The sequence below is a fragment of the Bacillus sp. TH17 genome (assembly GCF_016651125.1).
Taxonomy (GTDB): Bacteria; Bacillota; Bacilli; order Bacillales; family Bacillaceae_G; genus Bacillus_A; species Bacillus_A mycoides.
Window position 1 is genome coordinate 576,713 of sequence record NZ_JAEKEN010000001.1, and the last position, 57,671, is coordinate 634,383.

The 57,671-nt window shown below is 35.6% G+C and carries 53 protein-coding genes and 1 pseudogene (2 of these 54 running past the window's edge); 38 read left to right on the forward strand and 16 right to left on the reverse strand.

Annotation, left to right across the window (positions count from 1 at the left end; translation table 11 throughout):
• The 3 genes from JFT95_RS02795 to JFT95_RS02805 form a co-directional block, all read left to right on the forward strand.
• Positions 1–380 carry the final stretch of a putative polysaccharide biosynthesis protein gene (locus tag JFT95_RS02795; protein ID WP_201051324.1) on the forward strand. The gene continues 1,141 nt to the left of window position 1, outside the view, so the window shows 380 of its 1,521 coding nt (coding positions 1,142–1,521); its start codon lies beyond the left edge, outside the window; it ends in the stop codon at positions 378–380.
• Positions 381–523: 143 nt separating this feature from the next.
• Positions 524–1,612: a polysaccharide pyruvyl transferase CsaB gene (gene csaB / locus JFT95_RS02800; protein WP_002087333.1), complete on the forward strand. Its 1,089-nt coding sequence runs from the start codon at positions 524–526 to the stop codon at positions 1,610–1,612.
• 148 nt (positions 1,613–1,760) lie between these two features.
• Positions 1,761–3,623, forward strand: coding sequence for an S-layer homology domain-containing protein (locus tag JFT95_RS02805; RefSeq protein WP_201051326.1), 1,863 nt, complete (start codon positions 1,761–1,763; stop codon positions 3,621–3,623).
• A gap of 93 nt (positions 3,624–3,716) precedes the next feature.
• On the opposite strand, the gene JFT95_RS02810 is transcribed toward JFT95_RS02805, so the two are convergent.
• A complete protein-coding gene (locus JFT95_RS02810) occupies positions 3,717–5,096 on the reverse strand; it encodes an O-antigen ligase family protein (protein WP_063217453.1) in 1,380 nt (459 codons plus the stop codon).
• Positions 5,097–5,425: 329 nt separating this feature from the next.
• Between JFT95_RS02810 and JFT95_RS02815 the strand changes: the two genes are divergently transcribed.
• The 3 genes from JFT95_RS02815 (at position 5,426) to JFT95_RS02825 (ending at position 7,016) form a co-directional block, all read left to right on the forward strand.
• On the forward strand, positions 5,426–6,214 hold the full coding sequence (locus JFT95_RS02815) for an enoyl-CoA hydratase (protein WP_063217454.1): 789 nt from the start codon (positions 5,426–5,428) through the stop codon (positions 6,212–6,214).
• A gap of 137 nt (positions 6,215–6,351) precedes the next feature.
• Positions 6,352–6,672 (forward strand): hypothetical protein, encoded by a 321-nt coding sequence (locus JFT95_RS02820; RefSeq protein ID WP_012260402.1) that lies wholly within the window; start codon positions 6,352–6,354, stop codon positions 6,670–6,672.
• A 17-nt stretch (positions 6,673–6,689) separates the two neighbouring features.
• Positions 6,690–7,016, forward strand: a complete 327-nt coding sequence (locus JFT95_RS02825; protein ID WP_002125566.1) for a nucleoside triphosphate pyrophosphohydrolase — start codon at positions 6,690–6,692, stop codon at positions 7,014–7,016.
• A 20-nt stretch (positions 7,017–7,036) separates the two neighbouring features.
• Here JFT95_RS02825 and JFT95_RS02830 read toward each other — a convergent pair whose 3' ends face one another.
• Positions 7,037–7,216, reverse strand: a complete 180-nt coding sequence (locus JFT95_RS02830) for a hypothetical protein (protein ID WP_012260403.1) — start codon at positions 7,214–7,216, stop codon at positions 7,037–7,039.
• A 127-nt stretch (positions 7,217–7,343) separates the two neighbouring features.
• Between JFT95_RS02830 and JFT95_RS02835 the strand changes: the two genes are divergently transcribed.
• The 4 genes and pseudogenes from JFT95_RS02835 (at position 7,344) to JFT95_RS02850 (ending at position 11,647) form a co-directional block, all read left to right on the forward strand.
• Positions 7,344–8,393 (forward strand): M42 family metallopeptidase, encoded by a 1,050-nt coding sequence (locus JFT95_RS02835; protein ID WP_063217455.1) that lies wholly within the window; start codon positions 7,344–7,346, stop codon positions 8,391–8,393.
• A 58-nt stretch (positions 8,394–8,451) separates the two neighbouring features.
• Positions 8,452–8,704: pseudogene (locus JFT95_RS02840) on the forward strand (hypothetical protein); the annotation flags it as partial.
• 224 nt (positions 8,705–8,928) lie between these two features.
• The gene (locus tag JFT95_RS02845; RefSeq protein ID WP_201051328.1) at positions 8,929–10,521 is read left to right on the forward strand and encodes an N-acetylmuramoyl-L-alanine amidase; all 1,593 of its coding nucleotides are present in this window, start codon (positions 8,929–8,931) and stop codon (positions 10,519–10,521) included.
• Positions 10,522–10,693: 172 nt separating this feature from the next.
• Positions 10,694–11,647 (forward strand): TRM11 family SAM-dependent methyltransferase, encoded by a 954-nt coding sequence (locus JFT95_RS02850; RefSeq protein ID WP_012260407.1) that lies wholly within the window; start codon positions 10,694–10,696, stop codon positions 11,645–11,647.
• A gap of 200 nt (positions 11,648–11,847) precedes the next feature.
• On the opposite strand, the gene JFT95_RS02855 is transcribed toward JFT95_RS02850, so the two are convergent.
• Both JFT95_RS02855 and JFT95_RS02860 read right to left on the reverse strand, forming a co-directional pair.
• On the reverse strand, positions 11,848–12,348 hold the full coding sequence (locus JFT95_RS02855) for a DinB family protein (protein WP_001273686.1): 501 nt from the start codon (positions 12,346–12,348) through the stop codon (positions 11,848–11,850).
• Positions 12,349–12,810: 462 nt separating this feature from the next.
• Entirely contained in the window at positions 12,811–13,026 is a 216-nt protein-coding gene (locus JFT95_RS02860; protein ID WP_002030060.1) for a YflJ family protein, read from the reverse strand.
• A 240-nt stretch (positions 13,027–13,266) separates the two neighbouring features.
• Here JFT95_RS02860 and JFT95_RS02865 point away from each other — a divergent pair, with 240 nt between their 5' ends.
• From JFT95_RS02865 to JFT95_RS02895, 7 genes are all read left to right on the forward strand, one after another.
• A complete protein-coding gene (locus JFT95_RS02865) occupies positions 13,267–13,620 on the forward strand; it encodes a DUF3870 domain-containing protein (RefSeq protein ID WP_001225455.1) in 354 nt (117 codons plus the stop codon).
• 527 nt (positions 13,621–14,147) lie between these two features.
• The gene (glaH, locus tag JFT95_RS02870; protein WP_201051330.1) at positions 14,148–15,086 is read left to right on the forward strand and encodes a glutarate dioxygenase GlaH; all 939 of its coding nucleotides are present in this window, start codon (positions 14,148–14,150) and stop codon (positions 15,084–15,086) included.
• Between the two features lie 58 nt (positions 15,087–15,144).
• Positions 15,145–16,347 (forward strand): L-2-hydroxyglutarate oxidase, encoded by a 1,203-nt coding sequence (lhgO, locus tag JFT95_RS02875; protein WP_012260409.1) that lies wholly within the window; start codon positions 15,145–15,147, stop codon positions 16,345–16,347.
• Positions 16,348–16,597: 250 nt separating this feature from the next.
• Positions 16,598–17,059, forward strand: coding sequence for a VOC family protein (locus JFT95_RS02880; protein ID WP_088038606.1), 462 nt, complete (start codon positions 16,598–16,600; stop codon positions 17,057–17,059).
• A gap of 255 nt (positions 17,060–17,314) precedes the next feature.
• Positions 17,315–18,367 carry a proline racemase family protein gene (locus JFT95_RS02885; protein ID WP_201051332.1) on the forward strand — a complete coding sequence of 351 codons (1,053 nt, stop codon included), beginning with the start codon at positions 17,315–17,317 and terminating at the stop codon, positions 18,365–18,367.
• Positions 18,368–18,386: 19 nt separating this feature from the next.
• A complete protein-coding gene (locus tag JFT95_RS02890) occupies positions 18,387–19,364 on the forward strand; it encodes an ornithine cyclodeaminase family protein (RefSeq protein WP_201051334.1) in 978 nt (325 codons plus the stop codon).
• A 146-nt stretch (positions 19,365–19,510) separates the two neighbouring features.
• Positions 19,511–20,023 (forward strand): protein kinase, encoded by a 513-nt coding sequence (locus JFT95_RS02895; protein WP_201051336.1) that lies wholly within the window; start codon positions 19,511–19,513, stop codon positions 20,021–20,023.
• Positions 20,024–20,129: 106 nt separating this feature from the next.
• Here the strand turns inward: JFT95_RS02895 and JFT95_RS02900 are convergent, their stop codons facing one another.
• On the reverse strand, positions 20,130–20,468 hold the full coding sequence (locus tag JFT95_RS02900) for a hypothetical protein (RefSeq protein WP_002030071.1): 339 nt from the start codon (positions 20,466–20,468) through the stop codon (positions 20,130–20,132).
• 319 nt (positions 20,469–20,787) lie between these two features.
• Here JFT95_RS02900 and JFT95_RS02905 point away from each other — a divergent pair, with 319 nt between their 5' ends.
• The 8 genes from JFT95_RS02905 to JFT95_RS02940 all read left to right on the forward strand — a co-directional run bounded on the left by JFT95_RS02905 (position 20,788) and on the right by JFT95_RS02940 (position 28,231).
• Positions 20,788–22,377, forward strand: coding sequence for an ABC transporter substrate-binding protein (locus JFT95_RS02905; RefSeq protein WP_201051337.1), 1,590 nt, complete (start codon positions 20,788–20,790; stop codon positions 22,375–22,377).
• Between the two features lie 147 nt (positions 22,378–22,524).
• Positions 22,525–23,475, forward strand: coding sequence for an ABC transporter permease (locus JFT95_RS02910; RefSeq protein ID WP_002035186.1), 951 nt, complete (start codon positions 22,525–22,527; stop codon positions 23,473–23,475).
• A 6-nt stretch (positions 23,476–23,481) separates the two neighbouring features.
• Positions 23,482–24,333, forward strand: coding sequence for an ABC transporter permease (locus tag JFT95_RS02915; protein WP_002035185.1), 852 nt, complete (start codon positions 23,482–23,484; stop codon positions 24,331–24,333).
• A gap of 27 nt (positions 24,334–24,360) precedes the next feature.
• A complete protein-coding gene (locus JFT95_RS02920; protein ID WP_002087306.1) occupies positions 24,361–25,353 on the forward strand; it encodes an ABC transporter ATP-binding protein in 993 nt (330 codons plus the stop codon).
• On the forward strand, positions 25,346–26,317 hold the full coding sequence (locus JFT95_RS02925) for an ABC transporter ATP-binding protein (RefSeq protein WP_002134672.1): 972 nt from the start codon (positions 25,346–25,348) through the stop codon (positions 26,315–26,317). Before JFT95_RS02920 ends, JFT95_RS02925 begins: the two co-directional genes overlap by 8 nt.
• A gap of 651 nt (positions 26,318–26,968) precedes the next feature.
• Positions 26,969–27,493, forward strand: coding sequence for a hypothetical protein (locus JFT95_RS02930; RefSeq protein WP_085309462.1), 525 nt, complete (start codon positions 26,969–26,971; stop codon positions 27,491–27,493).
• 287 nt (positions 27,494–27,780) lie between these two features.
• Positions 27,781–27,942: a hypothetical protein gene (locus tag JFT95_RS02935; protein ID WP_002150223.1), complete on the forward strand. Its 162-nt coding sequence runs from the start codon at positions 27,781–27,783 to the stop codon at positions 27,940–27,942.
• Between the two features lie 130 nt (positions 27,943–28,072).
• Entirely contained in the window at positions 28,073–28,231 is a 159-nt protein-coding gene (locus JFT95_RS02940) for a hypothetical protein (protein ID WP_002087303.1), read from the forward strand.
• 144 nt (positions 28,232–28,375) lie between these two features.
• Here JFT95_RS02940 and blaIII read toward each other — a convergent pair whose 3' ends face one another.
• Positions 28,376–29,323 (reverse strand): class A beta-lactamase BlaIII, encoded by a 948-nt coding sequence (gene blaIII, locus JFT95_RS02945; RefSeq protein ID WP_012260417.1) that lies wholly within the window; start codon positions 29,321–29,323, stop codon positions 28,376–28,378.
• A gap of 561 nt (positions 29,324–29,884) precedes the next feature.
• A complete protein-coding gene (locus JFT95_RS02950) occupies positions 29,885–31,207 on the reverse strand; it encodes an MFS transporter (RefSeq protein ID WP_201051338.1) in 1,323 nt (440 codons plus the stop codon).
• A gap of 224 nt (positions 31,208–31,431) precedes the next feature.
• Here JFT95_RS02950 and JFT95_RS02955 point away from each other — a divergent pair, with 224 nt between their 5' ends.
• The 3 genes from JFT95_RS02955 to JFT95_RS02965 are packed head-to-tail and all read left to right on the forward strand — an operon-like array spanning position 31,432 to position 34,689.
• A complete protein-coding gene (locus tag JFT95_RS02955) occupies positions 31,432–33,021 on the forward strand; it encodes an ATP-binding protein (RefSeq protein ID WP_201051339.1) in 1,590 nt (529 codons plus the stop codon).
• 19 nt (positions 33,022–33,040) lie between these two features.
• Positions 33,041–33,718 carry a response regulator gene (locus JFT95_RS02960; RefSeq protein WP_159146290.1) on the forward strand — a complete coding sequence of 226 codons (678 nt, stop codon included), beginning with the start codon at positions 33,041–33,043 and terminating at the stop codon, positions 33,716–33,718.
• Positions 33,715–34,689, forward strand: coding sequence for a tripartite tricarboxylate transporter substrate binding protein (locus tag JFT95_RS02965; RefSeq protein ID WP_201051340.1), 975 nt, complete (start codon positions 33,715–33,717; stop codon positions 34,687–34,689). The genes JFT95_RS02960 and JFT95_RS02965 overlap by 4 nt, the downstream gene beginning before the upstream one ends.
• Positions 34,690–34,808: 119 nt before the next feature.
• Here the strand turns inward: JFT95_RS02965 and JFT95_RS02970 are convergent, their stop codons facing one another.
• Complete coding sequence (locus JFT95_RS02970; protein WP_201051341.1) at positions 34,809–36,206, reverse strand: Sau3AI family type II restriction endonuclease; 1,398 nt, start codon at positions 36,204–36,206, stop codon at positions 34,809–34,811.
• 273 nt (positions 36,207–36,479) lie between these two features.
• Between JFT95_RS02970 and dcm the strand changes: the two genes are divergently transcribed.
• The 8 genes from dcm (at position 36,480) to dnaB (ending at position 49,973) form a co-directional block, all read left to right on the forward strand.
• Entirely contained in the window at positions 36,480–37,763 is a 1,284-nt protein-coding gene (gene dcm / locus JFT95_RS02975; protein ID WP_063226595.1) for a DNA (cytosine-5-)-methyltransferase, read from the forward strand.
• A gap of 257 nt (positions 37,764–38,020) precedes the next feature.
• Entirely contained in the window at positions 38,021–40,387 is a 2,367-nt protein-coding gene (gene dptF / locus JFT95_RS02980) for a DNA phosphorothioation-dependent restriction protein DptF (RefSeq protein ID WP_201051343.1), read from the forward strand.
• Positions 40,388–40,390: 3 nt separating this feature from the next.
• Positions 40,391–41,779, forward strand: coding sequence for a DNA phosphorothioation-dependent restriction protein DptG (dptG, locus tag JFT95_RS02985; protein ID WP_201051345.1), 1,389 nt, complete (start codon positions 40,391–40,393; stop codon positions 41,777–41,779).
• Positions 41,760–46,844 carry a DNA phosphorothioation-dependent restriction protein DptH gene (gene dptH / locus JFT95_RS02990; protein ID WP_201051347.1) on the forward strand — a complete coding sequence of 1,695 codons (5,085 nt, stop codon included), beginning with the start codon at positions 41,760–41,762 and terminating at the stop codon, positions 46,842–46,844. Before dptG ends, dptH begins: the two co-directional genes overlap by 20 nt.
• A 285-nt stretch (positions 46,845–47,129) precedes the next feature.
• Complete coding sequence (locus tag JFT95_RS02995; RefSeq protein WP_234813416.1) at positions 47,130–47,312, forward strand: hypothetical protein; 183 nt, start codon at positions 47,130–47,132, stop codon at positions 47,310–47,312.
• Positions 47,313–47,354: 42 nt separating this feature from the next.
• Positions 47,355–47,654 carry a nucleoside triphosphate pyrophosphohydrolase gene (locus JFT95_RS03000; RefSeq protein ID WP_201053581.1) on the forward strand — a complete coding sequence of 100 codons (300 nt, stop codon included), beginning with the start codon at positions 47,355–47,357 and terminating at the stop codon, positions 47,652–47,654.
• Between the two features lie 175 nt (positions 47,655–47,829).
• Complete coding sequence (locus JFT95_RS03005; protein WP_201051351.1) at positions 47,830–48,687, forward strand: DnaD domain-containing protein; 858 nt, start codon at positions 47,830–47,832, stop codon at positions 48,685–48,687.
• Positions 48,684–49,973 (forward strand): replicative DNA helicase, encoded by a 1,290-nt coding sequence (gene dnaB / locus JFT95_RS03010; RefSeq protein ID WP_201051353.1) that lies wholly within the window; start codon positions 48,684–48,686, stop codon positions 49,971–49,973. Before JFT95_RS03005 ends, dnaB begins: the two co-directional genes overlap by 4 nt.
• Positions 49,974–50,065: 92 nt before the next feature.
• On the opposite strand, the gene JFT95_RS03015 is transcribed toward dnaB, so the two are convergent.
• On the reverse strand, positions 50,066–50,962 hold the full coding sequence (locus JFT95_RS03015) for a hypothetical protein (RefSeq protein ID WP_201051355.1): 897 nt from the start codon (positions 50,960–50,962) through the stop codon (positions 50,066–50,068).
• 219 nt (positions 50,963–51,181) lie between these two features.
• Positions 51,182–52,069, reverse strand: a complete 888-nt coding sequence (locus tag JFT95_RS03020) for a DMT family transporter (RefSeq protein ID WP_201051358.1) — start codon at positions 52,067–52,069, stop codon at positions 51,182–51,184.
• A gap of 61 nt (positions 52,070–52,130) precedes the next feature.
• Between JFT95_RS03020 and JFT95_RS03025 the strand changes: the two genes are divergently transcribed.
• Positions 52,131–52,583, forward strand: coding sequence for a Rossmann-fold NAD(P)-binding domain-containing protein (locus JFT95_RS03025; RefSeq protein ID WP_242487599.1), 453 nt, complete (start codon positions 52,131–52,133; stop codon positions 52,581–52,583).
• Positions 52,584–52,632: 49 nt separating this feature from the next.
• On the opposite strand, the gene JFT95_RS03030 is transcribed toward JFT95_RS03025, so the two are convergent.
• Positions 52,633–53,208: a TetR/AcrR family transcriptional regulator gene (locus tag JFT95_RS03030; protein ID WP_201051361.1), complete on the reverse strand. Its 576-nt coding sequence runs from the start codon at positions 53,206–53,208 to the stop codon at positions 52,633–52,635.
• Between the two features lie 141 nt (positions 53,209–53,349).
• Here JFT95_RS03030 and JFT95_RS03035 point away from each other — a divergent pair, with 141 nt between their 5' ends.
• Positions 53,350–54,825 (forward strand): MDR family MFS transporter, encoded by a 1,476-nt coding sequence (locus tag JFT95_RS03035; RefSeq protein WP_201051362.1) that lies wholly within the window; start codon positions 53,350–53,352, stop codon positions 54,823–54,825.
• Between the two features lie 120 nt (positions 54,826–54,945).
• On the opposite strand, the gene JFT95_RS03040 is transcribed toward JFT95_RS03035, so the two are convergent.
• The 5 genes from JFT95_RS03040 to JFT95_RS03060 form a co-directional block, all read right to left on the reverse strand.
• Positions 54,946–55,593, reverse strand: coding sequence for a class D sortase (locus tag JFT95_RS03040; protein ID WP_201051363.1), 648 nt, complete (start codon positions 55,591–55,593; stop codon positions 54,946–54,948).
• Between the two features lie 160 nt (positions 55,594–55,753).
• Complete coding sequence (locus JFT95_RS03045) at positions 55,754–56,320, reverse strand: excalibur calcium-binding domain-containing protein (protein ID WP_201051364.1); 567 nt, start codon at positions 56,318–56,320, stop codon at positions 55,754–55,756.
• A gap of 109 nt (positions 56,321–56,429) precedes the next feature.
• Positions 56,430–56,960: a permease gene (locus JFT95_RS03050; protein ID WP_201051365.1), complete on the reverse strand. Its 531-nt coding sequence runs from the start codon at positions 56,958–56,960 to the stop codon at positions 56,430–56,432.
• Positions 56,957–57,439 carry a hypothetical protein gene (locus tag JFT95_RS03055; protein ID WP_201051366.1) on the reverse strand — a complete coding sequence of 161 codons (483 nt, stop codon included), beginning with the start codon at positions 57,437–57,439 and terminating at the stop codon, positions 56,957–56,959. Before JFT95_RS03055 ends, JFT95_RS03050 begins: the two co-directional genes overlap by 4 nt.
• Positions 57,432–57,671, reverse strand: partial view of a PadR family transcriptional regulator gene (locus JFT95_RS03060; protein WP_002169012.1) — the 3' portion only. Its footprint extends 102 nt past the window's final position; 240 of the gene's 342 nt are visible here — the last part of the coding sequence; its start codon lies off the right edge, out of view; it ends in the stop codon at positions 57,432–57,434. Before JFT95_RS03060 ends, JFT95_RS03055 begins: the two co-directional genes overlap by 8 nt.

Consider the following 57,671-nt stretch of genomic DNA (forward strand, 5'->3'; position numbering starts at 1 on the left):
AAGCTGCATGGATTGTTATTGGCGCGAGTTTTGTGAAAGTCGTGTTAAACATGATGTTAGTGCAGGAGTTTGGCATAGATGGAGCGGCGTATAGTACATTAATTACTTACGTATTGATTTGTATTGTAAATTATTTGTATATTCGAAGCTACATTGCCTATCCTATTCATTTAAAAAGCTTTTTTGGTGTGCTAGGAATAGCATGTATTTTGGGACTAGGATTGTATGAACTGTGTAATGTGATAGATGTTACATCTTCAAGAATTATGACGTTATTATTCAGTGGTATAGCATTAAGTATTACAACCATTTTGTATGGTGTATGTGCTTTGAAATTAAAATGGATATCAATAAAAAAAATACCATTTTTGAAAAGATAAATATAGAAATTTAATTTTTTATTAAAATTCATATGAGCTGATAAAGAGGAAACTATGTAGGGTATCAAGTGTTTAGGTAAGGAATGGGTACCAGTTTATGTTAAATGAGATAAACGGTTACCTAGTTTTGGAGGAGATTTAGGGTGCGTTTAGTCTTATCAGGATATTATGGTTTTTATAATGTTGGAGACGAGGCGATTCTACAATCAATTATTGAATCGTTAAGTAAAGAGAACCCGGATATAGAACTAGTAGTACTATCAAATGATTCTAAATATACAAAGGAAATGTATGGTGTAGAATCGGTAGATCGCTGGAATATAAAAGCTGTTTATCATGCGATTAAAAACAGTGATGGAGTTATTAGCGGTGGCGGGAGCCTTCTTCAAGATCAGACAAGTACGAAGAGTATTCTATATTATACGGGTATTATGGGACTCGCCCGATTATTAAAAAAGCCGTATTATATTTATTCACAAGGAATAGGGCCAATTACAAAAGGATATAATCGTCTATTAGTAAAATGGAACTTGTCAAAAGCTTCCTATGTATCAGTTCGAGATGAGGATTCGTTTTTATATTTAAAAGGACTTGGTATAAAAAACGATATTGAAATTGTTCCAGACCCTGTTTTAACATGGAAACGAACAAAACAATCGGATTGGTTGCAAAAGCATTCGATACATGGAAAAGTAATCGCGGTTAGTGTACGTTATTGGCATGCAAAAGAAGATTATATAAAAAAATTAGCTATGGCATTAAAAAAATTAAAGCAAGAAGGATACCAAATTTTATTTGTTCCAATGCATGAGCCATTTGATCAAAAAGCTTCGCGTGAAGTAATAGAATTAATGGGAGAAGAGACGTATATGCTTCCATATAAAATGGATATCGACGAGAAAATATTCATTTTATCACAATGTTCATTACTAATTGGTATGCGTCTTCATGCACTTGTTTTTTCTGCAGTAGCCAAAACTCCAATGGTCGGGATTTCGTACGATCCGAAAATTGATTCGTTTTTAAGTCAAGTGAATCAGCCAGTTATAGGAAGTGTGGATGGCGAATGGAGTGCTGAGTATTTATATGAACTTGCAAAAAAGCAATTAATGCAACAAGGAACTGTGCAGCAAGAGTTACAATTAACAATAGATGAACTTCGGTTGCAAGGCAAACAGGCAACAAAGAAACTCATTGATCATATGGAAAAAGACACTTTATTAAAAAAGTAAAGTGTCTTTTATTTTGTTTTTTAATTTAATGAAAATTCTAATTATAAAAACGTTTTATGTTAATTTCTATTTATTATGCTAAAATGATTGCGATTATTATATAATCAAATTTGTGATAATAAATTCGTAGATTACGAGGAGGATAACCTTGAAGACTTTTTCAAAAGGTATAACAGCAGTGGCATTAACGGGATCATTACTTTTAACTCCTATTTCAAGTTATGCGGCAAATGATGATATTACAGGACATATGTTTGAGACGCATATGCGTTCACTTATTACTAAAGGAGTTTTAATGGGGTATGGTGAGAATGTATATGCGCCTGATAAACTAGTAACAAGAGCAGAGTTTGCTACATTCATAGCAAGGGCTTTAAATTTACCGAAAGCTGATTCGAATTTCGAGGATGTGCCGAAGACTTACGGTTTATATGATGGTGTAAGTAGAGCATATGGAGCGAAAATTATTAATGGTCGTACTAACGAGACATTCTCACCAAATGATGTGATTACACGTGAAGAAATGTCGATAATGGTAAAGCGAGCGTTAGACTATAAAAATATTAAAATAGCTGTAAGTCCGCTTACCTTTACTGATAAAGATAGTATTAACTATAAAGAGCATGTACAAGTTATGGTGGCTACTCAAATTATTAAGGGGTATCCAGAAGATAATACATTTAGACCACATTTATCAGCTACAAGAGGTATGGCTTCAGCTATGTTGGATCGCATGCTTCAGACAATTGAAAAAAACGGAAATAGCAATCCTGTAGAAACTAAGAAATATGTCGTGATAAATGTAAGAGAAAACGGAACAGAGCAAGAAGTAGAGCGCTATAATACGTATAAAGAAGCGGTTACGGCTGCTCAAAATAAAGGTATGAGTGCGGTGAAATACGAGAACGAATTTTTATGGATTAAAGATGGTTTTGCAAGTGCGAAGAGAATAACTGGGCAAAATATTATTAATATTTATGACGAGAAATTGTCAGCAGTATATACATATATTCAGTATGGAACAGAATTGAAAGTGTTAGAAATTGGCGAAGATCGTGTGAAAGTTCAAGTTTCTGGTTTGACAGGTTATGTGAAGAAGAATGAAATCACTTTAATTCCTACAAATGAAATGAAACAGTCTTCTTATTATGTGAAATCAGATGGATATTTATACCATAAATATTATACATATAATACAAGCTCACCTGGATATACAGAATTTAGATATGGTGTGGCACCTTCTTTCATGAAGCAAGGACAGCAAATGTATAGTGTAGATGGAAAGACGTTTGGAAATGAAACTTTCTATCAATATTTCAATTATTTATCATTGCGTTCTAAAACAGACTATACAGCTGAACAATTAGATAGTTATGTGAAATCGATTAAGCCAGACTCTCCATTAATTGGTTTAGGAAAGAAATTTAAAGAAGTAGAAAGCAAGAATAATGTAAATGCATTATTCTTATATTCATTAGCAATTCATGAAAGTTATTATGGAACAAGCGCTCTTGCAAAAGACAAAAATAATTTATTTGGTTTAAAAGCAACAGACGATAGTCCATATGGTAACGGGGAAGCATTTAATTCAAAAGAAGATTGTATTGAACATGCAGCAAAAGTATACATGAATGAAGGATATTTAAATCCAGGACATTGGCGTTATACAGCAACATATACAGGTGATAAAGCTGCTGGTTTAAATGCGAAATATGCATCTGATGCGAATTGGGGTAAAAAAGTAGCGGGGCATATGAATCGTTTTGATTCTTATTTAGGTAAAAAAGAATACAACAAGTATAAACTTGCACGTGTGATGAATGATGTGGAAGTGAAAAAGGATCCGCATAGATCAAATGAACGACTTTATCGCTTAACTACAAATAAAGTTGTAACAGTTACAGGTGAAGAAACGATAAATGGACAAGTGTGGGTTAAAATTATTTCTGATAATCCTGCTGTAAATGAAGCATATATCGCAAAAGAAAACTTAGAATACGTAACACACTAATTAAATATAAAAGAGAAAAACTGTTTATCTAGATGCGTTTATAAAAAAGGTGCTCCAAAAGCCAGCATAACTGACTTGTTGGAGCACCTTTTTTTATTCAATTTCAAAATCAACAATCATATAAGCGAGTATAACAACGAAGAAAATACTAACGGATGGCGCTGTTAATACGTGCCCGGACATAAAGCCGATTCCAAGTGATAGGACGAGCGTGCTAGCCAGTAGCATATATTTCACAGTTAATATTTTCTTGAAGTTTGTCATGATACGAATGAATAATTTAATACCGAAGTATAGAAATGGTATTAAGTAAATAAGGAAACCGACGATTCCGAATGCAAAGAATAGGTCGTGGAAATCCATTTCGATTAACTTAATTTTATCAGTATAGTTACCAGCATAGCCCATTCCGAATAGTTTTTGTGATAGTGGTGCGTCTTTATAGTATTGTTTGTATACTTTTAAAAATTTATCGCGATCACTGTAAATTAAACTTTTCATTTCAGAGTCTGTTAGTTCACCCTGCTCATGTTTTTCTTCTTTAATTACTTTTCCTTCTTTTCTATCCTTTTCTTCTTGTACTGATTTTTTGTATTCGTATATTTGCATGTGGATGCCCATATTTTTTGCGATAGGAGTATGTGGTGTAAGTACAATTAAACCTCCTAGTACAATAGCGGCAACAACTGTATTTACGAGATATGTGAATCCTGTTCCTTCTTTTTTGCGATGAATCATATATTCAATGAATGAGAATAAAAGTGCCACGCCAAGCGTTAGAACAATTGCACCATATCCTACTTTCGTTCCGACCATAATACTTGCATACATCGCAAGCATTGTTGGAATCCAGTAATAGATTTTCGAGAAAGAAGTTGTTTTATGAATCGAATAGAGCACTACGATTGGGAACATAATTGCAAAAATAGAACTTAAATCATTTCCAGCAAAGAACCAACCTCTTGAGCCAATCTTTGAGTGAGGGTAGCTTGGGAAATCTGTACCAGTTTGCATTGCAACAATCAGTGTGATGCTTAAAATTAAAGTTGCATATAAGAAATATGTAATGATTTTATGCAACGTATATTCTTTATTTTTCAACTCTTTAAAGACGATGGTATATCCAAACAGTAGCACAATTGGATATATGCTCTTTAAAATAAACTTTACTTCTTCGCCAAATGAAACTGGAGATTTAATCATCATATTATTTGCAAGACCAATTGCTAGTACGATCCCGAGTAGGCATAAATAGAGAATGTACTTTTTCGCTCCAGGTTGTTCTCTATGAAGAAGTAGATAACCTAATGCAAGAAGCATAAAGGCGAAACGGACTACGATTCCAACTGTTGCGCTCATGTGTAATACATAGATTGAAAAAGACGTTAATAAATCTAAAATTGGTTGAAACACAATGAATAGCAATAGGAAATGCGGGAAGTAGTTATCCGTTTGTTTCAACTTATTAACCATATATTCCTCCATTTCTTCATTCCTTTAGTTCAATACCCAAGAGATGGGGATAAAAGCCTTGTTTACATAATAAGGCGAATGAATTTCAATATTTATTTTTTTGCATCAAAATTAAGAATACACCATTTCATTGTAATGGTAAATAGATGAAAAATATTGATAAACCGACTTTAATTTCTATATTTTTTAACGAAATTGGATGTTTTATACGGAGATATATACAAATTACGAGAAAATTAGACAGAAAATTAAGAAAAAAGAAGGATTTTTAACATGCTTTCTATAATTATATAAGTATAATCTTTATGTTGAAAAGAGGGGTATATATAATGGAAGTAACAAGTAAAACAGAATCTGTTGTTGTGAAATATGAAGGGCGCGTAGCAACGGTTATGGTCAATCGTCCAGAGGTTTTAAATGCATTAGATGAACCAACGTTAAAAGAGTTATTACAAAAGTTGAAAGAAGTGGCGGAAAGTTCTGTTCACGTTGTTGTGTTGTGTGGAAGTGGCCGTGGTTTTTCTGCGGGTGGAGATATTAAATCAATGCTTTCAAGTAATGATGAAAGTAGGTTTGAAGGCATCATGAATACAATTTCTGAAATCGTTGTGACGTTATATACGATGCCGAAGCTTGTTATTAGTGCAATTCATGGGCCGACTGCTGGACTTGGATTAAGTATTGCATTAACAGCTGATTATGTTATGGCAGATATATCATCAGTTATTGCGATGAACTTTATTGGAATCGCTTTAATTCCAGATGGTGGTGGCCATTTCTTCCTTCAAAAGCGCGTCGGTGAAAATATGACGAAGAAAATCATTTGGGAAGGGAAGAAATTATCAGCGACAGAAGCGCTAGATATCGGTTTAATTGATGAAGTAATCGGTGAGGATTTCCAAACGGCTGTGAAGCAAAAAATTAATGAATGGTTACAAAAACCAATCAAGGCGATGATTCAAACGAAACAAATTTTATGTGAAGTAAATCGTTCTAATTTAGAACAAACGCTTCAGCTTGAAAAGCGTGGTCAATATGCGATGAGACAAACAGCGGACCATAAAGAAGGTATTGCTGCTTTTCTAGAAAAACGTTTACCAGCATTTAAAGGGGAATAAAGTGAAGCTGTAATCCGTGGGTATTTATTTATCCCCCGCGGATTATTAGTTTTACTGCCCGTTAATTCGAGATAAAGGGAAGAAAGTGCTAACACATTTTAGTATAATTGTGTTAGCACTTTTTTTAGGAGTAATAAATGAAGAAAATTATCGGTGTTATCGTTATGATCTTACTTACATATTATGCTTTGCATAGTACACCATCTCTTGCGGTACGGACTGCATTATTCTTTGAGGGACATCCAACTGTTACTTTCTCTGGTGAAGTGAAGAAAGAACGGGATGTAAAAAAAGAGGCGATTCCTGATGAGTACCGGACCTTATACGGCGATAAGAAAGAAGAACCAGAGCATTACTTCTTTCCGGTAGTAAAGGCGCACGGATCAGGAATTGATATGTTAAGTGCTTGTGTGAAAAAAGAGTGGTTTTTCTATAAAGCAGAGCTTGGGTGTTATTAAAAGTGGGAGGAAAAGTGATGTCAACTTATAACAGGTTAGTAAGAGATCGTGTCCCGGAGAAAATTTTGATGTCTGGAAAAACATATACAGCACAAAAATTAACAGGGCAAGCTTACATACAAGCGTTAGCGAAAATTGGTACAGAAGAAATTCGTGAATTTGCTTCGATGAAAGAGCGTGAACATGCGCTAGATTCACTTGCAGATGCACTTGAAATTATTATTTCATTAGCGCGTGCAGAAGGTGCAACAATGGAAGATGTAGAGCTTATTCGTAAACAGAAAGAAGAAGAGCGCGGCGGATTTACAAGAGGGATTTATTTGATGGACGTTTCGGAAGAGTAGTTTTATAGAAAAAGCACAGCTTACTCAGTAGCGCTGTGCTTTTTTCCTACAATTAGGCTAATGATTAAGAAGATAATAGTTAATGCCCAGCCAATTGTAATTGAGGTAGTAGTGTGAACGACATAAGAGACTTGTAAACATAGTAATGATGATAAAAACCAAATAAGTGCAATATGTACATGTTTTTTCGTTACATTCATTTTTGTTATCTCCTTTTCACTTACTAAACTAAATTTTACTATAATTTAGAAAATTAGACTATATGAGTAGAGGTTTTATTGTAATTTCGCTATACTAAATAGTAGAAAAAACGAGGGGGAAACGACAATGGCACATCATGCGAAAGAAACGATGGAATTAATCAAGGAGCTTGTCTCTATTCCAAGTCCATCTGGAAACACGGCGAAAATTATTAATTTTATTGAAAACTATGTAAGTGAGTGGAATGTAGAGACGAAGCGTAATAATAAAGGCGCTCTTATTTTAACGGTTAAAGGGAAGAATGATGAGCAGCACCGTTTATTAACTGCACATGTTGATACGTTAGGCGCAATGGTGAAAGAAATTAAGCCAGACGGTCGTCTTCGACTATCTATGATTGGTGGATTTCGCTGGAACTCTGTAGAAGGGGAATATTGCGAAATTGAAACGTCAAGCGGTAAGACGTATACAGGTACAATTTTAATGCATCAAACTTCTGTCCATGTGTACAAAGATGCAGGGGAAGCGAAGCGCGATGAGAAAAATATTGAAGTGCGTATTGATGAGCGTGTCTTTTCAGCAGATGAAGTACGTGAGTTAGGAATTGAAGTAGGAGACTTCGTTTCATTTGATCCACGCGTTCAAATTACGAAGAGTGGATACATAAAATCACGCCATTTAGACGATAAAGTAAGTGTAGCAATTCTATTGAAATTAATTAAAAGATTACAAGATGAAAAGGTAACATTACCATATACAACACATTTCTTAATTTCTAATAATGAAGAAATTGGGTACGGTGGAAACTCGAATATTCCAGAGGAAACGGTAGAATATTTAGCAGTTGATATGGGAGCGTTAGGTGATGGACAAGCATCTGATGAATATACAGTATCTATTTGTGCGAAAGATTCTAGCGGTCCATACCATTACGCTTTACGTAAACATTTAGTTGAACTGGCGAAAGCGAATGCTATTGAATATAAAGTGGATATTTATCCATACTACGGATCAGACGCATCAGCTGCGATTCACGCCGGATTTGATGTGAAACATGCGTTAATTGGAGCTGGTATTGATTCTTCTCACGCATTTGAGCGAACGCATGAGAGTTCTATTATGTATACAGAAGCATTAGTGTATGCATATGTAATGTCTAATTTAATTGAAGAATAATTTCATAGCAAATAGAGAGGGCTGATTGAAAATATTATTTTTAATCAGCTTTTCATTAGCGCAAGTTTTTTATATTCATAAAGGAAAAGTACTCGAAGTGAAAATTGGCGAAGGTGACCTAGGTATTGCAGGAACTTGTTTTAAAGCTTTAGATAAAGGGAAGTTCCTTATAGGGAATTATGATAATGGAGAAGGAATATGGTATTTCTCGACTTTCCAAACAAATCTTGAGACGGGAAAAGCAGAAAGGATCGATCAGGTAAAGCTTTCTTTGGAGGAAGGGAATATATATTAAAGAAAATTTTAAATAATACATTAGGAAAAGCGATTAGAGTACTATGTACTAATCGCTTTTTTATATACATTCATTATCAGTTATATATATACGATTTTTGTTATGTGAAGGGAAAACGTATTTACTATAGATATATAATGTTATAAACTATGAAAGGATTAATTATTAGTTAATACTTTATAGTTAGTTTAATGGGAGAAATTGTATAAATATGAAGTTTCGAGAGGAGATTTATTTTTCATGAAGTACAAAGCAATAGCCGCAGGTATATTAGCAGCAAATTTACTAGCACATCCAATTAGTAGTTTAGCAGAAACGAAGAAATTTCCTGATGTTTCAGACGATGCGTGGTCGAAAGACGCGATTTATTATTTAGTAGAGAGAAATGTAATTAATGGTATGCCAGATGGTAACTTTATGCCACAAGGAAATTTAACACGTGCTCAAGCGGCAAAGATTATCGCAACAGCAATTGGCGTTAAAGTGGATCCAAACGCGAAGCCATCTTTTAATGATTCAAAAAATCATTGGGCAGCTCAATATATTGCAGCGATTGAAAAAAAGGATATTATTAAAGGCCGAGGACCGGGAGTATTTGATCCTGAAGGACAAGTAACTCGTGCTGAAATGGCGGCTATGCTTGTAAGGGCATATGAATTGAAAAGCCAAGTAACCGGAACAGCGCCTACAAAATTTGCTGATTTAGAAAATCATTGGGGTAAAGAAGAAGTAAATATTTTAGTAGAATTAAAACTTTCTTTAGGTACAGGTGACGGCTGGAAACCAGATAATTCTATTACGCGTGAACAGGCAGCTCAGCTTACTGCTCAAACAGATAAATTTGGAAAGAATAGTAATCGTCCAGTAGAAACAAAGAAAATATATATCGATAGAAAATTCATTACATATCACGGACCATCATTAACATCTGGGGTTAGTGCAAATCAGCATGATCCACAAATGGTTGAAGTAAAAGAAGAGCGAGATGGATGGATCAAAATTGCAACAAGTAACGGTGATAAATGGACACCTTTAGTAGAGAAAACAGAAGCTATTAAGGAAGGATTCACTACATATGCAGGGGCTTCCCATACTGCTAAAGTACTAGGTACATATGGAGCACAACAAGTAACTGTTATTGAAGAAAGCGGTAGCTGGATTCGCATTCGTACAACTAGTGGTTTCCAATGGGTTGATAAAAATCAATTGAACCCAGTGAAACAAGGGAACTTCTTAGAAGGAAAAGCGATTATTATTGATCCGGGGCATGGCGGGGTTGATCCAGGGCATTCTGGTGTGAAAATGGATGAAAGTGCTATCGTATTAGATACATCTTTACGCGTACAAAAACTATTTGAACAAAAGACACCATTTACTGTTTTATTAACACGTAATGATGATACACGTCCAGGAAATACCTCTGGTGAATCTTTGAAAAAACGTATAGAATTTGCGCAAGAAAATAAAGGTGATATTTTTGTGAGTGTTCATGCAAACGGGTTTAATGAACAAGTAGAAGGAACAGAAACGTTCTACTACAGATCAGCATCAAATCCAAATTCAGAAGAGAGCCGTGTACTAGCAGAAAAAGTACAAAAACGTTTAGTACAAGCACTTCAATCAAATGATAGAGGTGTAAAAACAGAAGACTTCTATGTAGTGAAATACAATACAATGCCTGCTATTTTAGCTGAACTAGGTTTCATCGATGCTAAAGGCGAAGGTGAAAAACTAGCTACTGAACAATGGAGACAACGTGCAGCAGAAGCAATTTATTCTGGTATTCTAGATTACTATGAATGGCAAGGTAACGATGTATCTTCTTATCGTTAATAATAGAAAAAATTATGGAAGAGATTGCCGAGAGGCAGTCTCTTTTTATTTATAAAACAAATTATAAAGGTTTCTCTTTATTTCGGGCATATGATATCATTTAATTTTATATGAAAAAGTATTTGAGTAATTTTGATCATAACAATTTTAAACGATAAAGGATGATAATAGATTGAGTAATCATAGTAAAACACCTGCATGTATATATACGTATGCATTTCGTGAGGAGGAGCGTGCTTTATGTTACTTGGAAATGCGCTCGTTCTTTGGAATGGAGTCTCACGTTAATATTTTGAAAAGTGATGTCAAAATTGATCCGAGTAGAAGTGCGTTTATGAAAGAGCGCGTTGAGGTTATGTATGAAGGAGACGACTTAGAAAGTATTTTAAAACAAGTAGAACAAATTGATTTGGCGGGGGCGTCATTTAAAGTTATCTTCGTTAAAATCAATGATCTTGGGAAAGAAAATAAAATTGAATATGGGGAAAGACGTCTCATTGAACGCGACCTCGGTATGCATATTGAAGGAGAAGCGGATGTTCGTAATCCAGAGCGTGTATTCGGGATTGTTCCTCTTGGAGGACGCTGGTACTTTGGACACTATGTAGAAAGTGAGCCAGTTTGGTATCATCACATAAAAAAACCGCATAGTTATTCGACATCTCTTAGCACGCGTGTTGCGAGATCAGTTGCAAATATCGCTGTACCAAATCCAGAGGGAGTACGAGCTATTGATCCGTGCTGCGGCATTGGAACAGTAGTAGTAGAAGCACTTTCTATGGGAATTAACATTGTTGGTAGAGATATAAATCCACTTGTGGTTCTTGGAACGAGGAAAAACATCGCACATTTTGGGTTTGAAGGAACAGTAACAAAAGGTCCAATCGAGGAAATTACTGAGAACTACGACGTTGCAATTATCGATATGCCGTACGACTTATTTACGCATGCAACACCAGAAGACCAGTTCTCAATTCTTTCAAGTGCGCGCCGCATTGCAAAAAAAGTAGTCGTTGTCACGATGGAAACAATGGACGACATGATTCATGAAGCGGGATTTGAAATTACAGACCGCTGTATCACAAGAAAAGGATCATTTTCTAGACAAATTCTTGTTTGTGAATAGGAAAAGTCACCCGTTTATTAAATTAATAAATTACAGGATAGTTAGTCCATTATGAGGCTGATTATCCTTTTTTATTTAACAACAAATACAAAAACTCCATTTTGAATAAAGATTGATCAAAATGGAGTTACCCTTTTAGCTAAGTATGAGATTTTTATAAAAAAGTTTGATTATTTTACTGAGCCTTAATGAATAACATTTCAAGAATACCAATAAAAAGCATAATCAGTCATAACTGAAGAATCACCCAACTGATGTAACATAGCTGAAATATTCCCTCTATGATAGGTTCCATGATTCACAACGTGTAAGACCATTTCAGATATACTTGTTTCTCTTAATCCTGCCCATGGATTATCCAACATTATTCTCTTTTCCATATCTTCCTGTCTGTTCAAAAAGGTTTTAAACCGGGATGTTAAAGTGTGAAATTCCGTTTCTAAGTCTTCAATGGGCAGTTTCTCAATCTTTTCTTGAATTTGAAATGAAGATTGCATTGCTTCATTCATACTCTGACCCTCAAGGGTATGAAGCCATCCATATTCCACCAAATAGAGATGAGATAAAACCTTTGAAACAGAAGAAAAGACACTTTTCATTTCCTTTTGATATTTCTCAGGAGAAAGTGTCTTAAGATGATCAATAATCCGTTGATTTGCCCATACATGATAGTTATATAGATTTTCTACATGATTTGCCATACAATCGCCTCCTTATCATCACGTTTTTTAATGTTCTTTATCAGAATGAATTATTCCTTTAAATATCATTACTTATTTGATGAGATCTTCAACTAAATGGCCCAATTGTTGAACAAAGGTCAAAGCAATCTTCAATTAACCTGCCCCGTTAGTTGAAGTACATTTCTTCACAATGTTTATCGTTAGATTAACATAAATATCCAACAAGAAAACATCAAACCTCTAAGAAATCTATAGAGGTTTGATGTTTTTAATCAATCTTTTTTACAAAGCTACACTTGTGACAAAAAAGCTTATTTTTTCATTTTGTGGTGATTCTGAATTCTTAAGTTGATGGGCATGCCTGTGTAGGTGATCTTTTTTTGGTTTGTATCAATGTGTGATTAGTTGGTAGTTTAGATGGGAGATTTGACGGGATTTGTTGAATAGACGATATATCTCGAGAGTTGTTTTGTTAGTGAATTACTCTTCTTTCGTTGTCTCTTGTTGTGCGATTAATAAATTGCGTAATACGTGTGCGCGGTAACTTTCTAGTTTTCGTCCTTCATGATAGCGAACACCTAATTTTTTTAGCTCAGCTACGTACCAGCCTTTTGTTCCGTAATACATGAGACCACTTCCTTTTTTCTTTTGAACAGTATATGTGCCTGGGTGAGAGAATTTTCTTTTTTTATTCATGAAATTCGCGGAGTTTAATATTGAATATTCAGTTTATTTTTATTATGATTAACTTATTATCGGATGACAGTGATTAGCCTCGCTGTAAGCCCAGATTTATGTTTGAAAATGAAGAGAGTAACTTCTTTCCACTTGAGCTTCTTTAGCAGAAGTACGAGCTATAAGGATAAGGGTAGTAAAATTCAATGCAAATGTGTACATTGTTTTTCTGGCTCTTAACATAGTAACGGAGGATGAAATATGCGTAAAGGGACTTTTTTTATGGCAGGACATTCGAGACTTCCGAAAGGTATGGCTGTTCGCAGTATGTATGAAACATTAACAATTACAATTGAGGCAGATCATAAATATCATGTCATTATTGAAGCGTCATGTACGCTTGCGACAGAGCATGGTAGAGACTTCGTCGCTCAAATGTTGAGAGGACATAGTTTGCAAGATGGTATTGAGGAAATCGTTCAAGATATTACGGACCATTATCAAGGAAAAGCGCAAAATGCTATCGTCAGTGCGGTGAAAGATTTACATCGCCAATATGTAAGTTATTTAAATGATGAACAGCCCAGGGGAGAGTACGAGGAAACAACACCATAAAAACTATCTAGTTTATAACCATAAACGAGAGCCAGTTGTATTTCTTTTAAAGAGATACGACTGGCTTATTTTATTGAGGAGGCAAGGAATATGAAAAAGTTAAATGAAGTGTAAGTTGTAAAACAAGAGATGAAAAAAAGAGGGTGCGTAGAAAGTAAGGGATTTTTAAAACGTATAAAGTATGTAGAGAAAATAATAAAAAACGAATTGACAGTTAGAAAATTTTGAATTATTATTTAATTAATAAGATCCATACGAGAAATTAGCCTTCTCTATATTCGATCTTGCTTTCCTGTTTTACAAATATTTTCATACAAACTGTCTATTATTATTGTACTTTAAGAGATTAAAGAACACTCGTAATTATGAGCCAGTTGTACGTTTCTACGATTTTATGTCGTGGATGCGTATGACTGGCTTTTTCGATGTTAGGGCAGTAAGACCGAATCTCAGTATAAGAAGATAAGGATAACTGTCTGTAAAAAACGTCAATAAGTTCTTCATATTTAAATTAGGGAGGAATTGAAATGTCGATTATTACAGAACAAAATGCAAAGATGAAATTTGCAAAGAAATATGGGGGGTATGAAATTGCTCCTCATCCAGAGCATAAACGTTTATATCATATTACGCTAAACCAGCAATTGCTTAAGCAGTTTTTTGAAGAGGTAAAAGAGTATTCAGAGCAGTCATTACAATACATTCCTTATTCTCGGTTTAATCTTGCGGATGGAATGAGAAAGATTTTTGGGCAATCATTTATGGATAACATTCGCGGCATTGTTCATGACCGTGAAACGGGCGGATTTACAATTGGAGTGCAAGGTGAAACGGCAGATCCAGCAGACTACGTGAAATTTGCAACAGCATTAACACATTTAATTGGGGAGCCAAACTTTGATGCAATGACAGGAACGTACTATGCTAGATTTAATGTGAAAGATACGGATAGTAGTGATTCTTACCTTCGTCAAGCGTACCGATTGTTTACACTGCATACAGACGGTACATTCGTTGATGAGCCGACAGATTGGCTTCTTATGATGAAAATTGAAGAGCAAAATGCAGTAGGCGGAGAATCTCGTTTACTACATTTAGACGATTGGGAAGACCTTCAGAAATTTAGAAATCATTCGCTCGCATCTGTTAAGGTTACGTATAAAGCACCACCAAGTAAAAATGCGCAAGAAATCGTCTATCGTGAAACGTTTTTTGATGTGAATAACGCACCATGTATTTGCTTTATTGATCAGTTCGCTTATCCAGATAATATTGAACAAGCAAACTATTTGAAAGACTTATCATATTCTGTTGAAAACTCACCAGCAACACATGCATTGAAATTACCAATTGGTGACTTAGTTCTTTTAAACAACTTATTTTGGATGCACGGAAGAGCTGCCTTTGAAGAAAATCAAGATTTATATAGAGAACTAATGCGTCAACGTGGTTGTTTTTCTAAATAAGTTTGTACGGCGGGTCTTAAAAAAGGCCTGCCTTTCATCATATTAAGGGGGAAGTAGGATGTATGACTTTATAATTATTGGCGGAGGAATTGTTGGGCTTTCAACAGGAATGGCTTTAACGAAAAAATTCCCTCGTGCGAAAATCGCGATCATTGAAAAAGAAAAGGAACTTGCACATCATCAAACTGGACATAATAGCGGAGTAATTCACTCTGGAATTTATTATAAACCAGGGAGTTATAAAGCGAAGTTTGCTAAAGAAGGAAACGCAGCTATGGTTCAATTTTGTAAAGAAAATGACATCGCTTATGACATGTGCGGAAAAGTAATTGTCGCTACAGAAAAGGACGAACTTCCTCTTTTACATAACTTATATGAGAGAGGCTTACAAAACGATTTACATATTGCAAAAATAGATAAGGAAGAATTAGTTGAAATTGAACCTCATGTAAAGGGACTTGAGGCAATCCGTGTTCCATCTTGCGGGATTGCTGATTATAGAGGAGTAAGTTATGCGTTTGCTCGCTTAATTCAAGAAAGCGGCGGAGAAATACATTTAGGAACAACAGCGGAGCGTATTACTGAGAAGAAAGACGCTGTAACAATTGAGACAAACAAAGGCACATTTAAAACGAAATTTCTCATTAACTGCGCCGGCTTACATAGTGACCGTATCGCGAAAAAGACAGGCATATTAACGGATATGAAAATCGTTCCGTTTCGTGGTGAATATTACGAACTTGTCCCAGAAAAACGCCATCTTGTAAAGCATTTAATTTATCCAGTTCCAAATCCAGAATTCCCGTTTTTAGGCGTTCATTTCACAAGAATGATAAACGGAGACGTACATGCAGGACCAAACGCCGTATTAAGCTTTAAGCGAGAAGGCTATACGAAAACAGACTTTGATATAAAAGACTTCATGGAAACAATGACATACACAGGCTTTTGGAAAATGGCGATGCCAAATATGAAAGAAGGCATAAAAGAAATGGTGCGCTCATTTAGTAAACAATCATTCCTAAAAAGCTTACAGCGCTTAATACCAGAGCTTACAGAGAAAGATATCGTGCCAACCCATGCAGGTGTAAGGGCACAAGCCATTTTATCAAACGGAAATATGGTTGATGACTTCTGCATTATCCCCGGCATCAATTCTCTGCACATTTGCAACGCACCATCCCCGGCGGCAACGGCTAGTATAAAGATTGGTGAGGAGATTGCTAAGCAAGTGCCGGATGTGGTGGCGGTTAGGGTTTGATTGGTAATGTGTCCCCCGAGTGAGTTGAGTCATAAACCCGCCTCACTTTGAACGATAATATTACCGTGAATCATGAATTTGAAGAATCCCTTCTCACAAAGTGAAGCTTTAATCAGTGGTAGTTTTTCCTCAGCATTAGGACTACGAAATTGAAAAATATTTAAAGAAAATACGACATCACTTCTATTTCTAGTTTATTAAAATAGGATTTATAGTAAGAATTTCTAAAAGTATAAAGGAGGGATATGCTTTGTTTCCAGGTACTTTATATGAAACACATGTTAAAACAAAAAATTTAGAAGTGGCAAAAGAGTTTTATACTAAACTTGGATTATTTCATGCTCACACTATTGAAGAACGCCGCGTAGCTTTCTTTTGGTTTGATAAAGAAAATAAGAAGGAACAAATGCTGGGCATTTGGGAAGTATCGGAAGAAGCATTCCATATAAGTCACTTTGCATTCAAGATTAACTATGAAGAAATCATTCATGCAAGAGAATGGCTTCTTAATAAAGGAATAAACCCAAGGGCTGCTTTCGGTCTTGAACCTTCCGAGCCTATGGTTCAAACGTGGACACCGACTGCAAATCTTTATTTTTACGATCCTGACGGCAATTCTTTAGAATTTCTATGTTTACTTCCTGAAAAGAAAAAAGTAAAACAAGACGTCATGTATTTGAGTGAGTGGGAAAGCTTGGAGAGTGAAGAATAAATTTGATTTTTAACTCAAATCCCGCAAAACTATGGCTTAAATCACCCCCTGAGTTTTCGGGGGGATCTTTTTGTTTTGGGGCTAATAATCACCTACTGTATAAAAAAATAGACAGTAGTATTTATTTTTCAAAAAATGTATACAGATTTATCCCGCATTAACTGCCCGTAAAAGCCCGATTGGTGTGGGCGAATAATCAGTGGGGAATGAAGCCCCCCACTGATTAAAGTTTCACTTTATACTCTATGCGTTGGCATGATACTTGCAATGAAAATAGTATTAACATATAGGGGAGAGATAGAAATGAAGGTTAGTAAAGTGTACACGACAATTGATGCTCACGTAGCTGGGGAACCACTTCGAATCATTACGGGCGGAGTGCCAGAGATAAAGGGAGAAACGCAACTAGAAAGACGCGCATACTGCATGGAACATCTGGATCATCTTCGCGAGGTTCTTATGTATGAACCGAGAGGACATCACGGCATGTACGGTTGTATCATTACTCCGCCCGCAAGTCCTCATGCTGATTTTGGCGTATTATTTATGCACAATGAAGGCTGGAGTACGATGTGTGGTCACGGAATTATCGCTGTTATTACAGTTGGAATTGAAACAGGTATGTTTGAAGTGACAGGTGAAAAACAAAAATTCATTATCGATAGCCCTGCTGGGGAAGTTATTGCGTACGCAACATTTAACGGGAGCGAAGTAGAGTCAGTATCATTTGAAAACGTTCCTTCGTTCGTATACAAGAAAGACGTTCCTATCAAAATAGATGACTATGAATTTCAAGTAGATATCGCGTTTGGCGGAGCATTCTACGCTGTAGTGGATAGTAAAGAGTTTGGTTTGAAAGTCGATTTTAAAGATTTAGCTGCAATTCAAACGTGGGGCGGTAAAATTAAACACTACATTGAAAGTCAAATGGAAGTAAAACATCCACTTGAAGAAGATTTAAAAGGAATATACGGCGTTATTTTCTCAGATGAACCGAAAGGAAAAGACGCTAGCTTACGAAATGTAACGATCTTCGCTGACGGGCAAGTCGACCGTTCCCCTTGCGGTACAGGAACATCCGCAAGAATCGCAACTCTTTTTGAAAAAGATGCCTTACAAAAAAGAGAGATGTTCATCCACGAATGCATTACTGACGGCCAATTTGAGGGAGAAGTATTGTCGGTAACAGCGGTAGATACATATGAAGCTGTCGTTCCGAAAGTAACGGGGAATGCATTTATTACAGGATTTCATCAGTTCGTTGTAGACCCGAGAGATGATTTGAATCGGGGATTTTTGTTAGAGTAGAAGGAGGAGGTGGAAAGATATGCTAGTCATAAGCGCGAACGAACAACGAAACTTAGTAAATATGAAGGAAGTCATTGAATACGCGGCGCTTGCTTTAAAAGAATTTTCAGCAGAAAGAACGATCACACCAATTCGCGGTTCATTACCATTTGCGAACGAGCAAAATACCGCATTAATTATGCCTTCAGTAGCGGAAGGACTCGAAGCGCTCGGTTTAAAAGTAGTAACGGTAGCTCCGCATAATAAAAAGATAGGAAAGAAAACGATAAACGGAATTGTTATGCTATCAGACTTTCAAACGGGAGAACCAATCGCACTTTTAGAAGGATCGTACTTAACGATGATTCGAACAGGCGCCTTGTCAGGAGTAGCGACAAAACATTTAGCTCGTCATAACGCAAAAAACTTATGCATTATCGGTACCGGTGAACAAGCGAAAGGAATTGCAGAAGCTGTATTCGCGGTTAGAGATATCGAAAAAGTAATTTTATACAACCGAACGGAAGAAAAAGCCTATGCATTCGCGCAATATATACAAGAGAAATTCAATAAACCGGCTTACGTCTACAGGGATCCAAATGAAGCAATAAGCGAAGCAGACATCATCGTCACAACAACGAATGCATCCACACCAGTCTTCTCAGAAAAACTACAAAAAGGCGTCCACATAAACGCCGTCGGTTCATTCAGACCGAGCATGCAAGAACTACCATCTCACGCTATCGCGGGCGCAAACAAAGTAGTAGTCGAATCAAAAGAAGCAGCACTCGAAGAAACGGGTGACCTTCAAGTTCCTATAAAAGAAGGATTATTTGAAGCGAGCGACATCCACGCCGAACTTGGTCAGATTATAAGCGGGGAAAAGGCTGGTAGAGAGAACGATGAAGAGATTACTATTTTCAAATCAGTTGGTTTAGCAGTAGTAGATATAATAGTGGCGAAATACTTATATGAAAAAGCGATGGAACGTGGAGTGGGTACTACGATTCAGTTGTGAGGCTGCCTTTTGGTGGTCTTTTTGTTTATAATGCGCGTATGCATCTCAATTGTAATGTGTAGTGTTTGCAAAGAAATTATGTGATGTATCATATATTCTGTTAAAATTAAACAAAAATGCATATAAGAAATTGCAGGTGAGAAACCTTGGATTTAGTTCGGAAATTAACTCGTATTTATGGCTTAGGGCTTTGCTGTGGGTTGTGGAGTAAAGCTGAAGTAATTCAATGGTGTGATAAATTGATTGAAGCAAGTGACAGTCCGCCATATGAAATAATTGAGATATCCTTAATGTCTAAAGCAAAGATAGATGATATTGAAGGGAAGTTATTTGAGTTTAGTAGCACAGTTGATGAAGAATACACTGTTAAGTTAACTCTTTCCATCATTCATGAAAAACTAAAAAAACATGAACTGACGATTGAAGAATCAATTAAATGCACCACTAGACTTTTAGTCAACAGGGGGGTGCATTGGGAGGCGGAATACTTTGAATTGTATAGTCTAGACGATAGCTATGACTTAGCTAAAGATGGTGTTCATTTTGATTTAAGTCAAGTTATTCATACATATATTGAAATGTTAAGTATTTATAGTAAGTATTTTAGTGGGTTTGAAAAACTGTATTTTAAAGTAATGGGAAATGAATGGAGATTTTAATGTATATCAGTATTTGATTAGCTTTGTTTGTCCCTTATTTTCCATTTGGAGAATAAGGGACAAAGTTTTATGAAGGAGTAAATTTAGACACCAAGTATGCAGCTTTTTACCATTCTCGCCATTCTTCTGTTATATCTTCTTCGGATTCTAAGCCAGCTATTCGTGCTGCTGCATCGATAAATTCATAGAGATCTTCTCTTTCCATTGTTTCGATAAAATGGTCATGTTCGATATTTAGTTCATTTAGTTTAATAACTACCTCTTTAACAACTTGCATTACTTCGACTTCGGTTGGAGTCTCGCCTAATTGCTCTAGATGGTTAATGTAAGTGTCAAGAACCTTATTTGTTGCACTTATATTTTCTTCAGTGAAAAATTCCCCATCTTCATCATGCTCAACCCATGGGGTTGTTGGTTTGTTTTTTTTCAATTCATCAAACGTCATGATAACCTCCTAAAAATGTTTTTTTATCTTTAATCTCATTCTACATTTTCAATTATATATAACAACCATTTCAGAGAAACTTTCTGTAGGCTGCTAGTTTTCTAGCTCATTTTGCTAGGCCACCTATTCGTGGTCTTTTTATTTTACCCTCCGCATAAATATATTTTATCGCAAGAATTCATTAATAGATTTCAAACTGTCTATCTTTGCAAAAAAGTTTGACAATACATACGGGTAGTGGTAATTTAAAACCTATAAGAAAACTCGGTATTAATTCCGAGTTTTCTTATAGGTGTAAATAGTCGAGAGGGGTCGAAATATGAAGAAGAAGTTGTTTGCATTACCATTTGTCCTACTATTACTTATTGCATTAGCGGCTTGCTCAGGGGAGAAAGATTCTTCGAAGCAAGCGAACACTAGCAAATCAGGGACTCCGAAAGATGGAGGAACGTTAACGGTTGGTGTTAGTGATAATCCAGATACGATGAACCCGCTTTATGCAAATGATCGAGTGTCATTAACGATACAGCAAGCTTTATATGCACCGCTGTATCATATGGAAGACGGTAAGAAAAAGTTTGTTCTTGCTGAGAGCTTTACGCCTTCAGAGGATCAATTAACATGGACTTTAAAATTAAAGGATAATTTGAAATGGCATGATGGTAAGAAAATTACATCAGATGATATTGTATTTACATTCAAATCTATTCTAGATGAGAAGCAAAATAGTTCAAGCCGTGAAAACTTTATTTTTAAAGGAAAGCCGCTTGAGGTGAAAAAAGTGGATGAGCTAACGACTCAATTCGTTTTACCACAAGTAAGTGCATCTTTCGAAGGGGTTATGAACGATTTCTTCCCAATTCCGAAACATGTATTTGAAGGTGAAGCGGATTTAGTGAAGAGTAAGAAAAACTTACAACCCGTAGGATCAGGTCCATTTAAATTGAAAGAGTTTAAATCAGATGAATATGTTGCGTTAGAGCGATTCGATGATTATTTTGCTGGTAAAGCGAAATTAGATTCTGTCGTGTACCGCGTTGTAAAAGACCGTAATACAGCAAACGTTTCATTGCAAAATGGTCAAATTAATATGAAGATGATCGAACCACAAGACTTTAAGAAATTAGATAGCACGGGGAACTTCTCAATGGTCACATTCCCTGAAGGTAGATTATTCTACTTAGCTTATAACTTTAATACAGATCTTATGAAGAAAAAAGAAGTGCGCCAAGCAATTGCGCATGCATTAGATAAGAAAGAAATGATTAACTCAGCGTTCGTTTCTAGTCAATTTGCAGAACCGGCAAATTCAATCTTAACGCCAGACGCTATGTATTATGCGAAAGATATTAAAGAGTATAAGTATGATCAAAAAGAAGCGAAAGATTTATTAGCAAAAGCTGGTGTGAAAGATAAAGAAAAAATACGCGTTATGTATGTAACGAATAATAAAATCATGGAAAGTCTAGCACTTTATACACAGCAAAAATTACAAGAAGTTGGCTTACAAGTTGAACTAAATGCATTAGATGCTAGTGCAGCAAGTGAAAAAGGCTTAGATAAAGCGAATAAAGACTATGACATTACATTCGGTGGTTACATAATGGGACCAGAGCCAGATTCATATAAGAGCTTATTCTTAAGCAATGCAGAATACAATTATGCACGTTATAAAAATGCTGACTTCGATAAGTTATGGGAAGAAGCTGCGGTTGAAACAGATAAAACAAAACGCGCAGAGCTATACCATAAAATCCAAGATACAGCGAGAGAAGACTTACCTTATCTTCCAATCGCATATCCGAAAGCAGTTATTGCAGTAGATAAAAAGTTTGATGGATTAAAAGAAGCAAAAGCAATTCCAGTTACAATGTTTGAAGATCTATCGAAGATTTATGAAGTGAAATAAGAAACTGTAAAGAAGCTGGTGAAAATCAGCTTCTTTATCCCGCTTTAATGGGCAGTAAGACTCCCACCTCAAAACTTGGCGAATGCGAGAAAATTAGGTGGAAGTCCTGCTGATTAAAGTTTCACTTTATCTTGAGGGGGGAAGTTTGTGTATAAAGTAATTGCAAAGAGGCTTTTAAATGCGATTCCGCTTTTATTTGTTATTTCTATTATTTCTTTTCTATTAATAAAACTAGCGCCGGGCGATCCCGTTCGAAACTTTGTAACGCCGAATATGAGTCCAATTGACGTTGAACGTATTCGCAAAAGTTTAGGACTAGATCAGCCGATTTACGTGCAATATTTTTTATGGTTAAAAAATATTTTAACAGGGAATTTTGGATACTCACTTCAAAACCATCGTCCTGTTTTAGAACTTATTACAGAAAGATTACCTGCAACAATCGGGTTAATGGGATCATCTTTACTCGTCTCATTTGTAATCGCAATACCGCTTGGATTATTTACAGGTGTGAAAAAGAACTCGTTCTTTGACCGCATTGTGAACTTCATCTCCTATGTGGGAATCTCAATGCCAGTCTTTTGGTTCGCGTTACTATTAATCTACTTATTCTCTTTAAAGTTGAACATGCTTCCGAGTATGGGTATGCGCACAGTCGGTCAAGATTCCTTCTGGGATATTGTCCAGCACGGTATTTTACCTTGCATGGTGCTAGCGTTCCAAAACATCTCTGTCTATATGAGATATATTCGCTCAAGTACCATCCAGCAATTAGAGGAAGATTACGTACAAATTCAATATGCGTACGGTGCTTCACAGAAAACAGTTTTATTTAATCACGTACTTCGAAACGTATTAATACCGATCATTACAATTTTCGGATTATCCATTCCAAGTTTAGTAGGCGGAGCGTTCATTACGGAAACAGTATTCTCATGGCCGGGACTTGGTTCACTCGGGGTAAATGCTATTTTTAGATTTGATTATCCAATTATTATGGCAATCACATTATTATCATCGTTCATGTTAATTCTCGGTAATTTAATTGCTGATATTTTATATGGCGTAGTAGATCCGCGCATTCGAATGAGGGGGTGATTTGGAATGAACAATAGGAGATTTCAAACGATAAAAAATAGTTTTACAAAAAATAAGTTTGTAGTAATGGGAGTTATTATACTGGGTGTTTTAACAATCGCGTCTCTTTTCGCATTCGTATCACCGTACGATCCTAGTAAAATGTCGATTCCAGATCGTTTACAAGAACCGAGTATGAGTCATCCGTTCGGCACAGATGATTACGGAAGGGATTACTTAACGAGAGCGTTATATGGCGGACGAGTTTCCCTTGCTGTTGGTTTTCTAGCGATGGTTGTTTCCATTACAATCGGGACCGCAGTAGGAACAATTAGCGGATATTTTGGCGGAAAGTTAGACAACTTCTTAATGCGAATTGTTGAAGTTCTTATGTCGATTCCATCATTCTTCTTAATGCTACTATTAAATGCGTATTTAAAACCAGGAATTACAACGCTTGTTCTTATTATCGGATTATTAACGTGGATGGATACCGCGCGTATCGTAAGGGCAGAAACGTTATCTGTAAAAGAGCGTGAGTACGTTTTATACGCAAAAGTGTCGGGACAAAAATCATTGATGATTATTGTAAGACACATCATCCCTAACATTTTATCGACCATTATAATCGCAGCGACATTAACAATTGCGACATCGATTTTAATGGAATCATCACTTAGCTTCTTAGGATTAGGTATTAGAGAACCAGATTCTTCTTGGGGCAGCATGCTAAATAATGCGCAAGGATACATAGGTGAAGCTTGGTATTTAACACTCTTCCCAGGGTTCCTTATTTTATTAACAGTACTAAGTTTTAACGTAATCGGTGAAGCGTTGAAAAAAGCTTTCGCACCAAAAGGGGCTCATCATGAGAACTAATGCTTTAAGTGAGGGGGAGTGAAAGACGTGTCTGAAAAACTATTAGAAGTGAAAAACTTAAAGACTTCTTTTTTCATAGAAGACGGCGAAGTAGAAGCGGTTCGCGGCGTTTCATTTAGCTTGAAAAAGGGTGAAGTCGTTGGGATTGTTGGCGAATCGGGAAGCGGAAAGAGCGTTATGGCGAAATCCGTTATGGCCCTCGTTACGCCTCCGGGGAAAGTGAAAGAAGGAGAGATTCTTTTTCAAAATGAAAACGTGCTTTCTAAATCGGAGAAAGAATTGCGTTCTATTAGAGGAAATCAAATTTCACTCATATCTCAAGATCCAATGTCGGCATTAAACCCAGTTGTGAAAATTGGAAAGCAAATGACGGAAGTAATTATTCGGCATCAAAAAGTGAAAAAGAAAGAAGCACAAAATATCGCGGTCAACTTACTAAAACAAGTCGGTCTTTCTTCACCGGAAGAAAGGGTAAAACAATATCCGCATGAACTAAGCGGCGGTATGAAGCAGCGGGTTATGATCGCAATGGCAATGTCTTGTAACCCAGACCTTCTCATTGCGGACGAACCGACGACTGCGCTTGATGTAACGATACAAGCACAAATACTAGATTTAATGAAAAACTTAAAAAACGAAACGAATATGTCGTTACTTCTTATTACACATGATCTTGGAATTGTTGCGCAAAACTGTACACGCGTCATCGTTATGTACGGCGGGCTTATTATGGAAGAAGGACATGTACTTGATATTTTCCAATCACCGAATCATCCATATACGAAAGGGCTATTAAACTCTCTGCCAAAAATATCGAACGGAGTAAAAGAAAGACTAGCGCCAATTCAAGGTGTAACGCCAAACTTACTACACCCGCCGAAAGGGTGCCCATTCGCAGAGCGTTGCCCACATAAAATGGACATTTGTGAAAAAGAACGTCCACCATATTTTGAAATCGGAAACGGAAGACGCTCTATGTGCTGGCTAAACGATAGGGCGGTAGGTGATTCCCATGCATGAAGAAAACTTAATTGAAGTTCGGAACTTAAAAAAGTATTTTCCTATTAAAAAAGGACTATTCGGCAGAAAAACAGAGCAATTAAAAGCAGTTGATGACCTAAGCTTCACAATTAAAAAGGGTGAAACATTCGGACTAGTAGGAGAATCAGGCTGCGGAAAATCAACGACAGGAAGAAGTATCATTCGCTTACACGATGTAACTTCAGGTAACATTCTATTCGACGGAAAAGATATCGCAGATCTAAAAGAAAATGAACTAAAAGAATATAGAAAAAGAATGCAAATCATTTTCCAAGACCCATACGCATCATTAAACCCGACAATGAACGTATTCCAAATTATTAGCGAACCGATGAACATTCATGGCTCTTACACAGCCGAAGAAAGAAAAGAAATCATTCTAGACCTTCTCAAAAAAGTAGGACTAAAAGAAGAACACCTATATCGCTACCCGCACGAATTTAGCGGAGGCCAAAGACAGCGCATTAGCATCGCACGCGCACTATCTGTAAAACCGGACTTCATCCTATGTGACGAACCAATCTCAGCACTAGATGTCTCAGTCCAAGCACAAGTCGTAAACATGCTGCAAGATATTCAAGAAGAAACAGGCGTCACATACTTATTCATCGCCCATGACCTATCCATGGTAAGACACATATCAGATAGAATCGGAGTCATGTACTTAGGAAACATAGTAGAAATTGCCGACAGCGAAGACCTATACACAAAACCGGCACATCCATACACACAAGCACTACTCTCATCCATGCCAGAACCAGATCCAACAAACACAGGCAAAGAACGGATCATTCTGCAAGGGGAAGTACCAAGCCCACTCAACTCACCATCCGGCTGCAAATTCAGAACGCGCTGCAAATTCGCCACTGAAAAATGCGCGCAGGAAGTACCGAAGATGGTGGAGATTGCGAAGGGACATGAGGTGGCTTGTCATTTGTTTTAGGGGGGAAAGCATTGGGGGAACCTGGTGGTATTTCAGTTGGTAATATGATAGCTGGTTATGGCTTGTAGCGTTAAATAATTTATATAATAAACAATAAACATAAAAAAGAGCTAAGGTTCTCATACAGCCGTAGCTCTTTTTTATGTTTGTTAAACAATATCCTTTCAAAAAAATATTTAAGTCTATATTTATAATTTTTTCTATCTTAATGCATAAAGACAAGGAAGGATTATATTTAATTCCCTTCCATACTTCTGATGGGGTGGACATCAATGAGATGTTGTTTTTTGTTCACGGATTTTTAACATCTTTATTTACAGTGTTTTGAATGTAATAATAAAAAGTTTGCTTTCATATTAGAAAAGGTTAGTCCCTCACTTCACTCCAGTTAAAAACCTCACACCCAAAAACAAAGGGGAACTCAATTGTTCAAACTCATATAAAGTTTCAATCTTGTCTAAGCATCCATTAGGATATACAATTGATCATCTATTTTTCTTTACATAATCTCCAGATACAGTCCATATCAACTATAGATTCTTGTCTTATGCTAAATGTAATCAAAAAGCAAGTAGATAAAGATAATGACTAAAACATTAACTCTAGATACTTTTTTGATGAATATTACAAATAAACAGGAGGTAATGAAAAATGATTAAAACATTATTAGCAGGAGCACTTTTAAGTACAGGATTGGTAGCGGGAGGTGCAGTAGGTGCAGATGATGCGAAAATGGACAATTTAAAGTCAAATGAAAATAGTTCCAATCAAGTAATTACACAGAGTGCAGATGGAACAACGTCTTTCTCACAAAACTTTGATTTACCTAAAGATGCAGTGCCAGCAACTCCTAAAGGAGACGCAAAAACTGTTGAAAGAACAGAAGGTACAGGTTCTCAAGAAGGAAAAATGGTGCCAACAAAAGAAGGTACAGATTCTCAACCTGGATTTGAAATGGGAGCCCCTGAAAAACCAGAGCATGCAAAAACTGTTGAAAGAACAGAAGGTACAGGTTCTCAAGAAGGAAAAATGGTACCAGCAAAAGAAGGTACAGATTCTCAATCTGGATTTGAAATGGGAGCCCCTGAAAAACCAGAACATGCAAAAACTGTTGAAAGAACAGAAGGTACAGACTCTCAAGAAGGAAAAATGGTACCAACAAAAGAAGGAAATTAAATAATATATAGTTATAACGAAGAGCATCCAAAAGGGGTGCTCTTTTTATATTGTAGGGATTAACTAGTTTTACTCAATATAGAACTATAGGAGGAATTGAGGCTAGAATAGGGGTTACTGTCTCTTCAAATCATGGTGTTGGAAGCACTAGTTTTGGTGGTAACGTTACAACATAAACATTTTATTAGAGATTTTTTAAATTTACATACACTCTAGATAGACTACATATCAACTTCAGATATTTGTTTTATGATACAAGTAATCAAACAAAAGGAGGGCAATACAAAATGATTACAACAGTATTAACAGGGCACTCTTTTAAGTACAGGAGATTATTAACAGGTGGAGAAAATGTTGAAGATGTACAGACAGATAAGCATATTCCATATGAACAAAATGAATTGCAGCAAACTCTAGAAAAGTACGATTCGAAGAAATTTGAGTTATAAAAAGAAAATAGATAAATCGACAAGAGAAAAGCACTTTGTGTATATCACAGGTGCTTTTTATTTTCATTTTAATATAGGGCTTGAATTAAATTTTTACACTAAAATATATATGGTAAAAAGGGGGAGTTCATTGCACAAAGTTATTTATGGAATATTAATTTTAATTTATACTTTGTATTCATTTTTTGTAAGTGATGGAAGTGAAGTAAGGTTTATTATGGTGTTAACTATAGTACTTATCTTTTCTGTAGTTTTAGAAAAAGGAAATGCAAACAAAACGACTGATTAAAGGTCTTTTTGTTTGCATTTTTTAGTTGGCTATTATAGTCCAGATACTTTAGGGGTAGCACCAAATTTCGTTTTTGGGACACTATTAAATTTTTAGTTGATGAAAACACCCGCCTAAAATAGAAAACTTTTAACCTATTATCATTTATTCCGTAGCTTTTAAGGTATTTAACACGACTTTGGTTGCGTCTGCAATAAGTTTGTCATCGTATTTAGCATCTTCTTTATCATGATTAGAAAGTATAGCAAGAACAATCGGCTTTTTATTTGGTGGCCAAATAATTGCGATATCATTTCTTGTTCCGTAAGATCCCGCGCCTGTTTTATCAGCTACTTCCCATCCTTTTGGTACGCCAGCGCGAATCAAATTATCCCCAGTTGTATTTCTCTTCATCCAATCTACTAATAGCTCACGTTTTTCTATTGGAAGTGCAGTTCCTAATGTAAATGATTGAAGTGTCTTAGCTATCGCTTCTGGTGTACTGGTATCATGTGTTTCTCCTGGATGCACTTCATTTAATTCAGGTTCAAATCGTTCTGAAGTAGTAACAGTATCTCCCATTTCTCTCAAGATTTTTTCAAATTCAGAGGGCCCCCCTAACTGTTTAAGAATCAAATTATGTGCTGTGCTGTCACTATATCGAACAGAAGCATCTGCAAGTTCTTTTAACGTCATTCCGGTATCAACATGCTTTTCAGTAATTGGATTATAATTAGAAAGATCTTCATGAGTATACGTAATCCTTTGATCAAGAGCTTCTAATGAGTTCTTGCGTAAAAGAGCGCCCACAGCTAATGATTTAGATGTAGATGCAAATGCAAAACGATCATCTGAATGATAAGCAACAGTTTGATTCGTACCTGTGTCCAGTGCATAAATACCAAGCTTAGCATCATATTCTTTTTCAAGTTTAGCGAAAGATTGATTACCTGTATTTTCTTGTTTAATTTGATTAGCTTGATTCGTTTGTTTAGGTGGTTCAGATTGAGTGTTACTATTGGAACAGCCTATAAGTGATACACATGAAAGTAATACTACAGGCACAATCTTTTTGTAATGTAAAATGTTTAAGAACTTGTTTAAAACGAACATGAATTTTCAACCTCTTTCAAGAATATATGGATTTTGTCTAGGTATTCTAAATACCAATGCAATTAAAGATGGCATAGGGTAACAATACTACTGCAGCTAAAATTTCACAGGTTAAAGGACATCCAAAACGTTTATATGATTGATAAGTCACGGTTTGGGCTGTTTCTTTTTTGTTTCCACTTGTAATGGTTCACCTGTGAAAGTATTAAACTTGTAATACTTAACCGTAGTATTACAATACATATTTTTTACTTTTGGGAATAATAAGTCCTTTCTTTTTTTGTAATACATAAAAATAGATGTCAAACGGGATATGCTGTATCCAATCTGGACAACTACTATTAGAAATACACTTATTAGACACTCTAAGTAATAAATTTGTTCCACTTTAAGATGAGGAAGAATTTGGGGTTTGTAAAATAACAATGGAACTACGTGTTTTTCTTCATACAAAAACCTCTACATATAAGTAGAGGTTTTTAAATTGTATATTAATGAATTATGCTTTTTTAGATAAAGCAAATCGAGTTCGGGTAAACGAAGAACATAGAATACATAATTTTAACTAGATTTATTATTAGCTAGTTTATCTCCACCATTAAGCTCCGCCTCAATCTGCGAAGTCTTCGATGACTCATCCATACGCCAATACGTAATAAAGCTTATCGCGATACATCCAGCTACGTAGAAGTAAAATAGTGATTCCATTCCAATACTCTTTAGCCATAATGCGATGAACTCGGCTGTTCCGCCAAATATCGCAACGGTTAGTGCATATGGTAAACCTACACCAAGTGCGCGAATTTCAGTTGGGAAGAGTTCGGCTTTTACAATCGCATTAATGGAAGTGTAGCCAGTAACGATAATGAGGCCGACCATCATGAGTAAAAATGCTACCATTGGTTCTGTCGTTTTTTCCATAAAGAAGAAGATTGGAGCTGTTAGTAACGTTCCGAGAATACCGAAAGCCATTAATAGTGGGCGGCGTCCAATTTTATCGGATAATAGCCCTGCAATTGGTTGAAGTACAACGAATATAAGTAGTGCGGCAAAGTTAATCCAGCTTACAACTTCTTTCGGGAGAACAACTGTGTTTACCATGAACTTTTGTAAATATGTTGTGTACGTATAGAATGCAACAGTGCCTCCTAGTGTTAGGCCGACTACTGTTAATACTGCTTTCGGGTGTTTCATAAGAGCGCGAACGGTTCCTGCGTTTTCGCGGTTTTTAGATTCCATTTTTGAGAACTGCTCCGATTCATCCATTGTGCGGCGAAGCCATAATACAGCTACTGCTCCCATCGCACCAATAATGAATGGAATACGCCATCCCCAAGCTTTCATATCTGGTTCGCTTAGTAATTGCTGAAGAACAATTTGAACACCTAACGCAACCATCTGTCCAGCAACGAGCGTTACATATTGAAAACTTGAATAAAAACCACGGCGACCACTACTAGCCATTTCAGATAAATATGTTGCGGAAGTTCCATACTCTCCGCCAAGTGATAACCCTTGCAGTAAACGAGCAAGAACTAAAATAATTGGCGCCATAATACCGATGCTTTCGTAACTAGGTGTACAGGCGATAATTAAAGAACCACCGGCCATAACTGTAATGGAAAGCGTTAATGCTGCCCGGCGGCCGTGTCGATCTGCATAACGTCCCATTAATAAACTTCCGATAGGGCGCATTAAAAATCCGACTGCGAAAATAGCTGCTGTGTTCAGTAACTGACTCGTTGGATCTCCTTTAGGAAAGAACTCTGCTGAGAAGTAAACAGCGAAAGCAGAGTAAACGTACCAGTCGTACCATTCAATTAAATTGCCGACGGAACCTTTGAAGATATTGCCGGCGACTCGGCTTGATTTTACTTGAGCCATAATAATTCCTCCTCTTGCTTATAAATAAAAGGTATATATGAAAGCGTGTTCAATATAGTTGAATTGTACTGTTCTTGAATTAAAATCTCAATATTATGACAATTTTATTCTTTTTGTACTTTATGTACATGGTTATTTTTAATAGTTGATTCATTTTCAGTTTTGTCATAATAATAGAAAAAGGAGATTGATAGTTTTGAATATTTTATCAAAGGATATGGAGTATGAAAAAATCACGAAAAGTGTCGTTACAAACGAAAATATTAGGCTTAATTATTACATTAATTTTATTTGTCGTTCTCCTATTAGCGGGAATATTTGTTTACATTCAGTCCGTTGATACGAAGCGGCAAGTGGAGCAGTTAGCACTGCAAACGGCTAAATCTTTGTCTTTTATGCCAGCTATAAAAGATGCTTTTCAATATAACGAGCATAAAAGTACCATTCAATCCATTGCGGAACAAGTTCGTGAGCAAGCTGGTGCAGATTATGTAATTATAGAAGATCGTTATGGCGTTATGTATTCACATTCTAATTCGGAGTTGATTGGTACAAAGAGTAACAATCCATATAACTATGAAGCGCTCACTTTTGGTGGCTATTATACACTCGAAGGAAATGGTGCAAGTGGCCCGGCTTTAATGGCGAAGGCACCCATTATTGTTCATAACGGAGACTACGATCAAGTAGTAGGCGTTGTGACAGTAGAGTTTTTAATAAAGGGTATTGAATCTAACATACTGAGCAGAACGAAAGAAATTATACTCTTTTCTTTAGCGGTATTATTAGCTGGAATTGTTGGCGGCATTCTTTTAGCACGTAGCATTAGGAAAGATACACTCGGTTTAGAACCGAATGAAATTGCAGCGTTATACCGGGAACGAAGTGCGATACTACTATCTATAAAAGAAGGGATTATCGCTATCGATCAAAACGGTTTTATTACGATGATGAACACGTCGGCAGAAGAGATGCTGTATGTAAATGATGATTATATGCAGCAGCACATTTCAAAAGTTTTACCTGATTTTAATATGGAAAGAGTGCTAGAAAACGATCAAGAAATCGCGTTTCAAGATAAAGTGTTTATTTTAAACATGACACCAATACTCGAAAATAACAGTACGGTAGGCGTTGTATGTAGTTTTAGAGATAAAACAGAACTGCAAAATCTAGTAAATACAATATCTGAAGTAAGAAAGTATTCAGAGGACTTACGCGCCCAAACACATGAATTTACAAATAAACTTTTCGTCTTATCAGGATTACTCCAGTTAGGACATTACAAAGAAGCGATTGAATTTATTCAGCAAGAATCTAATGTTCATCAAAGCCAAAACCATATTTTATTTCATCAAATTCACGATGCGAAAGTACAAGCTATTTTATTAGGGAAAATTGGAACAGCATCTGAGAAGAAAATTGATTTTCATATTGAAGGAGATAGTGCGCTTCAGCCATTACCAGACCATATAAAAGTTTCACACCTCATTACGATTGTTGGAAACATAATCGACAATGCGTTTGATGCGGTGAGTGCACAAGAGGAGAAGAATGTTTCCTTCTTTGTTACGGACATTGGACACGATATTGTGTTTGAAGTGATAGATAGTGGAGCAGGGATACCGGCAGAAAAAATAAGTACCATTTTTCAAAAAGGATTTTCAACGAAAGGAAATGATCGTGGTTACGGGCTAGCAAACGTGAAAGAAATGGTAGATCTACTAGAAGGAACAATTGAAATTCAAAACGAGAAAAATGGGGGAGCTATTTTTACAATTTACCTTCCGAAAACATTGAAAGAAAGTACATGACAAACAGGGGGATGGGCATATGTTGAAGGTTGCAATTGCAGAAGATGATTTCCGCGTCGCGCAAATTCAAGAAGAGTTTTTATCAAAAATAAAGGATGTAAAAGTGATTGGAAAAGCATTGAACGCGAAAGAAACGATGGAACTACTACAAAAAGAAGAAATCGATTTACTTCTATTAGATAATTATTTACCAGATGGAATTGGAACAGACTTATTGCCGAAAATTCATGCGGATTTTCCAAACGTTGACGTCATCATGGTTACTGCGGCGAATGAAAACCATATGTTAGAAAAAGCAATTCGAAATGGCGTAAGCAACTACCTTATAAAACCGGTCACGTTAGATAAATTTGTTCGAACCATTGAAGACTATAAAAGAAAGAAGCAATTATTACATAGTAACAATGAAGTAAATCAAGCACTTATCGATAACTTTTTCGGCATTTCGCAAACACAAGACGTAAAAAACTTACCGACAGGTGTAGATCCGCTAACACTGCAAAAAGTGAAAGGGATTATAAAAGGATTCGAAGAGGGAATTACAATAGAAGAAATGGGAGAACAAATGGGGGCCTCCAGAACAACCGCAAGAAGATATTTAGAATACTTAGTAGCGACAAACGAATGCACAGTAGAGTACACATACGGCATTATCGGACGACCAGAACGAAAGTATCGAATAGGACGGGGGTTATGAAAAAACGATTATTACTATGTATATGGATCATGACAGCAGTAATAGCTGGCTGTTCCTCAGAAAAACCTCACACAAATAAAGTGAACATCGACAAAGTAGAAATCGTTGCGCCAAACGTTCAAGGAGCAGGATGGGACTTAACAGCACGAGCGATGCAAAAAACACTCACAGAAGAAAAAATCTTCACAAAACCAATCACTGTCATAAACAAAGTAGGTGGCAGCGGTGATGTCGGATGGAAATATACGAAACAAAAAGGCGGTCACGTACTGGCGATTAACTCAAGCTTACTCATAACGAACAACCTACTAGGCCACAGTAAACTAACATATAAAGACTTCACCCCGCTCGCAACATTAGCATCAGATTGGGAAGTCGTTGTCGTATCAAAAGAATCAAACATAGAAAACGCAAACCAACTAATGGAACAACTAAAACAAGACAAGAAAAACTTCAAAATCGGCGTTGCCCCCGGCCTAGGAAACGACGATCACCTATCCTTCGTACAAGTAAGTAAAGCATTTGGCATAAACCCTGCCGAACTACAATTCTTCGTCTACGAAAACAAAGAAAAAATCATAAACGCCCTAATGAACAAACAAATTAACGCCGCAACAATGACCCTATCCGAAGCCGAAAAACAATACAAAGCCGGCAAAATAAAAATACTAGCCGTATCCGCACCAAACCGCCTAGACCGACTGCCTGAAATTCCAACGTGGAAAGAACAAGGAATTGATGTTGTATTTCAGCACTGGAAAGGGATTATGGGGCCGAAAGATATGACAGAGGAAGAGATTTCTTATTGGGATGGTGTTATTAAGAGGATGGTCGAGAGCGATACTTGGAAGGGGATTTTGGGGGAGAGGGGTTGGGAGGGATTTTATAAGGATAGTGGGGAGACGAGGGGGTTTTTGGAGGAGAGTAGTTTAGGATATGGTGAGTTGATAGGGGGAATTGGCTTGAGATGAGGGGAGGTAGTACTTCTACAATAAGCCATGTAAAAAAAACACCTTCTCACTGTATGTACTAATCATGTGAAGTGAGAAGGTGTTTTTTATGGTTATAGAAATTATAAATTAAGATTAAATTATTCGTTAACGTTATTGGCAACAACAGAAGCAATATAAGAATTATTCAACCAATAACACTGCTTTGTAATTTGCTGACCATCAGGTAAAGTTACTTTGTCAGAGCCATTACGAGCTTTTGGTCTAATATGCGCAACGCCGTTGAAATTCATTTTTGGTAGGTTATTTACTTCAACGATTTTACCACCACGTGTTTTATATTCAAGTTGAATGCCGTCATTTACCACTGTATTTACTTCTTCCCAAAGTCCTCGTATTTCTTCTTCTATTGTAGGGACAGGCATGTTCCAAAGTTTAATACCTTTAAAGTAGAGTTTACGGTTTGGATTTTCTTTTTTTGTTTGGTTAAATTCAAAAATCACAAATAAAAACTTGGTTTGATAGAAGCGCTCTCGAATTTCACTCTCTTCCCATGATTCATTTGTCCATTGATGAAAATCAATAGTTTCAAATGACATGCTTTGTTCAGGTTTTCCGTTTGGCTCTAAACGAATTGTTTTGAATTCTATATTGGCTTTCGCAAATTCTTCAATTTTAGTAAGGCGTGTGTTTTTTATACCTAGTAAAGAACTTACCAATGATGGAACGAAATTTTTTGCAGTAGGTTTAGAATCTATATCTAGTGATTGGGAGATTTCTTTATCTGTTAATCCTATATAAGGTTCGAATTTGGAATGAAGAAATTCCTCTAATGATTTTCCTTTTAAGTCGTTGGCTGTTGTGAAGCTTATTAACTCTTCATTTTTGATATATCTGCGAACTAATGTAGTCATATAAGAAGGTTTTAATGAAAATGCTCGTTGCATTGCTGGTATTTCTGAAAATGGTTGTGAACGAATTGAATTTTTATTTGCTCCTTTTGTACAAGCTCCTAAATAATTTGTATCGCCTTCGGATAACTCGTGTGCTTTTCCAGAGCAAATCTTAGATACGATTGTTTCCCAATCTTGTTTTATTATTTCTAAATCAGCTTCAGGATATGAAAATAGAACACTTTTTGTGATATGGAAGTCTTGACGATTTACGTCTGCTTTCCATTCGTAGAACATAAGTAATAATTTTTGGTTCTTTTCCCAGAAGCTAGACTCTTCGAAGGATGTATTAACTTCCTCCATGTAGTTAATGATATTTAAAACTAAGCGTTCTTTAGAGGATAAAGAACCATTTTTATTTTGCTTAAAAGGTGTTACTTTCAGTTTGACTCCAAGGTTTTTAAAGTTAATGTCCGCATCTGAGGGGCTTGCATACCCAAAAAATCTCTCTTTGACTAATTGGCCAAGTTCACCTTTTGAATTTGCTGTTGCAAGTTTATTTGTTGAATTGATTTCACTAAATTTGTGTCCTTCAGCCTTTTTTGCTTTTAACATTAGTTCATCTAGTGTAGCGTATGTAACCATAGTAATCCCCTTTCGTTATCTATATTAATCGGTTTGCTTAGAAACCTTTAAATGAAAAGTTATGATATAATAAAAAGCTGTTTCAATTTTGTGGAGATAAAAACTCTGTAAAGGAAAAGCCGCGGATTTCTTATTAAATAAGATATGGAAATCAAAAATTTATATTATGGAACGGAAGTATGTACTCTCATAATATAGGGATTGATCTTTTCCTTACTTTTTATTATAATGAAGCATAAAGAAATAAAATACCGAAAGGATGTTCGTGTATTTATGGTGAAAGTAGTAGAACTTTTTGCGGGAGTGGGGGGTTTTAGGTTAGGACTTGAAGCGAACGGGAATTTTGAGATTATTTGGGGAAATCAGTGGGAGCCTTTAACTAAAGCGCAACATGCATTTAATTGCTATGCCACTCAATTTGAAAATAGAGGAATACATGAAAATAAAGATATAGCAGAGGTTTGGCCAGAGATACCTGAGCATGATTTATTGGTAGGTGGCTTTCCATGTCAAGATTATTCAGTAGCACGTACTATCTCAAATGAAAAAGGGATACAAGGAAAAAAGGGTGTTCTTTTTTGGGAGATAATAAACATAGTTAATTCTCGCAAGCCAAGATTTGTTTTGTTAGAGAATGTAGATAGATTATTGAAGTCACCAGCAAAACAAAGAGGTCGTGATTTTTCTATTATGCTGGCGAGCTTTAGAGATGCAGGTTACGCAGTGGAATGGAGAGTTATTAACGCTGCAGATTATGGAAATTCACAAAGAAGACGAAGAGTATTTATTTTCGCATACTTAAAAGAATCTCATTTCGCATCTGTTCAAAGTGAAATGAAGTCATTAGGGATATTGTGTAAAAATGGATTTTTTGCTCCGATTTTTAAAGTGCATGAAGCACCTGAGGAAAACAAAAAAAGAGGAGAATTTGTGTTGCCGGTCGATATTGTTGAGGTTTCTGATACATTTAAAGCTGAATACTATAATTCTGGCGTGATGATAGATGGACAAGTATATACTGAAGAATTAGTTCCAGTAACTGAAAATCCAGAGACTTTAGGTGAAGTTGTTCAAAAAGTATATGATAAATTTGGTCCTGCAGATGAATCATATTATTTGAAAATGGATAAGGTTAACAAAAAGGGAAGAACGGAATTTGAGGAACTAAAGTATCTTAAAGGTCCTAAAAAAGAAGAAAGAGTATCAAAGGCGACGGGGCATAAATACTTCTACGCTGAGGGGGGAATGGCTTTCCCTGACGATTTAGATAAGCCTGGACGTACCATGTTAACAAGTGAAGGAACATGTAATAGAAGTTCACATGTAATTGAAGATCCTTATACAAAAAAATTAAGATATCTAACACCAGCTGAATGTGAGTTGTTAAATGGATTCCCAATGGACTGGACAAATACAGGTATGCCACAAAGAAACAGATACTTTTGTATGGGAAATGCTTTAGTGGTTGATTTGGTGGAACGAATGGGTCAAAGGATTTTAGAGATTAACAAAGAAGAAGAGAAGATGGATAGTGTTATACAGTTAAGTTTATTTTAGAAATTAATATAGCATATGTTTGTGAGAATTTTAAAAGTATAAAGCGTTGGATAACCTGGGTTCTATAGTTATAGACTCAGGTTATTTTTCATGTGATTTTTTAAAATGAAGAATGGAGTAGTGGGAAATAATTAATTTTATCATGAATGGATAATCCACTAATTTCCTTTTTTCTTAATACCAACAATTCCTCTATAGATATTGTATAATATGGAATATATTCGAAACGTATTTTTAGATTAAGAGGTGTTACATCATTGGAGAAATATACATTTGATTTTCTACAAGAGATATTCCCTGAGTTAGCGGAGATGGGTAGGGATATTGAAAATATTTTTTATCAAGATCCCCAATCGGTTTTAATTAAGGGAAGAATATTTGCGGAGCTATTATCAAAACGCATTGCGGAAGAGCATGAACTGTATGACGTACAATATTTAAAGCAAGTAGAGCGTATTCAAAAATTAGAAAGAGAAGATATTTTATCAAAGGAAATTTCACGTTCATTTGATACTGTTCGCTATTTAGGAAATAAAGCGGCACATGAACATATTGAAAGTGGGGTAGAGAGTGCTTTTAAAATGCATAAAAATCTATTCCAAATTGCAGTGTGGTTTATGGAGGTATACGGGAGTTATGAGTTTGTTGCCCCGAAATACAAACATCCACAGCCGAAGAGTAGTGTGCATATTGTGGAGAAATTAGAAGAAAAGATATCTGCTAGTTTAGAAGAAAAGTTAAAAATGCTAATTGAGATTGCAAGTAAACAAAATACATCAAATCAAACTGAGGAATTAACAGAAATAAATAACGCTGAGATTGCGGTAGGGTTAGAAATCGAAGATAAACAGTCTGTGGATAATGAAGAAGAAGCAGATAACAATTTTGTGTATGATGATTTTATTTTAGGAGAAGGAGAGAGTTATTTACTAGCAGAACTCTCGAAGCTGAAAGAATCATCTCAAGAGGCTATCGAAAATCCTAATGAATTTAGTTCGTTTAAGGATTATTTACATGTAGAAAGAACGATACAGAACGATATGATGTCTGCTCTAACAGCAGCAGCTGGGAAAAATACAAGTCAATTAATTTTCTTGTGTGGTAGCGTTGGAGATGGGAAATCACATTTATTATCGTATGTGAAAAATAAATATCCTGAATTGATGGAAGAGTTTTCGGTGCATAATGATGCTACGGAAAGTTTTGATCCACAAAAGAGTTCCCTTGATACATTAGCGGAAGTATTAAAGCCATATAGTGATAATGAGATTGATGGTTCTAGATTCAAGCTAATTTTAGCTATTAACCTAGGAGTTCTGCATAACTTTATTGAATCAGATTATGCAAAAGAGAACTACCGAATTTTAACAAAATTTATTGAGGAATCTGGAATATTTGAGGCAAATGAAGTTGCTACTAATCAACAAAGCGGTAATTTTCACTTAATTAGCTTTAGTGATTATCAACCTTTTGAATTAACTAGTGAAGGGCCAAAATCAGATTACTTTTCATCAATTTTAAAGCGAATTGTGGTTGAGTCAGAAAACAATCCATTCTATCAAGCTTATTTAAAGGATAAGCAACGTGGTATAAATGGATTCTTTATGGTGAATTATGAGTTATTGCAACAGCAACAAATACGAGATGGTGTTTTAAGCATTTTAGTTGAAGCAATAGTTAAGCATAAGATGATTATTTCGACACGCTCCATGCTTAATTTTATTTATGATATTTTGGTCCCCTCTCATGGGAATGAAGATTTTCTTGGGGCAGGTATGATGGAAAAAACCGAAGCTTTATTGCCGAATTTATTATTTGATGGTCAAGAGAAATCAAATTTACTAGCAGTTATTTCTAAAATGGATCCTATTCATCTTCGATCAAATAGTGTAGACCAAATGCTAATTGAGCTAAACAATTCAGTAAATATGAAGAATACTTTCCAAAAGCATTTAGTTTTAAATGGACTTGATGGATGGATAGAAGGGCTAGAAGAGATGGGACCTTTCTTTGAGTTAAGTGATTCATCTAGACAGGTATTTAATAAAACATTAATACGTATGTCATTCTTTTTATCTCCTGTTTTGAATGAAATGTTCGCGGATGAAAATTATAAAAAATATATGGAATATTTATATGCTTTTAATAAGGGGAATCGATCTGATTTAAGAGAGATGTATAATTTAGCGAGAGAATCGATATTCTTGTGGAACGGACGTCCGAAATCAGATTATGTATTTATGGACTATTCAAATGATACTACTCAGGTGGCACAGTCTCTTAAAATTAAGCCATTTGTAGGACATTTGAAAGGGGTAGAACCAGAGGTTTTAAATCGATTTAAATTAAATATATTACTTGCCTTTTCCAATGAGGATAAAGTAGCTCCTGTATATTTAGAAATTGATTATCCGTTATATGAAATGATGGTTAAACTTTCAAAAGGCTATCGCCCGAATAAAAAGGATAAAGAAGATTGTATTCAGTTCGTTGAATTTGTGGATAAGATAATGAAATTAGGAAATAGAGAAAAAGAATTATTGTTTGTTCAATCTAATGAAAATGGAATGTTTAAACTAACATACGATGAAGATTTTGAAGAATTTACGTTTAGAAGGGATTAGAAAATGATTGTAAGAGAGAATTTAGAGGATTTGAAAAGTTCGCTGAGTATTAAACCAGAAAAATTAGGGTTAAAACATACAATAAATAAAAAAGCTCCGCTGTTACCTTTCTCTACCCGAGGAACAGAGCGGGCAAAATTCGCAAAAGGGTTTCAGGGAGTATTAGGAGAGTTTACGCGTCTAGTCAGCGGAAATAAGTTAAAAATGGAAGTTAACCTAGAAGAACTTATTGGAGAGATTAGTAAATCTGTTGATGTATCAAAGCAAGATAAGTCGCAATTTGAACAAATACTACGTACCTTTCTGCAGGATAGTGATAATACAATTAAAATTTTTCATTTGCATTTGTTTCAATATTTACCATTAAGTGATAAGGCTGATAAAAAGGGAGAACAAGATATTGCTAGATTCCTTTTAGACGTCTTATTAGGTGAAAAAGAAACAGTAGAAGAGATTTTTGGAAAAAGCGATTCAACAGATTTAATGTCACGTCTTGTGTTAAAACAATTAAATCATTTGGAGAGCGACGAAAAAGAACGCCGTCCTTATATTAATCAAATTCCATTTATCTCGAAGCTATTCAAAGAAGATTTTCAATTTTTAGTGGAACATAAAGATTATTTTAGAACTCATTATCACTTGTTTCTTAGTTATTATTACTTTTTATATATTACTCAATTGACTTTAAAGCTTTCACAAGTTGGGAAAGCGAACTTTAGTGAGAACAATGAAGTTTATTTTACACTTGACTGGGAGTCTACGAGTAAGAATAGAAAAGGTTATACTCATGGTTATCAAATGATTAAAGATACAGGTAGACATTTACTACTACATATTAATTGCTTAGAACATTTAAATTTCCTAATGGGAGTAGAAAAAGCAGGTGGCTATCCTGAATTAAAGGAAACATATCAGCAATTATCAGATGAGGATAAAAAAGTATTTTTAGAGATGCTTTGTGATTGGGTTATGGAATATAGAGGACATTTAGGTCTTGGGGCTTATGAAGGAAATTTAGAATTAGAATATGATACGCTTGTACAATCCTTATTCCGTAGTATAGAAGAAGCCTATGAAAAAGATACGATGCAAGGACCTCGACATAGATACTCTTTATCAATAGAAGAGGTTGGAAAAAAATATTTCTTAAAAACTCGAGGTTCACTTGGTTATATGCTTAATATTAGTCAAGATATGTTGTTGCTACTAACAGCATTGAGTTTAAAAAAGGAAAGAAAACCTTTGAAGCAAGTATTCATAGATTTAGAGGCTAGAGGCTTATTCTTTGATCGGTACTCAAAAGAAGAAATTGTACAGTTATTTGATAAGCTGAATTTAATAGACAAAAAAAGTGATAGCGGTGATGCACAGTATGTTAAACCAATTTTATAATTATCTTTCAGATAAACTAATAAATTATTTAGAAGCAGAAAATCTTAGAGGTGGAGAGCGATTTTACCTTCAATTTGATAATCATGAACAAGTACAAGCATTTTATGACACATTAAAAGAACAAGATTTATCGCAGGCGTTTTATTATCAGCATAAGCAAGGAACTCCATACGAAACGATTGCTATTAAGGTTTCAGAGGAAATGAAAGTAGTTGTTGCGACTACATCGGCAAATGTTACTCCAGACTTTCTAGTAACACTTCGTAATGAAGTCGGTGAACAAAAGGATGTTTGGGAGAAAACAGCTTTACTTAGTATATGTCATGAGACACTGGACAGTATTAAGGGTGGTAGCAGTGATTTGCAAAAAGAAGGTATGCCATTTAATGTGAAATCAATTTTGAAAACATTAAAAGAAGAGATTGAAACTTCTTCTCTAAATAAAGAGGAGAAGGAAGTACTTTCATTTTATTTACGTAAAAAATTAGATGATACAATTGTGCGACCATCTCTTTGGGATTATGAAGAAATTCTTGGATTTTTATCAAAACAAGAGATTGCGAGAGAAGATTATTCTAATCTAGGTATTTTTTATGATGAAAATTTAAATCAATTTACTTCAGCTCAAATGAAAAAAAGGCTAGAAGAAAATGCTTCATTTTTTGAGAAAGTACAACATATGCACGAGTATGAGCATTTAGAGAGTCAATTAGAAAAATTATTCGATGAAAAAGGTGTGTCTCGTCTAAAGAAGGAAGATTGGCAGCAAGCGGATTATGTTCTTATTAAAGATTCTTACGACAAAATGACTGAAATAGATCACCCTTTAGAATATATTGAATCAGCAAAGAAATATTCAAAAGAAGGTTTGCTATATTGGGAAAAAGCACAAGCTGAGACAAAGGCTGGGAGACGTAAACGTCATATTATTGTTTTTAATCCTACACAGATAAAAAATATCAACCTAAACTTTGAATTTGAAGAAAAGTTAAAGAAGGAATACATTCATAAAAATTCACAAGGTTTTTGTGGAGTATCTGGGAAAAAGCTAACTGTTAGTTTAGTGCATAAGCAAAATGTGACTTCATTCCATAAAGTTGTATATACACATAAAATGCAATCTAAGTCGAAATATGAGTTTCATATTGCTGTTGTAGAATGTGAAGCCTCGTTTTTACAATCTCTCCAAACAATTTATGAAGTGAATATGAATAAGAAAAATATAGTTATGAATAAAGCCGAAGAATGTATTGTTTTTGGGGATATTTCTAGTGAACCAGAAGAATTATTTATTGAAGAAGATGCACAGATTATAAATTGGCAAGGAGGAAGTTTTGAAGTCTCTGAATCTTCCCCTGCATGGAATGATGATAGCTTATCCTTTTCTGTTCAAATTGAAACAACTTTAATCCCTATTCTTATTAGAGAGCAAGTTGCAAAGACTGTTCCAGTATCAGGAGAAAGGGTATGGAAATTAAAAAGAGAACATCAAGAAAGTTTCGAATATAACCTTGATACAAATAAATTAAAACAGGGTGCAAGGGAATTTTCAGCACGAGAAGGATTTCGAAATTATTTGCAAGACGAGAGAGTATGGATTGAAAATGAAATTGCGTTTGCAGTAAGAGGAGTATCAGGTCTAAATAAGGTTGAATTAGCAATTAATCCATCATTGAGAGATGCGTACCAAGAATTATTAAATTACTATAAATTTAATAATACGGTTCCTAGTCTTTGTTTTGTGGATGATCAATTAAGAGAGCTATCTATAAGATACTTGAAAGCTTTTAACGAAAGCGTTGCTCATATACAAGAAAATGTAATGCTCAAAGAAGAAGAAAAGAACCTGTTTAAATTGGGGGCTATTGAAGAGGAACAAAGAGTTATACTAACACCGTTGCATCCTCTTAATGTTGCCTACCAGTTAAGTATTAATGATGAAATTAAAAATGAAGTAGTTGAAATGCATATTTTAAATCGTCTGCATCCTAATAATCTATTGCCATATATATATGGACAGAATGATGAATTGTATCGTCCAGTTTCTCAAAATGAAGCGCCTGAATGGATCGTTTATGAACCGCTTCATAAGGTTGCGATTGGAGAATCTAATGCATTTTTAGCTAATGTAGTTGAAGAAAAGCTTCAACAATTTGTGGAGCATTTCCAATACTTATTTTTACAAGAATCTAAATCTCCGATACGAATCAATGTTATTAATATAAATAATGATAAAGAAGTTGTAAGAGGGTTAGTGCATTTTATTAAGAAGCAGATAGATAAAAAAGGACCATCAAAAATTATACCAGTAGAGGTTGCTTTATATCATGAGAATAGTATATTAAGTGCCTTTGAAAAGTTTTCTATTTATGATGATGTTCAAAAATTCGAGGAGTTTTTTGAATTATCGTTAGCATCAAAGAATCTTGATGCCGTAGACGTATTAAGGCTGATTCGAGAAAATGTTTTCTACTATAAACTTATAGGTACGAAAGAATATGGTTACGCTCATATTTCATTCTATAAAATGATTTCAAATGAAAAGCATGCGAAAAGTACAATGGAAGATATTGAAACAGGATTATCTTTAAATGGAATGTTATCATCTCTATCATCTATTAGTACAGAAGTAGATTATCGTACGGGCTTCGGGCTGAAAAATGTATTGAATAATGAGCATTTGCTAATTCAAACTGCTAGAAGAATGAACGAATTAGGAAGTAATTTAAATAACGATGGTACAAACCCTTACCGTAAGAATGAAACAATTGTTACGAGAACATCTACTTATGATGAACAAGTTCTAGAACATTTATATGAGTCTTCTTATTGGGTAACATTTATTGAGCCTAATGTAGGTTTAGATTTCTTCCAAGAGTCATCACGTAATTTATTGGTCATCCATTATAGTGATCAATATTCTTCATCAAGCCAGTATGATGCAATTACAGTAACGGATAAAGCAAGACAGTATCGAACAGTTATTGAACAGTATTTGGCAGAAAAAGAAATTGTATCGACACCTGAAAAAATCAATACAGCTATTAGAGCTTTCAATAGTTTAAATGGTGAGTGGTTGCTACGAATTATAGGAAGTAAGGGACAATTCTCAAGAGAAAAGTTAAGTATTATTTCGGCTGTGAAATATATATTAAGTGCGCTAGATCATGAGAATATTTTATGGGTTCCTATCTCATTAGAAGAAATATTACGTGTTGCTGGAGCAGTAAAGTTAACGAAAAGTGAAGGGGTATTTTCTGCGAAAAATCTAGGTGGAAAAGGTGCACATAGTGACGATTTACTGTTAATCGGAGTAGAAATGCAAGATGATAAATTATCAGTGCATTATTATCCAGTGGAAGTAAAAATTGGTTTAAATCAAGACAGTGCTATTGCAAAAGCGAAGGAGCAGATTAATGCTACTAAGCAATTGTTTGATACGCAACTTTCTAAAGTAAGTGAAGATGGTTTACATGTATTTAAACATAAGTTTTTCCGAAACTTCTTTGTACAGTTATTGCTAGCGAATGCAGAGAAATTTATTGCAAATAACATTTGGCCAGAAAAATCTTATGAGAAAATTGAAGAACTAAAGAAAAAATTATTAAATGATGATTATGAAATGAGTGGAGATTTGGATAGTAAAATTGGGAAAGGTGCGATTTTATCATTCAAAAAAGAACAAGCATGGAGATCCATTAAAATCGAAGAAGATATTTTATTAGTGGAATTAACCGAAGAGGATGGATATGAAGGAGTAGTCGAAGAAATTGAGGCACTCAAAACAAAAATTCATTCTGGTGGAACTGATATTAATCCAGATAGATTATTGAATAAGAATCATGACTCCAATCAAGAGTTAAAAGATTCTAGCAATAAAGTCGTTCCAACTGTATCTCATTTTCAAGGGACGGTAGAAGAAAAGGAAACAAAGGGATTAAAAGACATCCGCGTTCTACTAGGAACGGTAGAGGGATCGACTCAAGAAATATATTGGGAATTCGGAAACCCAGAGTTAGCAAATAGACATATTTTAATCTCGGGTAAATCAGGGCAAGGTAAGAGTTATTTCATTCAATGTCTGCTTCTTGAACTGGCGCAAAATGGAATTTCTAGTATGATATTTGACTATACAGATGGATTCAAGAATTCTAAGTTAGAACCGGAATTTAAAGAGAAGCTTCAAGATAATATTGAACAATTCCTAGTAGCAAAAGATAAATTCCCAGTAAATCCATTTAAACGGAATCAAAAAGAATTGGATGAAGGAATTTATATCGATGAAGATAATACAGATGTTGCTGAAAGAATTAAAAGTGTATTTTCAGCTGTATATAAAGATTTAGGTATTCAGCAGCAAAACGCTATCTATGAAGCGGTAATGCGCGGTTTAGATAAATATGGCGAGGGTATGAATTTAAATTATTTATTAGCAGAGCTAGAAGAAGATACTTCTGGGCCGGCTAAAACAGCAAGGTCACAAATTAAGCCGTTTATTGATAAGAATCCATTTAACCCCAATTCTGTATATGATTGGGGAGGTATACTGAACCAAAAAGGTAAAGTGTTTATTGTACAATTAACAGGCTTTAATAGAGATGTACAGCTCATGATTACAGAGTTTATCTTGTGGGATATTTGGAACTACCAATTACATCATGGAGATAAAAATAAACCATTCCCAGTTATATTAGATGAAGCGCAAAATCTTGATCATAGAGAAAAATCACCAAGTGCCAAAATTTTAACTGAAGGAAGGAAATTTGGCTGGTCAGGTTGGTATGCGACACAATCATTAAAAGGCCAATTTACAACGGATGAAATTTCAAGATTACAGAATTCCAGTCAAAAAGTGTATTTCATGCCACCGGAAAATGAAATTAGTGCCATTGCATCAAATCTTGCTCAAGATTCAGCTGTACGAAAAGAGTGGGAAAAACGACTTGCAACATTGAAGAAAGGTCAATGCATTACTTCGGGACCAATGTTACAGAGGGATAATACGTTGAAGTCGGGTAGTCCTGTAATTATTAATATTAGTGCGTTGCAGGATAGATTGAAGTAGTAATTTTATAGTGATATGAAAGTTTTTGAAAACCACCTTGGACAGTATATTTGTTTGGGGTGGTTTTTGTATTGTTAATCATGTTGAAAGCTAGAAATAATAGGAGGTCCTCCTTGCCAAGGCTTTTAAAATTTTTAAGTGATTTTCATAGAGCGCAAGGTGAAGGGAATTCGTGACTAGATAAATTCTTAGTATTTAAAGAGCCTGTATACGGTTGATCTTTTAATTTAGCGGAGATATAATAGGTGAATCATAAAAATGAAAGGGGGAAGAGGGGTGAATTTTATGATTCCTTTGACTGGTATTTCAATCTTGTTTCTCTTCTATTGGTGTGTTGTGAATCAATATATTGTAGTTAAATGGAATGTTATTTTTAAGAAATTTAATGAAAATGTGGTATTTGGGATGTTTATTACATGTATGTTATTTTGGCTGCAGTATTTATTCCAATTGCTTTATGATAGATAATCAGTTTTATTATAGAAGAAAAACCAACGGAGGGGAAATCCCATACCACTCCACAACAAACTAATCCGAGACAAAATCCCACAAATAATAAAAAACAACGGAAAAACACCCACAACAAGAATTCTACCTGAAGACGAATACATAAAAGAAATCTGCAAGAAAACCGAAGAAGAACTATCCGATCTACTAGAACTAATAAACGCCCTAGCCGAATACGAAGGCACAACACTAGAAGAAATCAACAACATCCGTAAAAAGAAAGCAGAAGAAAGAGATGGCTTCTCAAATCGAGTCTTCCTAATCAAAGTAACCGATAACCAGCCCCTTACATACCCCTTATAAGCCCCTACCAAGTAATAAATCACTAAGAAAAAACACAATAAAACAAAAACACCAACAAACACCGTAGTAGTAGTCAAAAAAAATTTGAAATAACACGCCAAAAACCCACCCCTCCTACCTATATATAGTACAAAGAGGAAATTTTCATTTTTGAATGGAGACAGGAGGAATTAGGATGGCGGTGTATCGTAATGTGCAGGTGAATTTTTGGCAGGATGATTTTGTTTTGGATTTGACGCCGGAGGAGCGGTATTTTTATGTTTACTTATTAACTTGTTCGAAGACGACGCAGTGTGGGATTTTTCCTTTTCCGAAGCGGTTAGCTGAGATGGAGACGGGTTATAACAGGGGGACTGTTGATAAGTTAGTGCAGCGCTTCATTGATTATGGGAAGATTCTTTATGATGCGGATACGCGGGAGTTATTCGTTTTGAATTGGCTTAGTTATAACCCTGTGACGAATACGAATGTGGAGAAGTGTGTGCTTCGTGAGCTGAAGGGTGTGAAGAATAAGGAGTTTGTACATATGTTTCTTCAGAAGTGCGTAGAGGAGGAGTTGAATGTTCCGATGCTTTTAGCACATTTCGGTATGCCGAGTGATTTGGCCGTTCGTGATGTTGATCCGGTTTGTGAAGAGGCGGAAGAAGAGGTTATAGAGGAAGAAACGGGAAGTCGCGTGTTTTCTTTTTATGAGCAACATTTCGGTAGTTTGTCTCCTCATACTGTGGAGGAACTGAGTGCGTGGATGGAAGATTTGTCAGAGGAGCTTGTGCTGAAGGCTCTTCAAATTGCGTTTGAGAATAATAAGCGGACGGTTGCTTATGTGAAGGGAATTTTGAGAGGTTGGCACGGGAAAGGATTTACGAAAGTGTCTGAGGTTGAGGGGAATACGACTCAGTTTAGGAAGAAGGATTCGTCTGATAGTACTGGGGAGACGGAGGAGTTTTTGACGAGGTGCGAGGAGTGGGAGAAGAATGCGCTGTCAGAGGAAGAGCTGCAGCGGTTTTTAGCGGAACGCGGGTGGCGTCCATGAGTATTCAAAATGTGGAGGCGGAAAAGACGGTGTTAGGTTCTCTTTTAATTGATGGAGAGCTTATTAAGGAGTGCCGTTTGACGGAGCATTATTTTTCTATGCCGGTGCATAAGTCTATATTTCGGTTAATGCGAAAAATTGAAGATGAAGGGCAACCAATTGATCTTGTGACGCTTGTTTCTAGGATGAATCCAAATTTTTTGGAGAATATCGGGGGAATGGAGTATTTTATAGCATTAATAGAGGGTGTGCCTACGACTGCCAACTTCTCTTATTATGAGGGGCTTGTTCGAGGTGCATGGAAAATGTATCAGGCTGGCGTTCTCGGGCGCAAGATGGGAGAGCGTCTTATTGCGGAGAAGAATGAGAAAATTATTGGTGAGACGATTACGGAGCTTTGTGAGTTAGAGGAAAAGGACTGTGTATGTGAGTTTGATTTGAAGGATGCGTTAGTTGGTTTGTATGAGGAGCTTCATCAAGATACGAAAGAGAATACTGGTATTGAGACTGGTTATACATCGTTAAATAAGATGACGTGCGGATTGCAGGAAGGGGATTTTGTCGTCCTTGGAGCGCGTCCTTCTATGGGGAAGACGGCGTTTGCGTTAAATATCGCACTGCATGCGGCGAAGTCTGGAGCGGCAGTTGGATTGTTTTCGTTAGAGATGAGTAGTAAGCAATTGTTAAAAAGGATGGAGTCTTGCGCGGGCGAAGTGTCAGGAGGTAGGCTGAAAAATCCGAAGCATCGTTTTACGATAGAGGACTGGGAAAAGGTGAGTAAGGCGTTCGCGGAGATTGGGGAATTGCCACTTGAGATTTATGATAAGGCCGGTGTTACAATGCAGGATATTTGGATGCAGACTCGTAAGTTAAAGAGGAAGCATGGGGATAAAAAGCTTTTAGTCATTGTGGATTATTTGCAGCTTATTACGGGCGATCCGAAGCATAAGGGCAATCGATTTCAAGAGATTAGTGAAATTTCACGTAAGCTTAAGTTGTTAGCGCGTGATTTAAATGTTTGTATAGTAGCATTGTCGCAATTGTCTCGTTCCGTAGAGTCACGTCAAGATAAGCGTCCTCTTTTATCAGATTTAAGAGAGACAGGGCAAATTGAGCAAGATGCGGATGTCATTATGCTTATGTATCGTGAAGATTATTACGATAAGGAAACGGTGCATAAGGAGATGACGGAGATCCATGTGGCGAAGCATCGGAATGGGCCTGTGGGCAGTTTTAAGCTGAGATTTTTGAAGGAGTTTGGGCGGTTTGTGGAAAAGGAGAATTAGCGCATCGTGTTTGGTGTGGATGTTGAATAGGAAAAGTCTGTTATGATTTTGGGTGTGTAGAGATAATTAAAAAGACTAGTTTCCTAGTCTTTTTAATTTAAAAGCTCTTCAATATATAAATTCGTTAAAGGAGTATCTTTGGCTTTTTGTTCAGCAAATTTATATTCATAAACATAACCGTTTTTATCTACAGCATAATAGCCAGCAACAAACATATTTCCGTTATGGCTATCTTTTCTTAAAAGAAATAAACTCATTCCTTCATCTGTAGGATCATCCAGATGCTCTAATTCAAAATCTTGAGGGTTTTCTTTACTTGAAATTAAGTAAGTTGTCATTCCAGCTTCGATTTCTGAAAATCTAAAAGCGCCTTCTTCAATTGTTGAAGGAGCCTTGAAAGTTTTATCAGTCAACTGCTTCTTTAACTTTTCTTTATCGGTGTTTGGTGATGATGATGATTTTTGTGCAGTTTCCTTATTATTTTCCTTACTATCACTATTATTCTGATCCGGATATTCATTCGTTACTTTTTCAGTATTCAAATCAATAATTTTAAGGTTACTTATAGTTGGTGCATCTAAGCCGCCCATTTCGAACATAATAGCATAATTTGAAAGTATTTGTATGACTTGTCCACCGCCGCGATTTGTGGAGATTGTACCTTTTGTATTGGAGTTTTTCTTAAATTCCCAACCAGCATCTTCAAGGCTATTATCCCAAGGAGAGCCTGTGTAAATACTGTAGATTTTTTGTGCTAATTTTTTATCTAATTCATATGTTTTTTGTTCTTTGTTTGGTTTAGATTCTAAATCAGCAAGTTTTTTTGTTAATTCTTTATTTGTTTTTTCTAGGGAGTCTTTTTCCTTTTGAACAGTTTGTAATTCAGTATTAGAGTTAGTATTTTCATTTGCTTTACTTGGAGTACTATTACAGCCTTGTAAAAGTAGTAGTGATGTGGCGAGTGTGAATATGACTTTAATCTTTTTCATAAATACCCCTCTTTTTCTCTTTTATTTCCTTTTATACCATATAACGTATAATAATATTCGTCAAATTAACTTCCGCTAATATCAAATACATAAAATATGGTGAGCGAGTTGGAAGGGGAAGATTCTCAACATTAAAACACCAGTATCGTTTAGATAAATACTGGTGTAGAGAGTGAAAATTATTTTCTCTGGGGTATGTTCATCTATCTTAAAAAATACCTACTCCACATTCTTCTTATAATTAACCCGCAACAACCCCTTAAAATCCATCTCAGCAATCAACACACTTAACAATATAAGCGTCGCCCCTAAATAGCCTTTTCCTGTGAGCGTTTCACCTGTGAAAACAAAGGCAAATCCTGCTGAAAAGACAGGTTCTAATGAAAAGATAAGTCCCGTATGTGTTGGCGTAGTGTATTGCTGGGCGATAACTTGCACGATGAAAGCGACTGCGGTGCAAAATATGCTTAAGGCTAAGATGATTAGCCATGAGTTGATCGTGCTAGGAAGTTTTGGGGTTTCCATCACTAATGAAAAAATAAGACTAAATAGGCCGACGAAACCGAGTTGTATGACCCCGAGCGCAATCGAGTTCACATGTTTTGTTACGTTTCCAGTAATGATGACGTGAATCGCATAAAATAAAGCAGATAGTATGCAAAATATATCGCCGTTACCAATCTTGAATTCGCTAGTTAATGTTAATAAGCCGATTCCTATTATCGTTAAAATGATTCCTAATATAACTTTCTTTTCAGGAATGTGTTTTAAAAATATAGCTGATAATATCGGAATGAAAATGACTGTGAGACATAGTAAGAAACCAGCATTAGATACACTTGTATACTTTGTACCGAAAGTCGCGGAAATATAGACGATAAATAAAACGGAAGCTAGTATAAAAGTATATTTTACAGTTTTAAAATCGACTTTGAATAAATGTTTGTAAAATATTAAACCTGATAAAAGAAAGGCAATAATAAATCGTAATGCGATTAAATTATATTCTTCTATGCCATCAAGTCCAAGCTTTGTAAGTAGGATGGATGCACCCCAAAAAAATGTAACTAGTAGTAGCATTAAATCAGCTTTTAATTGAATTTTCATTTCTATTCCCTCGTTATGTATAATTTATGATTCCATACCCCTATCCCCATTGTTTATTTTAATGTTAATTCTGAATATTTGGAACAAAAATTTATCGACGTTTTTTTCTATAGTTACGTACGACTTAACGTTATCTACCGCAAAAACATTAGCGAAGTTAAATCCAGACATGACATTCATTTACGTATCCGGTAGCGGCACAGATAGTACAGAATCAGGACGTACGATGTGGGCGAGAGTGAAGGGAAGAACGGAAAATGAGTTATTACGTTTACCTTTCAAATCTGCTTATATGTTTAGACCAGGATTGATCATTCCGGCAAATGGTGTGAAATCAAAAACGAAATCATATCAATTGATGTATGATGTGATGAAGCCGTTGAACTCTCTTTTGAAGAGATTCGGCAGTGTTATAACTTCTGAGCAGTTGGGAAGAGCTATGGTGCGAGTTGGGAAAGATGGATATTCTCGTTCAATTATAGAAAGTTCGGATTTGAAGAAAATCGGTAAGTAATAGTATGTAAAAAACGCCTATTTCATATAGGCGTTTTTTTGATGGGGAATTATTTCTTTTCAAACTGAAAAATATCCCGGTTAATAAGTTGGTGAAGATATTGGTCCATTTCAGCGGCAGAAACGCTTCTTTCATTTTTAAACCACCATGTGCTTAATGAGGTGATTGCCCCTGAATAAAATTCAATGATTAAATCATTGGACATCGTATGATTTTTACACAGTTGATTTAACGCTTCTATTTCTTGTTTTCTCGTTTCATGACTTAAATACTGTGTCCGGTTAATAAATTGTTCATCAGACATTTGCGTTTCTAATATTTTACCGATTTCTTCATGATGTAGAAATTGTTCCATTACTTGAAATGGTTTACTTAATCGATCTGAAACCGGTATTCCCGCAATCATCTTGCTGTATCGTTTAAATCCAAATGCTAATAAAGCATCTTTATCTTCGAAGTGTTTATAAAAGGTTGTTCGGTGTACCATCGCACGGTCACATATTTGGTTAATCGTGATAGTACTATATTTCTGTTTTGATTGCGTCATTAATTCAAATAAGGAATCCCATAGTAATTTATGTGTACGTCTAATACGTAAATCAAGTTGTTTTTCATTATCATTCATCTACAATTCTCCTTTTTTGTAGATTAAATATACAATGGCTGAAAATTGATTCTCCCTTTTTAATCTACATATGTATATTATATTACATGTGTTCCGGTGTATTTAAATTTTTTTAGTAAGAAACAGGAGGAGAATCTGTAAATGAATATGACAACAAAGAGCCCTACAAGTGGCAAAGTTGATACTTCTAATATGAAACATACCCCGATTTTAATCGCATTACTTTTAGGGACAATGGTTGCATTATTAAACGAAACGTTACTTGGTAATGCGTTAACTGTATTAATGAAAGAATTTGACGTAACAGCTTCAACAATCCAATGGCTTTCTACAGCATACATGTTGGTGGTTGGGGTTTTAGTCCCGATTACAGCGTTACTTCAGCAATGGCTCACAACGAGACAAATGTTTCTGATCGCTATGGTAACATTTTTAGTCGGTACATTAATTGCGGGATTCGCACCGACATTTTCTATTTTATTAGTTGGCCGTATCGTCCAAGCTGTAGCGACGGGGTTAATTTCACCGTTATTAATGAATACGATTTTACTTATTTGTCCGCCTGAAAAACGTGGTGCCACAATGGGATTAATCGCACTTGTGATGATGGCAGCTCCAGCGATTGGTCCTACATTATCTGGAGTAATTGTGGATTCATTAAATTGGCGCTGGTTATTCTATATTGTTATTCCTATCGTGATCATTTCAATTATGATTGGGATGAAATACATTCAAAATGTTTCAGAGTTAACAAGGCCAAAAGTGGATTATCCATCTATTCTTTTATCGACATTAGGATTTGGCGGGCTTGTGTATAGCTTTAGTGCATCGGGTGATTTAGGATGGTCTGATGCGAAAGTGTATGGCACTTTACTTGTTGGGCTTATATCACTATGTATTTTTGTCGTTCGACAATTAAAAATCGAGAATCCAATTTTAGAATTACGTGCATTTAAAGTTCCGATGTTTACAATATCAGTTGGATTAATCGTCATTGTGATGATGTCGTTATTTTCAACGATGACTTTATTACCGATGTTCTTGCAAACAGTTTTACTCGTTACAGCATTTAAATCAGGACTAATAATGCTTCCAGGAAGTATTATTAGCGCCATAATGGGACCAATCGCAGGTAAACTATTTGATAAATTTAGCCCGAAAGTTGTTATCGTTCCCGGCATTGTGTTAGTAGGGATTGCAATGTTCTTATTTAAAGGCATTACTCCTGACACATCAATGGTACAAATTATTGTCATGCATAGCGTATTAATGGTCGGGCTCATGTTTGTAATGACAGCACAAACATATGGATTAAATCAATTAACACCAGATTTATATCCGCACGGAACAGCACTGTTTAATACGTTACAGCAAGTAGCTGGCGCAATTGGTACGGCTATCTTTATTTCGAAAATGTCTTCAGGAACAACTAAGTATATGGAAAGCTCAGCAAATCCAATGGATCCAGTAGAGAAGTTAAACGGTTTAACATCGGGATTCCAGGGTGCATTTACACTAGGTTTAATCTTTATCGTTATTGCTTTTATCGTATCGTTGTTCTTAAAAGCAGAGAAAAAGGAAGTAAAGGCAGCGAGGGTTTTACAGAACGAGAATTAAGAAGTTGTAGGTTCATGTAAAAAGACATCTTCACGAGTGGGAGATGTCTTTTTATTGGTACTGTGTTTAAAAAGGAGCCGTCACCTAGTCCAAAAAAATCGACTTATGGGACAGCTCCTTTTAAGTTTTAGAAACTAAAGATGCTTCAATGATGTATCTATCTGGAGCATCGCCGATGTAGTTGAAAGGATAACATGTTGTTAATGTTAATGTAGGTTCGTTTGTTTCTACAATAACAGTCCGATCTTCTGCATCTGTTATCCAATGTTTGTTAATGCTGTATGTGTATGTTTTATTGTCATATTCTACAATCAGTTGGTCATTTTCTTTTAGCTGACCTAGTTCGGTAAATACAGTATCTCGATGTCCACTTAAAACTGTATGACCGTTTCCAGATGGGGTAGTCGTTAATTCGCTTACAAACATGCCCACACCTTTTTTTAGTACTTTATCATCAGTTCCCCAATATATGGAGTATTTCTTTTGTATTTTAGGAATGATTAAATATGCTACTTTTTGTCCTAATGGATGATTTACTTCTGAAGACGGAATTTGCACAATTTCTTCATGAGTTTGAGGAGTTTCTATTTTATCTTCATTGTCTTCAGTAGGAGCTGTAATGGGTGTTTGAGTTTCGTATTTTTTAATTTCACTAGATGCTAAAGATTCCGCGGAACTTCTAGCGCTATACCATTCTATAAAACAATAAGAAAAAATCGAAATTCCAATTATAAATAAACATAAGCCTATCCATTGGTATATTTTCATTTATAACACTCCATTTTAAAACGATAGGGAGAAGCTTGTCGTTTTAAGGAATTATTTTATCCCGCTATTTGTGGGAGTTTTACTGCCCGTAAACGCCCGATTGGTGAGGGCTAATAAGCAGTGGGGGATAAACAAAACCCCCACTGTTTAAAGTTTCACTTTATGCGTTTGTTTTTTTACGACGGAACATTAATACAGAACCAACGGCAGCTAAACCTAAGCTTGCTAACATCATTGTAACGCCATTTGATGCTGTGTTTGGCAATTTTTCGCCTTGTTTTTTATTCTCTTTTTTCACAGCTGTATTCGTGTCTTTCTTTGTTTCTTTTACAGTTGTTTGAGGCTTAGTTTGTTCTTGTTTTTTGTTTTCTTGTTTAGCAGGTTCCTGTTTAGTATTCTCTTGTTTAGCAGGTTCTTGCTTAGTATTTTCTTGTTTAGTTTGTTCTTGTGGTTTGTTTTCATCTTTTTTAGTGACTTGTTTACTAGCGATAAATTGGTCATAATCCCCTTTTTTTACTTCACAAGGTAAGCCATCGTTGTCACGATCTAGATCGTGAGGGTCGTTAGTTGCACTATATCCATTGTTGTGCCAGAACTCCATAACTTCTTGTTTGTTTTTGAAGTGCCCACAATTTTTGTCGTTCGGATTTTTTGCTGCAAATGTAGAAGAGCTATATCCTACTGTTAAAAGTGTGAAAGCTGTTGCTGAAACTAATAATTTTTTCATGATTTTCTCCCTTTTCCCAATATTATGTATTACATTGAAATATTTTACATACAAATATTCGAAAATACAATAGTTAAAATTAAGAAATGTAAGATTTTTTTAAAAAATCTTACATTTCCTCCGTCGTAATATCATACTGCAACAACTGCCCCTGATCATAAAACCTCTCAAAAATAAGCCCCATTACATAAAAGAACACTAAACCGAAACAAATATGAATGAGCGTAAAAGTAGCGCCAAATGAAGAAAATTCATAGACCATAATCGGTAATTTCGCAGTTGTCCAAACACCTAAGAAAAATACGATGTACCTAATGCTGGCGCCTTTTTTTAATAGTAGTGCTGCAATCGGAAAGGCAACATAGAGGGGACCAGCTGCAATTCCGCCTAATAATAGAGAGAATAATATTCCATATATGCCGGACTTTTCTCCCATATATTTCATTAGTGTTTCTTTCTTCACCCACTGATCAAGTAACCCTACAAATATTAGGACAGGGGGGAGTAGAAACAACATATCTAAAATGCTATTCCCCGTTAATTGTAATGCGCTCCATCCTAAAGATTGGTTTATAAAAGTTAGAATGATAAGTCCAATCAGCAAAATGAAAAAGAAGCGATATCTTTTTAGTTCATTCATACCATCACCACCCAAATGATATATGAGAATAGGAGTGACATGAGTAATGCAGATGTATTACGAGCGTAAGCAAAGCTTCGTCCGAATATCTTTTGTTCCATAGGCAAGGTTGTAATTCCTACTGACATTAGTGTAGACATGAGTGCCGCAACTTGAGGAAGACCTGCGCCGTGCTGTACTAACGTATTACCAAGTGGGAACACGATAAAGCTTGGGATAAGTGCCACAGATCCGAGTAGTGCTGAATAAATAATACCTAAAAATCCAGACTGTTCTCCAATGATGGAAGAGATGAAGGACGGCGTTAAGATAGAAAGTGATAGTCCAACGAAAAGCATAATGGAGAGCATGGCAGGGAGGAGGTTTCGAAATATTTTCCATGATTTTAATAGGGCAGCTTTCGTTTTATTCCGATCCTTCATAAAAGAAATCCCCGTAAGAATAATGGCTAAAGTGTAAAGGATAGCGCCATTAATCATGATTAGATTCCTTTAAGTCTTTATATTTGTCTAAGAAAAATGATAAGTTTTTCATTTTTTCCTCAATATCCATTTGAAAATCCGCTAATTGTTCTTTTCCGGCTGTAGTAATTTTGTACATCTTTCTCGGCTTATCTGGAACTGATGTACTTACATAAGATTCAATCGCACCTTCGTTTTCTAATTTCTTCAGCGTGCGGTAAAGAATGGCACTATCGATTGGATTGACCGG

Excerpts from the sequence above, each read along its gene's own strand:
- JFT95_RS03030 (WP_201051361.1), bottom strand. The coding sequence starts at position 53,208 with ATGAATGATAATGAAAAACAACTTGATTTACGTATTAGACGTACACAT.
- JFT95_RS02930 (WP_085309462.1), top strand. The coding sequence starts at position 26,969 with ATGATTAAAACATTATTAGCAGGAGCACTTTTAAGTACAGGATTGGTA.
- blaIII (WP_012260417.1), bottom strand. The coding sequence starts at position 29,323 with ATGTTCGTTTTAAACAAGTTCTTAAACATTTTACATTACAAAAAGATT.
- JFT95_RS02900 (WP_002030071.1), bottom strand. The coding sequence starts at position 20,468 with ATGACGTTTGATGAATTGAAAAAAAACAAACCAACAACCCCATGGGTT.
- JFT95_RS03050 (WP_201051365.1), bottom strand. The coding sequence starts at position 56,960 with ATGAATGAACTAAAAAGATATCGCTTCTTTTTCATTTTGCTGATTGGA.
- JFT95_RS02995 (WP_234813416.1), top strand. The coding sequence starts at position 47,130 with ATGATTCCTTTGACTGGTATTTCAATCTTGTTTCTCTTCTATTGGTGT.
- JFT95_RS02915 (WP_002035185.1), top strand. The coding sequence starts at position 23,482 with ATGAACAATAGGAGATTTCAAACGATAAAAAATAGTTTTACAAAAAAT.
- JFT95_RS02955 (WP_201051339.1), top strand. The coding sequence starts at position 31,432 with ATGAAAAAATCACGAAAAGTGTCGTTACAAACGAAAATATTAGGCTTA.
- JFT95_RS03040 (WP_201051363.1), bottom strand. The coding sequence starts at position 55,593 with ATGAAAATATACCAATGGATAGGCTTATGTTTATTTATAATTGGAATT.
- JFT95_RS03045 (WP_201051364.1), bottom strand. The coding sequence starts at position 56,320 with ATGAAAAAATTATTAGTTTCAGCAACAGCTTTCACACTTTTAACAGTA.
- JFT95_RS02820 (WP_012260402.1), top strand. The coding sequence starts at position 6,352 with ATGAAGAAAATTATCGGTGTTATCGTTATGATCTTACTTACATATTAT.
- JFT95_RS02845 (WP_201051328.1), top strand. The coding sequence starts at position 8,929 with ATGAAGTACAAAGCAATAGCCGCAGGTATATTAGCAGCAAATTTACTA.
- dnaB (WP_201051353.1), top strand. The coding sequence starts at position 48,684 with ATGAGTATTCAAAATGTGGAGGCGGAAAAGACGGTGTTAGGTTCTCTT.
- dptG (WP_201051345.1), top strand. The coding sequence starts at position 40,391 with ATGATTGTAAGAGAGAATTTAGAGGATTTGAAAAGTTCGCTGAGTATT.
- dptH (WP_201051347.1), top strand. The coding sequence starts at position 41,760 with ATGTTAAACCAATTTTATAATTATCTTTCAGATAAACTAATAAATTAT.
- JFT95_RS02865 (WP_001225455.1), top strand. The coding sequence starts at position 13,267 with ATGCGTAAAGGGACTTTTTTTATGGCAGGACATTCGAGACTTCCGAAA.
- JFT95_RS02905 (WP_201051337.1), top strand. The coding sequence starts at position 20,788 with ATGAAGAAGAAGTTGTTTGCATTACCATTTGTCCTACTATTACTTATT.
- JFT95_RS03020 (WP_201051358.1), bottom strand. The coding sequence starts at position 52,069 with ATGAAAATTCAATTAAAAGCTGATTTAATGCTACTACTAGTTACATTT.
- JFT95_RS03025 (WP_242487599.1), top strand. The coding sequence starts at position 52,131 with ATGTTAATTCTGAATATTTGGAACAAAAATTTATCGACGTTTTTTTCT.
- JFT95_RS02950 (WP_201051338.1), bottom strand. The coding sequence starts at position 31,207 with ATGGCTCAAGTAAAATCAAGCCGAGTCGCCGGCAATATCTTCAAAGGT.
- lhgO (WP_012260409.1), top strand. The coding sequence starts at position 15,145 with ATGTATGACTTTATAATTATTGGCGGAGGAATTGTTGGGCTTTCAACA.
- JFT95_RS02890 (WP_201051334.1), top strand. The coding sequence starts at position 18,387 with ATGCTAGTCATAAGCGCGAACGAACAACGAAACTTAGTAAATATGAAG.
- JFT95_RS02960 (WP_159146290.1), top strand. The coding sequence starts at position 33,041 with ATGTTGAAGGTTGCAATTGCAGAAGATGATTTCCGCGTCGCGCAAATT.
- JFT95_RS02855 (WP_001273686.1), bottom strand. The coding sequence starts at position 12,348 with ATGGCAAATCATGTAGAAAATCTATATAACTATCATGTATGGGCAAAT.
- JFT95_RS02830 (WP_012260403.1), bottom strand. The coding sequence starts at position 7,216 with ATGAATGTAACGAAAAAACATGTACATATTGCACTTATTTGGTTTTTA.
- JFT95_RS02860 (WP_002030060.1), bottom strand. The coding sequence starts at position 13,026 with ATGAATAAAAAAAGAAAATTCTCTCACCCAGGCACATATACTGTTCAA.
- JFT95_RS02825 (WP_002125566.1), top strand. The coding sequence starts at position 6,690 with ATGTCAACTTATAACAGGTTAGTAAGAGATCGTGTCCCGGAGAAAATT.
- JFT95_RS03055 (WP_201051366.1), bottom strand. The coding sequence starts at position 57,439 with ATGATTAATGGCGCTATCCTTTACACTTTAGCCATTATTCTTACGGGG.
- dcm (WP_063226595.1), top strand. The coding sequence starts at position 36,480 with ATGGTGAAAGTAGTAGAACTTTTTGCGGGAGTGGGGGGTTTTAGGTTA.
- JFT95_RS02810 (WP_063217453.1), bottom strand. The coding sequence starts at position 5,096 with ATGGTTAATAAGTTGAAACAAACGGATAACTACTTCCCGCATTTCCTA.
- JFT95_RS03035 (WP_201051362.1), top strand. The coding sequence starts at position 53,350 with ATGAATATGACAACAAAGAGCCCTACAAGTGGCAAAGTTGATACTTCT.
- JFT95_RS02935 (WP_002150223.1), top strand. The coding sequence starts at position 27,781 with ATGATTACAACAGTATTAACAGGGCACTCTTTTAAGTACAGGAGATTA.
- glaH (WP_201051330.1), top strand. The coding sequence starts at position 14,148 with ATGTCGATTATTACAGAACAAAATGCAAAGATGAAATTTGCAAAGAAA.
- JFT95_RS02885 (WP_201051332.1), top strand. The coding sequence starts at position 17,315 with ATGATACTTGCAATGAAAATAGTATTAACATATAGGGGAGAGATAGAA.
- JFT95_RS02835 (WP_063217455.1), top strand. The coding sequence starts at position 7,344 with ATGGCACATCATGCGAAAGAAACGATGGAATTAATCAAGGAGCTTGTC.
- JFT95_RS02815 (WP_063217454.1), top strand. The coding sequence starts at position 5,426 with ATGGAAGTAACAAGTAAAACAGAATCTGTTGTTGTGAAATATGAAGGG.
- JFT95_RS02965 (WP_201051340.1), top strand. The coding sequence starts at position 33,715 with ATGAAAAAACGATTATTACTATGTATATGGATCATGACAGCAGTAATA.
- JFT95_RS03005 (WP_201051351.1), top strand. The coding sequence starts at position 47,830 with ATGGCGGTGTATCGTAATGTGCAGGTGAATTTTTGGCAGGATGATTTT.
- JFT95_RS03015 (WP_201051355.1), bottom strand. The coding sequence starts at position 50,962 with ATGAAAAAGATTAAAGTCATATTCACACTCGCCACATCACTACTACTT.
- JFT95_RS02925 (WP_002134672.1), top strand. The coding sequence starts at position 25,346 with ATGCATGAAGAAAACTTAATTGAAGTTCGGAACTTAAAAAAGTATTTT.
- JFT95_RS02970 (WP_201051341.1), bottom strand. The coding sequence starts at position 36,206 with ATGGTTACATACGCTACACTAGATGAACTAATGTTAAAAGCAAAAAAG.